49 protein-coding genes and 1 pseudogene (1 of these 50 cut by a window edge) are annotated in these 55307 nt (G+C 71.4%); 19 read left to right on the top strand and 31 right to left on the bottom strand.

All coding sequences use genetic code 11. The annotated features are described in order from the left end of the window. Nucleotides 1–240, top strand: partial view of an endolytic transglycosylase MltG gene (mltG, locus tag ACIRP7_RS39860; protein WP_403670124.1) — the final stretch only. 612 nt of this gene lie to the left of the window's left edge; only the last 240 of its 852 coding nucleotides appear in the window; its start codon lies beyond the left edge, outside the window; its stop codon occupies nucleotides 238–240. Nucleotides 241–253: 13 nt separating this feature from the next. Here mltG and ACIRP7_RS39865 read toward each other — a convergent pair whose 3' ends face one another. The 5 genes from ACIRP7_RS39865 to ACIRP7_RS39885 form a co-directional block, all read right to left on the bottom strand. Then, nucleotides 254–1330, bottom strand: coding sequence for an NAD(P)-binding domain-containing protein (locus ACIRP7_RS39865; protein ID WP_403670126.1), 1077 nt, complete (start codon nucleotides 1328–1330; stop codon nucleotides 254–256). Between the two features lie 38 nt (nucleotides 1331–1368). After that, a complete protein-coding gene (locus tag ACIRP7_RS39870; RefSeq protein WP_403670129.1) occupies nucleotides 1369–2385 on the bottom strand; it encodes an ABC transporter substrate-binding protein in 1017 nt (338 codons plus the stop codon). Between the two features lie 42 nt (nucleotides 2386–2427). After that, a complete protein-coding gene (locus ACIRP7_RS39875) occupies nucleotides 2428–3282 on the bottom strand; it encodes an ABC transporter ATP-binding protein (protein ID WP_403670131.1) in 855 nt (284 codons plus the stop codon). Beyond that, nucleotides 3255–4154 (bottom strand): ABC transporter permease, encoded by a 900-nt coding sequence (locus ACIRP7_RS39880; RefSeq protein WP_403670133.1) that lies wholly within the window; start codon nucleotides 4152–4154, stop codon nucleotides 3255–3257. The genes ACIRP7_RS39875 and ACIRP7_RS39880 overlap by 28 nt, the downstream gene beginning before the upstream one ends. 124 nt (nucleotides 4155–4278) lie before the next feature. Continuing rightward, on the bottom strand, nucleotides 4279–4362 hold the full coding sequence (locus ACIRP7_RS39885; RefSeq protein ID WP_350495123.1) for a putative leader peptide: 84 nt from the start codon (nucleotides 4360–4362) through the stop codon (nucleotides 4279–4281). A 122-nt stretch (nucleotides 4363–4484) separates the two neighbouring features. Between ACIRP7_RS39885 and ACIRP7_RS39890 the strand changes: the two genes are divergently transcribed. Next, complete coding sequence (locus ACIRP7_RS39890) at nucleotides 4485–4910, top strand: secondary thiamine-phosphate synthase enzyme YjbQ (protein WP_403670136.1); 426 nt, start codon at nucleotides 4485–4487, stop codon at nucleotides 4908–4910. Between the two features lie 646 nt (nucleotides 4911–5556). Here ACIRP7_RS39890 and ACIRP7_RS39895 read toward each other — a convergent pair. The 3 genes from ACIRP7_RS39895 to ACIRP7_RS39905 are packed head-to-tail and all read right to left on the bottom strand — an operon-like array spanning nucleotide 5557 to nucleotide 7132. Then, the gene (locus ACIRP7_RS39895) at nucleotides 5557–5976 is read right to left on the bottom strand and encodes an arsenate reductase ArsC (protein ID WP_403670139.1); all 420 of its coding nucleotides are present in this window, start codon (nucleotides 5974–5976) and stop codon (nucleotides 5557–5559) included. Further along, nucleotides 5973–6743, bottom strand: coding sequence for an aquaporin (locus tag ACIRP7_RS39900; RefSeq protein WP_403670142.1), 771 nt, complete (start codon nucleotides 6741–6743; stop codon nucleotides 5973–5975). Before ACIRP7_RS39900 ends, ACIRP7_RS39895 begins: the two co-directional genes overlap by 4 nt. Continuing rightward, entirely contained in the window at nucleotides 6740–7132 is a 393-nt protein-coding gene (locus ACIRP7_RS39905) for a metalloregulator ArsR/SmtB family transcription factor (RefSeq protein ID WP_352386709.1), read from the bottom strand. Before ACIRP7_RS39905 ends, ACIRP7_RS39900 begins: the two co-directional genes overlap by 4 nt. 89 nt (nucleotides 7133–7221) lie before the next feature. On the opposite strand from ACIRP7_RS39905, the gene ACIRP7_RS39910 reads away from it, so the two are divergent. Next, nucleotides 7222–7671, top strand: a complete 450-nt coding sequence (locus ACIRP7_RS39910; RefSeq protein ID WP_403670145.1) for an ArsI/CadI family heavy metal resistance metalloenzyme — start codon at nucleotides 7222–7224, stop codon at nucleotides 7669–7671. 88 nt (nucleotides 7672–7759) lie between these two features. Here the strand turns inward: ACIRP7_RS39910 and ACIRP7_RS39915 are convergent, their stop codons facing one another. After that, the gene (locus tag ACIRP7_RS39915; RefSeq protein WP_403670148.1) at nucleotides 7760–11080 is read right to left on the bottom strand and encodes a S8 family serine peptidase; all 3321 of its coding nucleotides are present in this window, start codon (nucleotides 11078–11080) and stop codon (nucleotides 7760–7762) included. Between the two features lie 63 nt (nucleotides 11081–11143). Then, nucleotides 11144–11932, bottom strand: a complete 789-nt coding sequence (locus ACIRP7_RS39920) for a DUF3152 domain-containing protein (protein WP_403670252.1) — start codon at nucleotides 11930–11932, stop codon at nucleotides 11144–11146. Between the two features lie 173 nt (nucleotides 11933–12105). On the opposite strand from ACIRP7_RS39920, the gene ACIRP7_RS39925 reads away from it, so the two are divergent. From ACIRP7_RS39925 to ACIRP7_RS39935, 3 genes are read left to right on the top strand one after another with little or no spacing between them, the layout of a single operon-like run. Further along, entirely contained in the window at nucleotides 12106–12801 is a 696-nt protein-coding gene (locus ACIRP7_RS39925; protein WP_403670151.1) for a response regulator, read from the top strand. Continuing rightward, nucleotides 12798–14258, top strand: coding sequence for an ATP-binding protein (locus tag ACIRP7_RS39930; protein WP_403670154.1), 1461 nt, complete (start codon nucleotides 12798–12800; stop codon nucleotides 14256–14258). Before ACIRP7_RS39925 ends, ACIRP7_RS39930 begins: the two co-directional genes overlap by 4 nt. Continuing rightward, nucleotides 14255–14797, top strand: a complete 543-nt coding sequence (locus ACIRP7_RS39935; protein WP_403670157.1) for a hypothetical protein — start codon at nucleotides 14255–14257, stop codon at nucleotides 14795–14797. The genes ACIRP7_RS39930 and ACIRP7_RS39935 overlap by 4 nt, the downstream gene beginning before the upstream one ends. A gap of 12 nt (nucleotides 14798–14809) precedes the next feature. On the opposite strand, the gene ACIRP7_RS39940 is transcribed toward ACIRP7_RS39935, so the two are convergent. From ACIRP7_RS39940 to ACIRP7_RS39950, 3 genes are all read right to left on the bottom strand, one after another. Further along, nucleotides 14810–16588: a SpoIIE family protein phosphatase gene (locus ACIRP7_RS39940; protein ID WP_403670160.1), complete on the bottom strand. Its 1779-nt coding sequence runs from the start codon at nucleotides 16586–16588 to the stop codon at nucleotides 14810–14812. A 91-nt stretch (nucleotides 16589–16679) separates the two neighbouring features. Next, nucleotides 16680–16961: a hypothetical protein gene (locus ACIRP7_RS39945; protein WP_403670254.1), complete on the bottom strand. Its 282-nt coding sequence runs from the start codon at nucleotides 16959–16961 to the stop codon at nucleotides 16680–16682. Nucleotides 16962–16963: 2 nt separating this feature from the next. Continuing rightward, nucleotides 16964–17785 (bottom strand): phytanoyl-CoA dioxygenase family protein, encoded by an 822-nt coding sequence (locus ACIRP7_RS39950; RefSeq protein ID WP_403670163.1) that lies wholly within the window; start codon nucleotides 17783–17785, stop codon nucleotides 16964–16966. A gap of 70 nt (nucleotides 17786–17855) precedes the next feature. On the opposite strand from ACIRP7_RS39950, the gene ACIRP7_RS39955 reads away from it, so the two are divergent. Then, nucleotides 17856–18632: a helix-turn-helix domain-containing protein gene (locus ACIRP7_RS39955; RefSeq protein ID WP_403670165.1), complete on the top strand. Its 777-nt coding sequence runs from the start codon at nucleotides 17856–17858 to the stop codon at nucleotides 18630–18632. Here the strand turns inward: ACIRP7_RS39955 and ACIRP7_RS39960 are convergent. Continuing rightward, on the bottom strand, nucleotides 18568–18939 hold the full coding sequence (locus ACIRP7_RS39960; RefSeq protein ID WP_403670168.1) for a metal ABC transporter permease: 372 nt from the start codon (nucleotides 18937–18939) through the stop codon (nucleotides 18568–18570). The genes ACIRP7_RS39955 and ACIRP7_RS39960 overlap by 65 nt on opposite strands. An 87-nt stretch (nucleotides 18940–19026) precedes the next feature. Between ACIRP7_RS39960 and ACIRP7_RS39965 the strand changes: the two genes are divergently transcribed. After that, the gene (locus ACIRP7_RS39965) at nucleotides 19027–19461 is read left to right on the top strand and encodes a GNAT family N-acetyltransferase (protein ID WP_403670171.1); all 435 of its coding nucleotides are present in this window, start codon (nucleotides 19027–19029) and stop codon (nucleotides 19459–19461) included. Here ACIRP7_RS39965 and ACIRP7_RS39970 read toward each other — a convergent pair. The 4 genes from ACIRP7_RS39970 to ACIRP7_RS39985 all read right to left on the bottom strand — a co-directional run bounded on the left by ACIRP7_RS39970 (nucleotide 19445) and on the right by ACIRP7_RS39985 (nucleotide 24420). Then, the gene (locus tag ACIRP7_RS39970; RefSeq protein WP_403670174.1) at nucleotides 19445–20344 is read right to left on the bottom strand and encodes an amidohydrolase; all 900 of its coding nucleotides are present in this window, start codon (nucleotides 20342–20344) and stop codon (nucleotides 19445–19447) included. The two genes, ACIRP7_RS39965 and ACIRP7_RS39970, sit on opposite strands and share 17 nt — an antisense overlap. Nucleotides 20345–20472: 128 nt before the next feature. Next, on the bottom strand, nucleotides 20473–21741 hold the full coding sequence (locus tag ACIRP7_RS39975) for a VWA-like domain-containing protein (RefSeq protein ID WP_403670177.1): 1269 nt from the start codon (nucleotides 21739–21741) through the stop codon (nucleotides 20473–20475). Between the two features lie 8 nt (nucleotides 21742–21749). After that, nucleotides 21750–22976 carry an AAA family ATPase gene (locus tag ACIRP7_RS39980; protein ID WP_403670180.1) on the bottom strand — a complete coding sequence of 409 codons (1227 nt, stop codon included), beginning with the start codon at nucleotides 22974–22976 and terminating at the stop codon, nucleotides 21750–21752. 61 nt (nucleotides 22977–23037) lie between these two features. After that, on the bottom strand, nucleotides 23038–24420 hold the full coding sequence (locus ACIRP7_RS39985; protein ID WP_403670182.1) for a hypothetical protein: 1383 nt from the start codon (nucleotides 24418–24420) through the stop codon (nucleotides 23038–23040). A 121-nt stretch (nucleotides 24421–24541) separates the two neighbouring features. On the opposite strand from ACIRP7_RS39985, the gene ACIRP7_RS39990 reads away from it, so the two are divergent. After that, nucleotides 24542–25699, top strand: coding sequence for a cytochrome P450 (locus ACIRP7_RS39990; protein WP_403670185.1), 1158 nt, complete (start codon nucleotides 24542–24544; stop codon nucleotides 25697–25699). 12 nt (nucleotides 25700–25711) lie between these two features. Here the strand turns inward: ACIRP7_RS39990 and ACIRP7_RS39995 are convergent, their stop codons facing one another. The 3 genes from ACIRP7_RS39995 to ACIRP7_RS40005 all read right to left on the bottom strand — a co-directional run bounded on the left by ACIRP7_RS39995 (nucleotide 25712) and on the right by ACIRP7_RS40005 (nucleotide 28886). Then, entirely contained in the window at nucleotides 25712–26482 is a 771-nt protein-coding gene (locus ACIRP7_RS39995; protein ID WP_403670188.1) for a hypothetical protein, read from the bottom strand. Then, entirely contained in the window at nucleotides 26479–27738 is a 1260-nt protein-coding gene (locus ACIRP7_RS40000) for a glycosyltransferase family 4 protein (RefSeq protein WP_403670191.1), read from the bottom strand. Before ACIRP7_RS40000 ends, ACIRP7_RS39995 begins: the two co-directional genes overlap by 4 nt. 74 nt (nucleotides 27739–27812) lie before the next feature. Continuing rightward, nucleotides 27813–28886: an alkene reductase gene (locus ACIRP7_RS40005; protein ID WP_403670194.1), complete on the bottom strand. Its 1074-nt coding sequence runs from the start codon at nucleotides 28884–28886 to the stop codon at nucleotides 27813–27815. 100 nt (nucleotides 28887–28986) lie between these two features. On the opposite strand from ACIRP7_RS40005, the gene ACIRP7_RS40010 reads away from it, so the two are divergent. From ACIRP7_RS40010 to ACIRP7_RS40040, 7 genes are all read left to right on the top strand, one after another. Continuing rightward, the gene (locus ACIRP7_RS40010) at nucleotides 28987–29355 is read left to right on the top strand and encodes a MerR family transcriptional regulator (RefSeq protein ID WP_403670196.1); all 369 of its coding nucleotides are present in this window, start codon (nucleotides 28987–28989) and stop codon (nucleotides 29353–29355) included. A 93-nt stretch (nucleotides 29356–29448) separates the two neighbouring features. Then, nucleotides 29449–29658 (top strand): hypothetical protein, encoded by a 210-nt coding sequence (locus ACIRP7_RS40015; RefSeq protein ID WP_403670199.1) that lies wholly within the window; start codon nucleotides 29449–29451, stop codon nucleotides 29656–29658. 636 nt (nucleotides 29659–30294) lie between these two features. Next, nucleotides 30295–31503 carry a cysteine desulfurase-like protein gene (locus tag ACIRP7_RS40020; protein WP_403670202.1) on the top strand — a complete coding sequence of 403 codons (1209 nt, stop codon included), beginning with the start codon at nucleotides 30295–30297 and terminating at the stop codon, nucleotides 31501–31503. A gap of 14 nt (nucleotides 31504–31517) precedes the next feature. Further along, entirely contained in the window at nucleotides 31518–32306 is a 789-nt protein-coding gene (locus tag ACIRP7_RS40025) for a DUF427 domain-containing protein (protein WP_403670205.1), read from the top strand. A 135-nt stretch (nucleotides 32307–32441) separates the two neighbouring features. Continuing rightward, nucleotides 32442–35819 carry a pyruvate carboxylase gene (locus tag ACIRP7_RS40030; protein WP_403670207.1) on the top strand — a complete coding sequence of 1126 codons (3378 nt, stop codon included), beginning with the start codon at nucleotides 32442–32444 and terminating at the stop codon, nucleotides 35817–35819. Between the two features lie 62 nt (nucleotides 35820–35881). Further along, complete coding sequence (locus tag ACIRP7_RS40035; protein ID WP_403670209.1) at nucleotides 35882–37327, top strand: alpha-amylase; 1446 nt, start codon at nucleotides 35882–35884, stop codon at nucleotides 37325–37327. Nucleotides 37328–37434: 107 nt separating this feature from the next. After that, nucleotides 37435–38910 carry an MFS transporter gene (locus tag ACIRP7_RS40040; protein WP_403670257.1) on the top strand — a complete coding sequence of 492 codons (1476 nt, stop codon included), beginning with the start codon at nucleotides 37435–37437 and terminating at the stop codon, nucleotides 38908–38910. Here the strand turns inward: ACIRP7_RS40040 and ACIRP7_RS40045 are convergent. The 7 genes from ACIRP7_RS40045 to ACIRP7_RS40075 all read right to left on the bottom strand — a co-directional run bounded on the left by ACIRP7_RS40045 (nucleotide 38885) and on the right by ACIRP7_RS40075 (nucleotide 48294). Then, nucleotides 38885–39655: a response regulator transcription factor gene (locus ACIRP7_RS40045; RefSeq protein ID WP_403670211.1), complete on the bottom strand. Its 771-nt coding sequence runs from the start codon at nucleotides 39653–39655 to the stop codon at nucleotides 38885–38887. The two genes, ACIRP7_RS40040 and ACIRP7_RS40045, sit on opposite strands and share 26 nt — an antisense overlap. A gap of 208 nt (nucleotides 39656–39863) precedes the next feature. Continuing rightward, complete coding sequence (locus tag ACIRP7_RS40050; RefSeq protein ID WP_403670259.1) at nucleotides 39864–42767, bottom strand: glycosyl hydrolase 115 family protein; 2904 nt, start codon at nucleotides 42765–42767, stop codon at nucleotides 39864–39866. A 204-nt stretch (nucleotides 42768–42971) separates the two neighbouring features. Then, the gene (locus tag ACIRP7_RS40055; protein ID WP_403670214.1) at nucleotides 42972–44747 is read right to left on the bottom strand and encodes an NlpC/P60 family protein; all 1776 of its coding nucleotides are present in this window, start codon (nucleotides 44745–44747) and stop codon (nucleotides 42972–42974) included. Between the two features lie 137 nt (nucleotides 44748–44884). After that, a complete protein-coding gene (locus ACIRP7_RS40060) occupies nucleotides 44885–45928 on the bottom strand; it encodes an NAD-dependent epimerase/dehydratase family protein (protein WP_403670217.1) in 1044 nt (347 codons plus the stop codon). A gap of 89 nt (nucleotides 45929–46017) precedes the next feature. Then, complete coding sequence (locus tag ACIRP7_RS40065; protein ID WP_403670220.1) at nucleotides 46018–46635, bottom strand: hypothetical protein; 618 nt, start codon at nucleotides 46633–46635, stop codon at nucleotides 46018–46020. Between the two features lie 49 nt (nucleotides 46636–46684). After that, complete coding sequence (locus ACIRP7_RS40070) at nucleotides 46685–47893, bottom strand: hypothetical protein (RefSeq protein WP_403670222.1); 1209 nt, start codon at nucleotides 47891–47893, stop codon at nucleotides 46685–46687. Nucleotides 47894–47907: 14 nt separating this feature from the next. Further along, on the bottom strand, nucleotides 47908–48294 hold the full coding sequence (locus ACIRP7_RS40075) for a hypothetical protein (RefSeq protein ID WP_403670225.1): 387 nt from the start codon (nucleotides 48292–48294) through the stop codon (nucleotides 47908–47910). A gap of 95 nt (nucleotides 48295–48389) precedes the next feature. Between ACIRP7_RS40075 and ACIRP7_RS40080 the strand changes: the two genes are divergently transcribed. Next, the gene (locus tag ACIRP7_RS40080) at nucleotides 48390–49316 is read left to right on the top strand and encodes a hypothetical protein (protein ID WP_403670227.1); all 927 of its coding nucleotides are present in this window, start codon (nucleotides 48390–48392) and stop codon (nucleotides 49314–49316) included. Between the two features lie 60 nt (nucleotides 49317–49376). On the opposite strand, the pseudogene ACIRP7_RS40085 reads toward ACIRP7_RS40080, so the two are convergent. Beyond that, nucleotides 49377–50147 (bottom strand): annotated as a pseudogene (locus tag ACIRP7_RS40085) (enolase C-terminal domain-like protein); the annotation flags it as partial. An 84-nt stretch (nucleotides 50148–50231) separates the two neighbouring features. On the opposite strand from ACIRP7_RS40085, the gene ACIRP7_RS40090 reads away from it, so the two are divergent. Next, a complete protein-coding gene (locus ACIRP7_RS40090) occupies nucleotides 50232–51098 on the top strand; it encodes a fructosamine kinase family protein (protein WP_403670230.1) in 867 nt (288 codons plus the stop codon). Between the two features lie 263 nt (nucleotides 51099–51361). On the opposite strand, the gene ACIRP7_RS40095 is transcribed toward ACIRP7_RS40090, so the two are convergent. Then, nucleotides 51362–53533 (bottom strand): hypothetical protein, encoded by a 2172-nt coding sequence (locus ACIRP7_RS40095; protein WP_403670233.1) that lies wholly within the window; start codon nucleotides 53531–53533, stop codon nucleotides 51362–51364. A 75-nt stretch (nucleotides 53534–53608) separates the two neighbouring features. Further along, on the bottom strand, nucleotides 53609–53992 hold the full coding sequence (locus tag ACIRP7_RS40100) for a DUF5997 family protein (RefSeq protein ID WP_403670235.1): 384 nt from the start codon (nucleotides 53990–53992) through the stop codon (nucleotides 53609–53611). A 58-nt stretch (nucleotides 53993–54050) separates the two neighbouring features. Between ACIRP7_RS40100 and ACIRP7_RS40105 the strand changes: the two genes are divergently transcribed. Beyond that, nucleotides 54051–54836: a LysR substrate-binding domain-containing protein gene (locus ACIRP7_RS40105; RefSeq protein ID WP_403670237.1), complete on the top strand. Its 786-nt coding sequence runs from the start codon at nucleotides 54051–54053 to the stop codon at nucleotides 54834–54836. The last annotated feature ends 471 nt before the right edge of the window (nucleotides 54837–55307 follow it).

Raw genomic sequence — 55307 nt, forward strand, 5'->3', positions numbered from 1 at the left:
GCCGACCTGCGCATCGACAGCCCCTACAACTCGTACCAGCGCATGGGTCTGCCACCGACCCCGATCGACAATCCGGGTGAGGCCGCGATGCGCGCGGCGATCAACCCGACGCCGGGGGACTGGCTGTACTTCGTGACGGTGAAGCCGGGGGACACCCGCTTCACCAACAGCTTCGACGAACACCGGCGCAACGTAACCGAGTTCAACAAGAACCAGAGCAAGTCAGCTGGGAAGGGGTGACCTTGGCGGTGTGTCAGGCGGCGGCGGGCGCCCCCGTCAGCAGTCGCCTGATGTCGCGTACGGCCGCGCGGCCCGCGCGGTTTGCGCCGATGGTGCTCGCCGACGGGCCGTAGCCGACGAGATGGACGCGCGGGTCGGCGACCGCACGCGTGCCCTCGGCCCTGATCCCGCCACCCGGCTCGCGCAGCTTCAGCGGGGCCAGGTGATCGACGGCGGCCCGGAAGCCGGTCGCCCACAGGATCACATCGGCGTCCACCTGCCGCCCGTCGTTCCACTCCGCGCCCTCGGGCGTGATCCGGTCGAACATGGGCTGCCGGTCGAGGACCCCGTCCGCGATCGCCTGTCGTACCGCGTCGTTCAGCGGCAGGCCGGTCACCGACACCACGCTCTTCGGCGGCAGTCCCTGCCGTACCCGCTCCTCGACGAGCGCCACGGCCTCCCGGCCGATGTCCTCGGTGAAGGGGCCCTCGCGGAACACCGGCGCACGCCTGGTCACCCAGGTGGTGGCGGCCGCGTACGGGGCGAGCTCCATGAGGTGCTGGGTGCCGGACGCGCCCCCGCCCACCACGACCACCCGCAGCCCGGTGAAGGCCTCGGGCCCGGGGTACTGCGCGGTGTGCAACTGCCGCCCCCGGAAGGTCTCCTGGCCGGGATAGCGCGGCCAGAACGGCCGGTCCCAGGTGCCGGTCGCGTTGATCAGCGCGCGCGTCGACCAGGTGCCGTCCGAGGTCTCCACGAGCAGCCGGCCACCCTCGCCCTCGCGCACGGCACGAACGTCCACCGGCCGCCGTACCCGAAGGTCGAAGGCGCGCTCGTACGCCGTGAAATACTCGGCGATCACCTCCGACGACGGCCGCTGCGGGTCGGCGCCGGTGAGCTCCATCCCCGGCAGCGCGTGCATGCCGTGGACCTTGCCGTACGTCAGCGACGGCCACCGGAACTGCCAGGCGCCGCCGGGGGCGGGGGAGTGATCCAGCACCACGAAGTCGCGCTCCGGCTCGAAACCGGTACGGCGCAGGTGGTAGGCGCTGGACAGACCTGCCTGTCCAGCGCCTACGACGACTACCTCGACCTCGCGCGTGTTGTTCACGTTCTACTAACGGTGGCGAGGCCGTGGATCTTCCCGGGTCAGACCTCGGAGGGGCGGGGCGCGGAGGCCGACGCGGGCAGATCGCCGTTGAACCGCGTGTCCACGAAATTCCCGAAGTCCACCTTCCCCGGGATCAGCTTCAGCGAGGTGAACGTGTCGGCGATCTCCTGCTCCGAGGCGATGAGCTGTTGGTCCACGGCAACCGCGACCCGGGTGGTGTACGTCCGCTTCACCGCGGCCAGCGCCACGTCCTGGGGCAACCCCGTCTCCTTCGCCCAGACCTTGGCCCACTCCGACTCGTGGGAGTAGACCCACTTGTAGGCGCGTCGCAGCCGCTTCAGGTAGTCGTCGATCGCGGCGGCCTTCTTCTTGTCCTTCAGCGCGCCCGGCGCCGCCACCTGGAAGGTCAGACCGTTGGTGATGCCGTCCCCGGTCGTCAGCACGCGGCCCTGCTTCGACTGGAGGATCTGCGAGGTGTACGGGTCCCACACCGCCCACGCGTCGACCTTGCCGGAGGTGAACGCGGCGAGGGCGTCGGCCGGTTGGAGGTACTTGACCTTCACGTCGTTCAGACCGAGCCCGGCCTTCTTGAGGGAGGCGACCAGCTGGTAGTTGGCCGAGGACCCCTGCGCCACGGCGACGGACCTGCCCTTGAGCTGCGCGGGGTCGGTCAGTTCGGAGTCGTTCGGGACCAAAATGGCGTCGCCCTTGGACGTCCCGTGCCAGGCCGCCACCACCGTGATCTTCGAGTCGGCTCCGGCCGCGAACACCGGCGGGGTGTTGCCGACGCCGCCGATGTCGACGGCCTTGGCGTTGACGGCCTCCAGAAGCGGCGGACCGGAGGTGAAGGTGGACCACTTGATCTTGTAGTCGAGGTTGTCGAGCTCCCCGGCGGCACGCAGGATCGCCTCCGAACCACCCTTCTGGTCCCCGACGTCGAGCGTGAGGGAGCCCTTGCCGTCGGTGTCGGTGCCGGCGGACGCGTTCCCACCGCAGGCGGTGAGCAGAAGGGCGAAGGGGAGGAGCAGTGCGGCGGGGGCGAGGCGACGTCGCATGGGGGATCCGTTCTGTGGAACTTGGCTTGTGGGTGGGGGAGTTCAGGCGGCTTCGGCTGCGGTGTCGACGCCCAGGCGCTCCAGGAGCTGCCCGCGGATCTCCGCGAACCGGGGATCTGTGATGTCGCGCGGCCGGTCGAGGTCGATCTCCTGCTCGTGCGCGATGACCCCCTCGTCCATCACGAGGACCCGGTCGGCGAGCAGGACGGCCTCCTCGACGTCGTGCGTCACCAGCAGCACCGCGCAGCCGCGGCGCTGCCACAACTCGCCCACCAGGCGCTGGGCCTTGATCCGGGTGAGCGCGTCGAGCGCGCCGAACGGCTCGTCCAGCAGCAGGAGATCAGGCTCGCGTACCAACGCCCGTGCCAGGGAGGCGCGTTGTGCCTCGCCGCCGGAGAGGGTCTTGGGCCAGGCGTCCGTACGGTGGCTCAGACCGACCTCCTGCAGGGCCTGGTCCGCGACGGCACGGGCCGGCTTGCCGGGCAGGCCCAGCAGGACGTTGCGCCACACCTTCTTCCACGGCATCAGCCGGGGTGCCTGGAAGGCGACCGCCTTGCGGCGCGGGACCAGGACGGTGCCCTCGATGTCCCGGTCGAGTCCGGCGAGGATGCGCAGCAGGGTGGACTTGCCGCAGCCGCTGCGGCCCAGCAGGGCGACGAACTCGCCCGGCCGGACGTCGAGTCGGAGGTTGTCGATGACGGCACGGCCGTCGAAGGAGCGGGTCAGACCTTCGACGCGCACGGCCTGCGCGGGGCGGGGCACCTCGGACGCTTCGGAAGCCCCGGGCGAGACAACTGTGCCAGAGGTGTCAGACGTGTCAGACGTGTCAGACGTGTCAGACGTGTCGGACGTGCGGGACACCTGGGGGATCACCGGCCGGTGAACGTCGGTCGCCATTGCAGCAGCAGCCTTTCGAGGGAGCGGACGATGAAGTCGGCCAGCAGGCCGAGGAAGGCGTAGACGATCAGGCAGACCACGATGACGTCGGTGCGCAGGAAGTCCCGAGCCTGCACCATCAGGAAGCCGATGCCGGAGTCCGCGTTGACCTGCTCCGCGAAGACGAGCGCGAGCCAGGCGATGCCGAGCGAGTAGCGCAGACCGGTCATGGCGCCGGGCAGCGCGCCCGGCAGGATGACATGGCGTACGAGCCCCCACCGGGAGAGACCGAGGGACTCCCCGGCCTCGATCAACTGCGAGTCCACGCCACGGATGCCCGCGTAGACGTTCAGGTAGAGCGGAAAGGTCACGCCGAGGGTGATGATGGCGATCTTCGGGGCCTCGCCGATGCCGAACCAGATGATGAACAGCGGGATCAGACCGACGAACGGCACGGTCCGCAGCATCTGCACCGGTGCGTCCACGATGTCCTCACCCACCCGGAACAGGCCCGAGACGAGGGCGAGTCCGGTGCCGATGACGGTGCCGAGGAGCAGCCCGCCCGCGACCCGTTGGAGCGAGGTCGTCATCGCCGAGGTCAGTGAACCGTCGGCGATCAGATCGCCCCCGACCTGGGCGATACGGCCGGGGGAGGCCAGGACGTCGGCGGTCAGCACACCTGTGCTGCTGAGGAGTTGCCACAACGCCAGCAGCAGGACCGGACCGGTGGTGCGGCGCAACCAGCGGGGGACGCGGGTACGGCGGGAGGAGGTGGGGACGATGGGTTCGAGGTCGGGAGCGGGGCCGGGGGTGGTGAGCTCGGCGGCATCCTGGCGGGACGTTTCCGATATGTCGGGTGCGGACGAGCCGGGCGGGGCATGGCTGATGCTCATGATGCTCCACGGAGGGGGAGAGCGGCCGGTGAGGGGCACGCCTCGACACCACCGCACAGGACGGCACGGATCAGTGCACGCGTCCGTCAGCGGAGCGAGGGTGGGGGAAGAAAGGGAAGGGGCGTCAGCAGCCGCGGCGACACGCGGCGGAGGCCACCCGCAGCAGGTCGATGTGACCGCGCGTGGTGAGCAGGACTGAACGCAACATGTGGCCGAAGCTAGCCAGTCGGCGTGTCCACGGTCAATGGCGTCTCGCGGACTGGAACCTCCGTATCGCAGGATGAGCCGTCCATGACGAGTGAATCCCGCGGGAGGGGTGAGGATAGGGGCATGTCAGACGCTCTCACCACCCGAGTCCTGAACGTCGCCTCCGGTTCCGCGGAGCGGATCGTCGACCTCACCGGCGACTGCGAGGCCTTCCTGAGGGAGGCCGCCGCGGGCCGCGACGGCCTCCTCAACGTCTTCGTCCCGCATGCGACCGCAGGCGTCGCGATCATCGAGACGGGCGCCGGCAGTGACGACGACCTCCTGGCCGCCCTCCACACCCTCCTCCCCGCCGACGACCGCTGGCAGCACCGCCACGGCAGCCCCGGCCACGGCCGCGACCACGTCCTCCCGGCGATCGTGCCTCCACACGCCACACTGCCGGTGGTGAACGGGCAGCTGGAGCTGGGGACCTGGCAGTCGGTGTGCCTGGTGGACACGAACAGGGACAACCCTCAGCGGAAGGTGCGCCTCACTTTCCTCGCGGGCTAGTGGGCGAACGTGCCCTGTGCGGGTGCGAAGGGTGAGTCACGGCCTCTGGCCTGTGAACGGGTCCCCGGCTTGGGGGAATTGTGGCTCTTGCTTTGCCCGTGCGTGCGTTGCCTGTCCCGTCACCCGGACCTAGCCTCACCTGCGGAACCGTGGGAAGGACCGGCATGCTGACGACCGTTCGAGAGCAGGCGACGGGGCTCACCAAGGACCAGCGCAACGCGTTCGTCGCCGCCTATCTGGGATGGGCGATGGACGCGTTCGACTAGCGGTGGCTGGGGCTGCGTCGTGGTGACTCGCACGCCGGTGGTGGACTGTTTCGCGTGACCCGGAGGTCGGTGCGGTGCTCGGGCCGCTTTACGTGACCCGGACGCCGGTGCGGTGGGCGGGCCGTGTCGTGGAGACCGGGACGCCGGTGCGGTGCTGGGACCGTGTCAATCGCGCCCCGGGGTCGGTGCGGTGCTCGGGTCGCCTCTTCGCCCCGGGATGTTGGTGCGGTTGCTGGGGCTGCGTCGTGGTGACTCGCACGCCGGTGCTGGACTGTTTCGCGTGACCCGGACGCCGGTGCGGTGCTCGGGTCACGTCATCGGCATCCAGGCCCCCGCGCCGTACTAGCGCCGCCTCACCGCCCCGCACCCCGTTGCCGTACTCACGGCGTCACCTCCACGTCGAGTTCGGCGAGCAAGCCTCGAACGCGCCGCTCGATCTCGTCGCGGATCGGCCGGACGGCCCCGACGCCCTGCCCGGCGGGGTCGTCCAGCTTCCAGTCCAGGTACCGCTTGCCCGGGAAGTACGGGCAGGCGTCCCCGCACCCCATCGTGATGACCACGTCGGAGGCCTGGACCGTGTCGGCGGTGAGGACCTTCGGGATCTCGGCGGAGATGTCGATACCGGTCTCCTTCATGGCCTTCACCACAGCGGGGTTCACCGCGTCGGCGGGCGCGGAACCGGCGGAGCGGACCTGGACCCTGTCCCCCGCGAAACGGGTGAGGAAGGCGGCGGCCATCTGGGACCGGCCGGCGTTGTGCACGCACACGAACAGCACGGACGGGGCGACGGGAGAGCTCATGAGGACACGGCGCTTTCTTCTGCGGGTCGGGCGGGGAACTGCTGATCGCCGTGCGGGACGCCGACCTCCTCCCCGGTCACCTGCGTGGACCGGCCGAAGGTGACGGCGATCAGGGCGAGACCGACGCCCGCGCCCACGAACTGCGCGGCGAGGAACGGCGCCACGGAGGCGGGAGCGATGCCGGCGAAGGTGTCGGTGAAGGCCCGGCCGATGGTCACGGCCGGATTGGCGAAGCTGGTGGAGGAGGTGAACCAGTAGGCGGCGCCGATGTAGGAGGCGACCCCCACCGGTGCCAGGTGCGCCCGGCCTGCCCGCGCCAAGCCGAAGATCAGCCAGACCAGTCCCGCCGTGGCGACCGCTTCGCCCAGCCACAGATGTCCCGCGGACCGGTCGTGCGTCGACCACCGCACCAGAGGCCGGCCGAACATGGCGTCCGCCAGGACCGCGCCGGCGACGGCCCCGGCGATCTGGGCGGGCACGTACGCCGCCACTTCTCGCGGGCCGGGTCCGTCGGCCGTACGGCGGCCGGTGAACCAGGCGGCGAGGGTCACGACGGGGTTGAAGTGCGCCCCGGAAACGGGCCCGAGCAGGGCGATGAGCACGCCCAGACCGAACACGGTGGCCAGGGAGTTGGCCAGCAGTTGCACACCGATGTCGCGGGTCAGCTCACTCGCCTGGATCCCCGAGCCGACCACCACCGCCACCAGCGCCGCTGTGCCGACGGCCTCGGCCGCCGCCCGCCGCGCGAGAGGGACGGAGGTGCTCACGCGGAGGCCCTCGCGGGTACGGACGGTGTGGGTACGGCCGGTGTCTCGAGGAGGGCGGACAGCCTGCCCAGGGCCTCGGGGAGCACCCAGTAGTACACCCAGGTCCCCCGTCGCTCGGAGCCGACCAGCCCGGCCTCGCGCAGCACCTTCAGATGGTGGGAGATGGTCGGCTGGGAGACGTCGAAGGGGCCGGTCAGGTCGCACACGCACGCCTCGCCGCCCTCATGGGAGGCGATCAGGGACAGCAGACGCAGCCGGACGGGGTCCGACAGGGCTTTGAACATCCGCGACAGCTCGGCCGCGTCCACTTCGCCCAGCGGCTCACGGACCATCGGGGCGCAGCAGGCCTCGTCCTGACCGAGCACCGGCAGATCAGCTTGTTTCGACATGGCTCTATGTTGACATCCGTCTATCCAGGTGGCAACCTCCGCTGTATCGATATCCGTCGATACAGCATCGTCCCGGATGGGAGACCGCCATGTCCCGAGTCCAGCTGGCCCTGCGCGTCGCCGACCTGGAAGGCTCGATCGCCTTCTACTCCAAGCTCTTCGGCACCGAGCCCGCCAAGCGGCGCGAGGGCTACGCCAACTTCGCCGTCACCGAGCCCCCGCTGAAGCTGGTCCTCATCGAGGGCGGTAGCGGCGAGGAGACCCGCCTCGACCACCTCGGCATCGAGGTCGCCGGCACGGAGGACGTGAGCGCCGCCACGACCCGGCTGAAGGAGGCCGGCCTGGCCACCTTCGAGGAGAACGACACCTCCTGCTGCTACGCCCTGCAGGACAAGGTGTGGGTGCACGGCCCGGGCAAGGAGCCGTGGGAGGTGTACGTGGTCAAGGCCGACGCCGACACCCTGGCGAAGACCGACACCTCCCCGGACGCCTGCTGCACCGGGGCGAAGGCCGCCGCAGGATGTGCCTGCGGAAGCTGACCCCCTGCCTCCCGGCGCGGAGTGTCCACCATGCCCTCTGCCCGGGACAGCGGCGAGGCCGTCCCGGGCAGGGGTGCGTACGGAGGGGTTACGGGGTGGTCAGATAGGCCCTTTCGATCGTCTGGGTCAGGGTGTTGCCCGCCCGGTCCGTCAGCTCCGCGCGCAGGGAGACGGAGCCTGCCGTCGCCGGGTGCTTCAGCGACAGGTGTGTGCCGCCGACGGACTTGGCGGGCTGCCAGGTCTTCCCCTCGTCGTAGGACACCTGGAAGGTGAGCTTCGCCGGGCGCTGTCCGGCCGCCGCGCCCTCGACGGTGAAGGGCACCTCGAACCGCATGCCCGCCTTCGCCGTACTGGCCAGGGTCAGCTCGGGGCTGAAGCGGACCGTCGACACGGGCAGTGCGGTGAACTCGTCGTCCGGGGTCTTCGCCGAGCGGAAGGTCCACTCCGCGTGGACGCGGGTGCTGACCGAATACACCGCAGGGTCACGGGAGTTGTCCACCGTCAGCCTGTACGCGGTGTCCCCTTCCGGGACCGTGTAGTCGGTGACCCCGTCGGTCGGCGGGATGCCGTAGTCGTCGGTGATCTCCTTGCCGTCCGCCTCCAGCCTGGTCGTCACCGCGGTCGTGTCGCTGGTGCCCCAGTGTCCGTCGCCGTCGCCGAACAGCGGGACGTACGCCCTGATGGCGTTCCCCATGCGGGCGACACCGGGGAAGCCCCTGGCCGGTCCCCGCTGTCCGGTGCCGCCCAGTGCCGGGCCGAAGACACCGACGTTGAAGCGCTCCTGGTAGCTGTGACGGGCCTTCCAGGTCTGCGGCATCCTCATCAGGAAGTTCTCGAAGACCGAATCTTGGCCCTCGCCCGAGACCTGCCAGGTGCGCAGGGACCACTGCACGCCGTTGTCGAGGACGTACTCGGTGCTCCGGAACGGCAGGTCGCCCCGCATGTCGGTGAAGCCGAACACCAGTTGACCGTCGGGCAGATGCGGGCTCACCTCCGCCTGGACACGCCGGCCGTCGACGGCCTCGCCCACCTGGAGGTCGATCTTCGCCAACTGTTTCCGCTCGACCTTGGCGGTGAAGCCGTCCACGCTGCCCTTCCGGTACCAGGCCGCGTGATAGTTGACCCGGCTGCCGTCCGTGCTCCGGCCGCTCCAGCCGCCGGAGTACAGGGCGTTGAGCCCGTCCACGGGCTCCCCGCCGCCAAGCCGCCCGAACCGCGAGCCCGTAAAGCGCGGCATCAGGTACTGGAGTGATCCGTCCCGCTTGCCCTCCCCGCGCCCGAAGCCGATCACGACGGTGGCGTCGGTGTTCTCGGCCGTCGGGTCCGGCACGGTGATGTCCACCGGCTTCGCCTGCCGGGCGTCCACGGTGACGGTCTTGTCGCCGTCCAGCCGGAACCTCGGCTCCACCAGCACGGCGTGCAGCGGCGACGAGGTCTCCGGGTGGACGACCCCGCTGAGGATGTAGTCGCCCTTGGGCAGCCGTACCGTCAGCTCGCCGTCCTGCGCGTCGGCGTACTCGGCGTAGAAGTCGCCGTCGAAATCGGCGACGGCGGTGGCGGCGTCCCCGGTCGGCCGGCCATCCTCGTCGAGATGCTTCAGCGTCAGGCTGTACGACTCCACCTCGCGCGCCACCCCTACGGCGGACCGCACCTGGACCTTGCCGTCGGCCGAAGTGGCCTGCACCGAACCGCCGAAGCTGCCGTCGGCGCTCCCCGCGCGGGTGTCCGCCGTGACCTCGGCGCTCGCGGTGCCGCCCGCCGGGACGGTGATCCGCTGCGGAGACACGCTGAACATGCCCTCGGCGGCGGGCTTCCCGTCCACCGCGAAGGCGTCGACGGACAGATCCAGGGTGACCGGCTCGGTGCCGAGGTTGCGGTAGGTGAGCTGCTGGGTGGACGGCTTGTCGTCGCCGTGCGGCCACCGCTGCTCGCCGAAGTCGAGCGGTCCCTGCTCGGTGACGACGTTCTGGTCCAGCGCCCGGACCAGATCGGTACGGCCGGTGCCCTGCTGGAAGGCGCTGTACGTCCCCGGCTTCGCGGAGCCGGTGAGGACCGCCTTGAGGCGCTCGCCGCTCCAGTCGGGATGCTGCTGGGCGAGGAGGGCCGCGGCACCCGCGACATGCGGGGTCGCCATGGACGTACCGTCGAGGGTGGCGTAACCGGGGATGCCGGAGGGGTACTCCTTCTCGAGGATGCTGCCGGCCGCCGCCGCTGCCGTGATCTCGACACCGGGCGCGGTCAGGTCCGGCTTGACGCCGCTGTCGCCGACCCGAGGGCCGCGGCTGGAGAAGTCGGCGAGCGCGTCGGACTTGTCGACCGCGCCCACGGTGAGCGCGGCGCCGGCGCTGCCGGGCGAGCCGACCGTGCCCTCGCCGTACTCGCCCTCGTTGCCCGCCGCCACGACGAAGAGCGTGTCGGAGTCGGCGGAGAGCCGGTTCACGGCCTCCTCCATCGGGTCGGTGCCCGGCAGGTCGGTGCCGCCGAGGCTGAGGTTGACGACGTCCGCCCCCTGGGCCACCGCCCACTCCATGCCGGCGATGATCCCGGAGTCCGAGCCGAAGCCCGTGTCGTCCAGGACCTTGCCGTTGAGGATCTTCGCGCCCGGTGCGACCCCCTTGAACCTGCCGTCGGACTTGGCGCCGGTGCCGGCCACGGTGGACGCCACGTGCGTACCGTGTCCGAACTTGTCGCCGGTGCCGTCGGAGCCCGAGAAGTCCTTCTCCTCGACCACCTGGTGCGCGAGATCGGGGTGGGAGGTGTCGACCCCGGTGTCCAGGACGGCGACCTTCACCCCGGTGCCGTCGTACCCGGCGGCCCACGCGGCAGGTGCGCCGATCTGCGGGACGCTTCTGTCGAGCGAGGCTTTGCGCCGGCCGTCCAGCCAGACCTTCTCGACGGCCCCGGACTCCTCGGTGGTGACGGTGTCCCAGAAGTCGGTGGTGCGCTTCTTGACGGAACGCATCGACCTGCCGTTGACCACGGGCAGCGTACGGCCCATCCGGGCCCCGGCCTCGGTGAACGGGCTCATCGAGGGCGCCTTCTTGCCCTTGAACGTGACGATCAGCGGTACGTCGGACCGGCCCGCGTCGTCGTAGCCGTCCTTGAGCAGCTGCGTCACGTCGAACAGCCGAGCGTCCAACTTGCCCTGGGCGAGCAGCAGTTCGGCGTCACCGGGTACGACCCGGGTGTGTCCGGCGACCTCCCGGACCGAGAACGGCACGTCCTTGCGGCCCGGTGCCCGCTCCACTCCGGAGACCTGCCCCTTGTCGCCGACCAGGACCCGGTCGCCGGTGACCAGCGTGACCGTCCGTACCGCGGCGGCCGTACGGCCGTTCCCGGTGTCGACGGCTCCCGCACCGGCCGGGAGACCGGCGAGGACCAGGGCCGCGGAAGCCACTCCCGCGGCCATGGCGGCATGTCTGTGGCGTACGCGTAACTCCATCTGAACTCCTGACAGTTGGGGATCGATGCGTCACGGGACGGAGGGGCCCGTGAGGAGCCGGCCGTCGCGGTCGTACGGCCAGACATTGGGGACGCAGCCGAGCAGGCCCTTGATCTGCTGCATCATCGCCGGGGCCGGCTGCCCCTTTCCGGGACAGGTCACATGGCCGTGGCCGAGGAAGTGGCCCACCTCATGGTTGATGATCAGCGAGCGGTACCCGACGACGTCCTTCGGATAGAACTCGGTGGCCAGGACCCAGCGTCTGAGGTTGACCATCACGTTGCGGTTGACGCTGCAGTTGACCTTGCCGCCGGTGTCGAGACCACCCTCGGCACAGAACTTGTCGACGGTCGCCGGGGTGGCGAGCCGGACCCGGAAGTCGGTGGCGCCACTGGACACCCGCTGAAACGCCGAGTGGCCGTCGGCCGTCCAGCCCCGTGGGTCGGCCAGGGTCCGCTCCACCTGCGCGGCGACGTCCTCGGGGGAGATCGTGATGCCCTTCTCCACCTCGACCCGGTAGCGCAACGGTGTGCCCCTGCCGACCCGTGCGCTGCCACCGGGCGCGGTGACGAAGGTCCCCGGACCGCTCTGGGGGAGGGGAGTCGTGGAGGGGCCGGGAGACGCGCTCGACTCTTCCGAGTCCGAGTCCGAGTCCGCCTCCGGTTCCGGCCCCGGTTCCGTTGACCCGGTGGTCCTTTGAGCCGCCGGACTCTCAACTGGTGGAAGAGCCACGGACGTTCGCCCCGCGTCGGACGGCAGCCACGCCACCACCGCGCCACCGACAGCCGCGAAGGCCGCCAACGCGGCCAGGCCGCCCATCAGTTGGCTCTTCACACTCCGCTCGGAGCGCTTCCGGCGACGGTTGCCGGTGGGGTTTCGTCTGTGCGCTGTCACGGTGGTTCACGATGTGATCGCCATGTGATCGGATCTGGCCCGGAAGATAACGAACCGATAACCCTCCTCGTGGTCATGGCCGTGTGGATACTGTGCGCATGCCACGTGTACTGCTGATCGAAGACGACCCCGCCGTGCGGGAGGGGGTCGCCCTGGCCCTGCGCCGCCAGAACCATGACGTCGCCGCCACCGCCACCGGCGAGGAGGGGATGGACCGGCTGCGGGCCTTCCGGCCGGACATCGTCGTCCTCGATCTGATGCTGCCCGGCATGACCGGCCTGGACGTGTGCCGGGGCATACGGGCCGTCGACCAGACCCTGCCGATCATCATGGCGACGGCCCGGGGCGAGGAAGTGGACATCGTCGTCGGCCTGGAGGCGGGGGCCGACGACTACGTCGTCAAACCCGTACTGGCCAGGGTGCTCGATGCGCGTATACGCGCCGTCCTGCGTCGGACGGCGGGGGCCGCGCCGGGCGCCGAGGGCCTGCCGAAGATCGACACCTACGGCGACCTCGCCGTCGACCGGGCCGGCCTGACCGTCGCGCTGAGCGGCGAGCCGATCGCTCTCGCCCCCTCCGAGTTACGGCTTCTGCTCACCCTCTCCGCCTCACCGGGCCAGGTGTTCAGCCGTCAGCAACTCCTGGAGGCGGTGTGGGAGCACGACTATCACGGTGACGCCCGACTGGTGGACGCCTGCGTCAAGCGACTGCGCACCAAGATGTCCGAGCCGCCCCGCGCACCCCGCTACATCCACACCGTGCGCGGTTTCGGCTACCGCTTCGCGGCGCCGTGAGGAAGCGCCGGCTGCGGGGCCTGCGGGCCCGTCTGGTGGTGGCCTTCGGGCTCGTCGCCGCTGTCGCGGCCATCTCGACCGGGGCCCTGACCTTCCGGGAGGCGCGCACCGGAGTCCTCCAGCAGAGCCAGGACGCCACCATCAGACAACTTCGGGCCCAGCTCAACCAGCATGCCGCCGAACTCGCCGTGCCCCCCGAGGAGTCGGCGCTGCGGGAGTTCGCGCAGGACGTGGCGGCCACCGAGTCGCAGGGCAGCTGGCGGGTGCTGGTGACCTACGGGGCCCTCAGCGGCTCCTCCGCCCCGGGAGACCCCTTCACCGAGGTGACGCCTGCTTTGCGGGAGGCCGTCGGAGCCAGCCGGGCCACCGTCTTCCAGCGGGTGCGCGGCGAGGGACGCACCTCCCTCGTCGTCGGCATGTCGATCCTCTTCGGCGGCCGGGACACCACCCCCACGGTCACTGGGGTCCACGTGTTCCTCGTCGTTCCGCAGACCACGGAACAGGCGTACGTCGACGCCCTGGTCACCGCTGTTGAACGGGCCATGGTGGTGGCCCTCGCGCTCGCCGTCGTGCTCGCGCTCCTCGCCGCCCGCGGGGTGCTGGTGCCGGTGCGCAAGCTGCGGCTCGCCACCCGCAGGATCGCCGAAGGGCGCCTGGACACCCGGCTCGCGGTCAACGGCTCGGACGAACTCGCCGACCTGTCCCACACGTTCAACGAGACGGCCGCCGCACTGGAGTCGTCGGTCGCGGAACTCCGCGAGATGGAGTCCCGCGCCCGCCGCTTCGCCGCCGACGTCTCGCACGAACTGCGCACCCCGCTCGCCGCCATGTCCGCGGTCACCGACGTCCTCGACGAGGACGCCGCCCGACTGGACCCGGACACGGCCACCGCCGTCCGGCTCATCAGCGAGGAGACCCTCAAACTCGCCCGTCTCGTCGACGACTTGATGGAGATCTCCCGCTTCGACGCGGGCGCGGCGGTGCTGCACCTCGACGAGATCGACCTCGCCGAGTCGATCCGCCGCACCCTCGCCTCCCGCGGCTGGACGGACACGGTGACCACCGATCTGCCGCCACCGGACGCGGTACGCGGACGTGTCGACCCGCGCCGCCTCGACGTGGTCGTCGCCAACCTGGTCGGCAACGCGCTCAAGCATGGTGAGCGTCCGGTGCAGGTGCGCCTGAGCGGCGGCGACGCGGCGGCCGTCATCGAGGTGCGGGACAGCGGTCCCGGCATCCCGTACGACGTCCTGCCCCATGTCTTCGAGCGTTTCTACAAGTCGGACACCGCCCGGATCCGCTCCGAGGGCAGCGGCCTCGGCCTGTCCATCACCGCCGAGAACGTCCGGATCCACGGCGGGACCGTCCGCGCGGCCAACCACCCGGCCGGCGGTGCCGTCTTCACCGTAGAACTTCCGCTGCGGCGGGACGAGTCGCCCGAGGAGAGCACGTCATGAAGCTGCTGCGCCGCGTCCCGCTGCTGGCGCTTCTCGCGGTCACCTCCTGCGGGATCCCCGCGACCGGCGTGGTGGAGGCCGGCGGCCCAGCGAGCGGGACCCTTCCGCAGACGCCGGTCTACTTCGTCGAGGGCGGCGCACTCGTCGCGATGCCCCGCACGACCGAGCGGCCCGGTGACCCGGAGGCGGCGCTGCGGCTGCTGATGGCCGGTCCGCTGGCCGGGGAGGGACGCCAGGACGGCCTTGCCACCGAGGTACCGGGAGTGCCGACCGCCATGGCACTCCCGCCCGCCACCGACGGGCCCGGCGAGCCGCCCTCGCCGGACACCCCGACGGTGACGGTGAAGGGGAACGCGATGACGATCCGGCTCCCCGCGGGCATGGACAGGCTGAGCGGCACCGGGGTGCGGCAGATCGTCTGCACGGCCGCCGCCGCGTACCTCCTCACGCGTCCGTCGGACGCCACGGTCACCGCTGAAGTGACCGGCGGCGATGGCTGGCAGGTCAGGGCGTCGGACGAAAGCTGCCCCGAGCGGTGAGGAGGCGGAAGGTCACCGGGGTCCGAGCGGCTCCGGCAGGGTGCGCGCGGCGAGCAGCGTGACGTCGTCCTCCGAGTCGGCCGGGGCCAGGCGGTCGACGACGGTGGTGAGGATGTCCGGGAGGGCGTGGCCGGAGGCGATGGGGACGTGGGCGAGGGCCGCGAGACCCGTGTCGATGTCCTCGCCGCGCCTCTCCACGAGCCCGTCGGTGTAGGCCAGCAGCAGGGAGCCCGGCGGCACCGGACGGCGCCGGCTCTCGTACCCGCCGAAGCCCGTGCCCAGGGGAGGTCCGACCGGCAGATCCGCGAGCTCGGGGGCGCTGCCGGGCCGGACCAGCAGGGGCGGGACATGGCCGGCCGTGGCCAGGACCGCTTCCTCGGCGGCGGGGTCCAGCAGGGCCAGCACACAGGTGGCGACGCGGTCCAGGTCGAGGGCGTGGGCGGTGCGGTCCACCTCGGTGAGCAGCCGGTCGGGGGCGAGCCCCTGCAGGGCCAGCGCACGGAGCAGGGAGCGGTACTCGCTCATGGCCGCGGCGGCGCGCACCCCGTGGCCCATGACGTCCCCGACCACGAGCAGGGTGCGTCCCGAGGGCAGTGCGACGGCGTCGAACCAGTCGCCGCCCACCTCGGCGCCCCGCCCGGCGGGCAGATAACGGCTGGCGATCTCCACGCCAGGGCCCGGTATGTGCGGGGTGGCCAGGAAGGCCCGCTGCATCTCCAGCGCGGTCTCGTGCTCGTGGGTGTAGCGCAGAGCGTGGCCGATGCCCGTCGCGGCCCGTGGGGTCAGCAGTTCCAGAAGCTCGACGTCGTCCGGTGTGAACTCGGGGGAGTGCGCCCTGCGGCCGAGCATGACCGCCCCGACGGGCTCCCCGCCGACCATGAGGGGCAGGTAGGCCACGGAGTGCAGCTCCAGGGCCCGGTAGTGTTCCAGCCGCTGCCGCGTGGGGGCGAGCAGCCGCACGGTGTCGTCGTCGGGCCGGTTGAGCACCACGGTCTTGTGCCCGGTCAGCACCTGCGACATCGACGAAGTGGCCTGATGGAAGATCACCTCGCCGCTTCTGGTCGCCGGGGTGTGCGGTTCGGGAACGCCCGGAGCGGCGGTCACGGCCATGCGCCGCAGTCGCACCGGGACGGGGGTGGCCGGAGCCCTGCGGGTGCCCTCGGGGTCGAGCACGTCGACGGCGGCGTAGTCGGCGAACCGCGGCACCAGCAGAGCGGTCAGTGCCCGGCAGGCCTCGGCCGCGTCGAGCGTGCCGCCGACCCGGGCGGCGGTCTCCTCCAGCAGCTCCAGACGCTCCTGGGCCCGCCTGAGCGACTCGCGCTGCCGGATGCCCTCGGTGACCTCCATGACGACGGCGGCGACACCGAGGATCCCACCGTCCTCGCCCGCCAGCCGGTGGAAGGCGCCGAGCCACCAGCGCGGCACGTCCACCGTGTCGTCGGGCACCCGGCCGTCGAAGACGACCGTCTGCGGCCGTCCGGTGCGGAGCACCTCGCGGGCCACCTCCGCCGAGGGCCCGGAGCCGGGGATCACCTCGAGCATGGGACGGCCGAGGTGGTCCTCGACGGGCAGCCCGTTGAACTTGGCCAGAGTGTCGTTGAGGTACAGATAGCGCAGGTCGGCGTCCAGGACCGCGACGGCCGCCGGTGTCCCGTCCAGGAACCGGCGGGCCGTCCACAGCTCGGCCGGCACCTCCCCGGTCCCCGCCTCCCGGGCCGCCTCCGACAGCTCCCCGAGCGTCCCCGAGGAGAGGAAGGGGGCGGATCGGGCGGACACACGGGGGTGGGTCATGGGGTGTGATTCCTCGAAGGGGGAGAGTCCGATTCGTCCTACTTATGGCGTATTGGACCACATTCGAGGCGGGGAGGCTATGAGCTGGGTCTCATCCGCCGTCGACCAGCTTCTCGAAGAAGAACTCGTGCTTGAGGAACGACGTCTCGTGCTCCGTCCCCGGATACGGCGGGATCAGCTGCGCGGCCTGGAAGAGCCGCCAGCCGTCCTCCAGGGCGGCGACGCCCGTCTCGTACGGCGGCTCGTCGCTGTCCCCGGTCGTCGGGCGGGTGGTGCCCGTGCCGTCGTAGCGGGCCCAGCCGACGACCCGGGAGTCGAGCGCGGAGGTGTCCAGGTACAGGACGAGAACCTGCTGGCGCACGGTGGTGGACATGGTCACGCCTGACTCCTTCGTGCGGCGGGCCGGTTGGCGATGCGGGTGGCCCAGTACTCGATGTCGAACGCAGGATCGCCGGTCAGAGCGCGCCACAGCCGGATCCGGTTCAGGATCTCCAGCCGGCCGGTGGCCTGCTCGTACCAGGGGAAACCGCGCCCCAGTTCCTCGCGGACGGCGGGAGCGTCCAGGTCCGCGGTGTCCCACAGCCGCACCTGCGGCACGGTCGGGTTGAAGCGGATCTTGTACATGTGGCGCACGGTGTCGCTGTCGTTGCGTCGCCCGCCGTGCCAGATCCCGTGGTGCAGCAGCACGACCGTGCCGGCCGGGCAGGTCAGCCGGGTCTGGCCGCGCAGGTTCTGGTAGCGGCCGGTGTCGGACTCGTTGGTGCGGCGCAGATGGCTGCCGGGCACGATGAGCGTGCCGCCCATCTCCGCGGTGACCTCCCGCGGGTAGTACATGAGCTGGACGTCGAACGCGTCGGGCCGCACGTCGATGACGGCGTCGCCGTGCAACGGCTGCGCACTGCCCTCACGCGGCTCCCGGATGTGCACGAAGTGGTGGTCGACGGTCGGATCCGGGCCCACCAGACTCTCCAACGCCCCCGCGACCGAGGGAAGTTCGACGAGCCGACGGGCGAAGGAACCCTCAGGGAACGCCTTCGGCACGGGAGTGCCGTACGGAACGGAGGGCAGCCCGGCGGCGAAGACCTTGAGCGCCTCCTCGTTCATCTCCGGGGGCACGATGCCGTCCAGGCGCAGGAAGCCGTGGGCCACGAACCGCGCCACCTGGGCGGAGTTCAACAGCTGTCGTGTGGTTGACATACCGCAACGGTAGGAACAACCCACCCCGCTGTCGTGGGCTGTAATCGACGACCACTGGTAATTTTCCACCATGACCCGCCACGTCGACCTGACCCTCGATCTGCCGCCCCACGTGGAGAACGCGGGCGTCGGCGTCCACGGCTCCGCGGGCCCGCACGACGTGTTCCGCCTCCCACGCCTGTGGCAGCTCCATCTCTACGGCTACTCGGGCACCCTGGAGTTGGGCGGTTCCCGGCACCCGATCCGCCCCGGACACGTGAGCCTCGTCCCGCCCGGCACCGAGGTCCACTTCCACTACGACGCCACGCGCTGCGAGCACCTGTACGCCCACTTCCGGCTGCCGGGCGACGGCGAGCGGCGCCGGGTCCCGGTGATGCAGGACGCCGGCGCGGACGCGGCGGTGCTGACCGGGCTGTTGCGGCAGACGGTCGCGGCGACCGCGCAGTCCCCGGCCCGGGCCTCCGCCGAACTGTGGACGGTGCTGTGGCGCACGACCGGCCTGGCCGGCGCCGGCGAGGACCGGGCCCGGCATCCCGCGCTGCGGACGGCGATCGCCCACATCGAGGAGCACCTGGCCGGCCCCCTGACCGTGCCCGGCATCGCCCGTGCCGCCGGGGTCTCGCCCACCCATCTGACCCGGCTGTTTCGCGAGGACACCGGACACACCGTCGTCGCCTACATCCGGCGCCGCCGCATGGAGCGCGCCCGGCACCTGCTCATCGCCTCGACGCTGGCCATCCCGGCGATCGCGGCGACCGTCGGCATCCCCGACCTCCAGGCCTTCAACAAGACCTGCCGCAAGGAGCTGGGGGCCTCGCCGCGGGCCGTACGGGAGCGGCACGGATAGGGCGGGGCGAGCGGAGCTCAGCCGGGCGCCGCAGCCGTACGCCGTACGCCGGGCGCCCCGGTGCCGGGTCCCGGTGTCGGCCGGCCGCGGCGCAGCCGGCGTAGAGGACGAACGAGATCGTCGTGACGTACGGGCTGATCGGGATGCTGCTGCCCAGGGCCAGCAGGACCGGTGACGCGGTGACTCGGGCGGCGGCCGCGGCCGGGGTGATCAGCAGGGAGAGCACGAGCAGGGCGCCCACCACCTGTACGGACAGGGCGACCGCGAGACCGAGCACGATCATGAAGGCGAAGGACAGCCCGCGCACCGGGACCTCGCGGGCTTCGCGGCCAGCTTCACGGGGTCCTTGCCTAGAGGGTGAGATGCACAAGGGCATTACATCAAGGTGATCGGCATGGGACAAGGCAGCGCACGCTCAGGGGCGGTACGGCAGGCGCGGGAGTGGGACCTCGTGGAACTCGTCCGTCTGCAGGCCCTGCTGTCCGGGGATCTCGACGGCGACGAGCTGGACGCACTGGCCGTGGCGCTGTGGGAGCAGCTCGCCGCGGACCACGTGCGCGTCCTGGTGGTGGACGCCGGGGACGAGGGACTCGCGGCCTGCGGCATCGGTGCGATCGACCGACGCCCGCCCCGACCGGGCCTGCCCGGCGGCCGGACCGGGCACGTCACCGGAGTCGTCACCGATCCGGGCCACCGGCGCCACGGCCACAGCCGTACGGTCATCGGCGGCCTGCTCGCCTGGTTCCGGGACCACGACGTCTCCCGGGTGGAACTGCGCGCTCCCGTCCAGAGCGCGCCCCTTCACCGCGCCGTCATTCCTTCCCGGTGAGCAGTCGCCGCGGGTTGGCGATACGGAAGGCATAGGCCGCCGCTCCGCCCAGCCCGTGGCCGGGGTGCTGCGGCGGCTCCGCGTACGGCCGGTCCGAGCCCTGGACCACGGCCTGAACGCCCAGGGCACGCACGACGGACTCGACCGCACGCGGCCCGTACGAGGACGTCTCGACGAAGACCGACGGGTCCGGCTGTGTCCCGTCGCCCCCGCGCGCGGCGAACCGCTCCCCGTGCAGCGGCGCCAGCCCGGCCAGCAGGGCGAAGCAGACCCGCAGCCGCGGGTGGCGGGGGCGGCCGTAGGCGCGGAAGGCGAACCAGGCGGCGTGCATCTGCTGGACGTAGGGCACCATCGCGGGCCACCAGCCGGGCCCCTCCGCGCCACCGGCCGCGGGCCCGGGGTGGACGAACAGCGGGAGGTCGCGCTCCTCGAGCAGATCGAGCAGTGGGGCGCACCGGGCGTAACCGGCCGCGTCCACCAGGGCGTTGGCGGGCAGCTGGAGGCCGACGAACCCACGGTCGAGGTGGTCGGCCGTCGCCCTGGCATCGATGTCCCGCACACAGGCGGCGGCCCACGCCCCGAACGGCTGCGGCAACGCGGCCGCGCCCTCGTGATAGGCGTCCAGCAGCGGCCGTGCCGCCGCCGCGGGCAGCCACTCCACGCCGATCGGCGCCGAGAGGGAGACGAGCGCGAGGCCGAGGCCGTCACTGGCGGCGAGTTCCGCTCGCCGGGCCACGTCGTGGTCGGCGGGCGGGAGGTCGTAGGGCGGCTCACCGTCCAGATACAGCGTCCAGCCGTCGAGGTACGGCGGCTCGCGCCGCGCCCTCAAGGCCGTCACCAGCGACGGACTCCACAGATGCTGGTGCACGTCGACATTGGTCATGGCGCTCCTCCCACCCGGGCCGCGATGTGCTCCGGACTCCGCCTGCCCCCATGATCTCGTGGCCGACCACCTCCACGTCCACCCCGCGGGCACCGTGAGGTCGACCGCCCCGCTCGGAGCGCCGTGCCTCACCGGTCCCCGGACGCCGAGCCGATCTCCACCACCCGGGCCCAGGCGGGCGGTGAGTCCGGCACGTACTCGGGATCGTTCTCGCGTCGCGCCCGGCTCCTTCCCGGCCGGGGGAACAGACCGATGACGGTACGGCATGAGGGCCGCGCGCTCGGCCACGGCGTCTGGCCGTCGGTCAGGGCCACGACGACGTCCGGCCGGGGGCGCGAGCGCAGCGCCTGCTCGAAGCCCGTGCGCAGGTCCGTGCCCCCGCCGCCGACCAGCGGGATGCCCTCGGCCCGGCACAGCGGACGTACGACCCCGGCCGCCGCGTCGCACGAGAGCACATTGACCAGATCCCGGCGGCCGCCCACGGCACGCGAGATCGCGGTGACCTCCAGCAGGGCGCTGCCCAGTTCGCTGTCGCTGACCGAGCCGGAGGTGTCGATGATCACGCAGACCCGGGGCGGCCGGCGCCGCAGACTCGGCAGCACCGCGCCGGGCACCCCCGCCGAGCGCCGCGACGGACGCCCGTAGCTGTAGTCGTCGCCCGCGCCGGAGCCGGCGACCGCCGCACGCAGCGCCGCGCCCAGCAGGTCCCGCCACGGCTGCGGCGGATGGAACGCCTCCTCCGCCCACCGCCGCCAGCCCTGCGGGGTGCTCCCGGGCCGCGCCTTGATGCCCTGCGCCACCCGGAAGCGGACCGCGTCCCGCTCCTGCTCGCTCAGCCCGTCCGCCCCGTCGGGCCCCAGGTCCCACTCGCGCTCCAGACCGTCGGCACCACTGCCGCAGTCCAGCCAGGACAGGTCGAGGGTGAGCGGCCCGAGGCTGATCCCGCTCAGGTACTCCTCCATCAGCCGCCCCTCGGGCAGCCTCAACCGCCCCGGCCGCACGGCGCCTTCGGGCTGGACCAGTCCGTCGCCGTACACGTCGTCGTTGATCTCGCAGTCCGCGGCGATATTCATTCGCAGCCGGTCCCCGACCCCGGTCAGCCCACCTTCCCGGGCGACCCGGTCACCGCGCCCGTGGTGGTCGCGCAGCAGGTGGGACACCTCGTGCACCCACACGCCAGCCAGCTCCTCCACGGGCATCCGGTCCACGAACGCCGGGGAGACATAGCACCGCCAGTGCCGGTCGACGGCCATCGTCGGCACCCGCTTCGACTCGACGGTGTGCAGTGCGAACAGCGCGGTGGCCAGGTACGGGCGGGCCCGGGCGGCGTGCAGACGGGCGGCGAAGAGCTTGTCGCGGTCCAGGTGTCCCCCCTCTCCGGGGGTGTTCGTGCTCATCGGCGTGCTCATCGGCGGGCCTTGGCGGCGACCGCCGCCCGGTCCGCCCGCTGCGACAGCGCCACCGTCCCGGCGAGCCTGTCGATGGCCGCCGGTACGTCCCAGTCCTGCTGCCGCAGCGAGGCGAGCGTGGTCGCGGGCACGACCACCAGATCCGGGGCCCCGGTCTCCAGCGCCCGCACCAGCACTGCCCACGCCGCGTCCCAGCGGGCCCGGTCCGGACGGGCGCGTACGGCCGCCACGACACCGTCGAGCACGGCCTGCCGCAGGTCTCCCCGCTCGGGCAGGGCGGCCCCCGCGGGATCGGCGAGGACGTCCTCCGGGTCCGGGAGGTCCAGCCGGTCCAGGCTCGCCAGCAGCTCCAGTCCAGGGCCGTCGCCCACCGTGCCCCGGACCAGCAGGGACAGTACGTCCCGCGCGGAGCCGGCCGCGGTCGCGAAGGCGACCAGGGACAGCGTCATGTCCCAGCTCCGGGGCGAGGGCCAGGGGCCGCCCCGACGGGTCTCGTTGGTGGGCAGCCGGTGCACGAGCGTGGGCCGCGCGGCGAGCAGCCCGCACACCGCGCGGCGGGCGAAGTCCACGGCTTGCGGCAGCTTCAGCGGATCGAGCCGCGGCAGCGTGGCCCGCGGCCAGGTCCCGCCGAGCCCGCGTACGACGACCTCGTGGTCGTGGGTCCACTGGAGATGGACGAACCGGTTGGCCAGCGGCGGGCTCAGCTCCCAGCCGTCGGCCGCTGAGGACTTGGGGTTGGCGGCGGCCACGATCCTTACGCCGGGTGGCAGTTGGAGCGCGCCGATCCGCCGCTCCAGGACGAGCCGGAGCAGCGCGGCCTGGACGGCGGGCGGCGCGGTGGACAGCTCGTCCAGGAACAGCAGCCCCCGTCCGGCCCGCACCAGTCGTACCGCCCAGTCCGGCGGGGCCATCGGCACGCCCTGGGTGGCGGGATCGTCCCCGACCACGGGCAGCCCCGAGAAGTCGGACGGCTCGTGCACGCTGGCGATCACCGTGGTCAGCGGCAGGTCGAGGGCCGCGGCGAGCTGGGTCAGGGCCGCGGTCTTGCCGATGCCCGGTTCACCCCACAGCAGGACCGGCAGATCGGCGGCCACGGCCAGGGTGAGGGCCTCCAGCTGGGAGTCGGGGCGCGGTTCCGTGGTGGAGTCGCGCAGGAGGGCCAACAGATCGGCGGCGACGTCGAGTCGGGAGACAGGGGCAGGGGCAGGAGCGGTCATGGGCATGAGGCATCACCTGTGGGCTGGGAGTGGCAGGGAAGAGGAGACCGGTTTCCCGGCGGAGAATTCAGTTCGCGTGACGCGGACGGGCACGCCGGTTCCGGGAGTCACGCTCGCTCGGACGCGGGCGGAACCGGGTGGGCCCGGGTCCCGTCAGGCCCGCCCTGAACAGGCCGTAGGTGACACGCCGTTGCGCGGCCGCCTCCAGTTCGTCCCGGAGGGGGCCGGTGCGCAGCAGCGCCTCGGACCCGAGCAGTCCTTCCACGACGGCCAGCGCGCCGGCGGTGTCGCCGTGCACGAGACGTTCGCGGACGCCGTCCAGGCAGTGCGGACGGCGGTGTGCCTCGTCGATCGCCTGGAGGCAGGGGAGCGGGGTGCCGGTCAGCGCGACCAGCAGTTCCTCGCGCCGGATCTCGTCCGGGTCGTGGTCGAGCGGGGCCAGTACCCCGTCGACCAGGCCGATCCGGTGGCGGGCTCCCCGGCACTCCACGAAACGCGATGGCCCTGGTTGGTCGGGGGTGCGGGGCGGTCCGGTGGCAGCGCTGTCCGGAGCCAGAGCGGCGGCGACCAGGGGGTGCAGCCGATCCGCTCCGAGTGCGCCCGCGCGCAGCAGTTGGAGGTCGGGCAGCACCCAGGTCGCCGCGTCGGGCAGGACGGGAAGCGCGGAGACGGCAGCGGCCGAGGGGGTCGGCACGGGCCGTAGCACCTCGTCGTCCGCGGCGAGCTCCAGCACCAGCCGGCGCCGTCCGCCGAACCGCACCGACACACAACCGCCGGGGCGCCCTTCAGCCGCGAGCAGTATCCGCGCCTCGGCCGCCCAACGGTCGACGGCACAACCGGGTGGTATCTCCAACTCCTGTTCAATGAAGAGAAGTTGCCCGGACATCGACGGAAGTGGCGGCTCGCCGGCTCCCGACCGCCCCCGCAGCTCCCCGACCCTGCCCGCATCCCACAGATGCCGGTGCAGATCCAGCCGGAACCGTCGGTTCGGACACGGGTGCGGGTGCGGGTGCGGATGCCGTACGGCGTCGCCCGTGGACCGGGACCACAGTGCGAGGCTGATCCGCTGCCCGGCGTCCGCCCAGGTGGGTGCGGTCCGGACCACGAGATGCATCGGACCCTCTACGGACGCGTACCGCGCCAGTGTCAGGGTCAGCCCGGGCCGCAGCAGCCCGTCCGGGGCGATCCTCGGCAGGTGCCAGCGCAGCAGATCGGGAGCGAGGGCGTGGAGATCGGACCGGACCCGGGACGCCAGCTCCCGGCCGTGATCGCGTGCCACCGCACGGAGGTTGAGATCGACGTCGAAGCCCGCGGCGGCACACGCCCCCGCCCAGTCCCCGGCGAGGCGACGGGCGGTCGCGGTCTCGATCATGGAGGCCGGCACGGCGAACTCGCGCACGCGCGGCCAGAAGGACGTACGGATGTCCTCGTTCGCGGTCGAAGTGAGCATCAGCACTCACCTTGCGCGGACGGGACCCCCCATCGTTCAGGAGTATGAGTCGTCATCGTGGAGCAGCGTAAGCCGCCCTCCGCGCATCCGCCACGGGTTTTCCACGGGGTTAGCCTGGGGCGTGATCGCATTCCCGCTCGGCGCCGCCACCACGCTGGCCGAACTCGCCGGCGACCCGCACCCGCGGCTGGCCGAACTCCGCGCGCGCGAGCCGGTGTCCTGGCTGCCCGAGCTGAACGGCTGGCTGGTGACCCGCCGCGATCTCGCGCTCGACGTGATGCGGGACGCCGAGACCTTCACCGTCGACGACCCCCGCTTCTCGACCGCGCAGGTCGTCGGCCCGAGCATGCTCTCCCTGGACGGCGACGCACACACCCGCCACCGCGAGCCGTTCACCGCGCCCTTCCGCCCGCGTGAAGTGCGGGACGGGTTCGCCGGGTTCATCGAGCGGGAGACCGACCGTCTCGTCACCGCACTGGAGCCGGCGGGCGCCGCCGAACTGCGCCGCGCATTCGCCGGCCCGCTCGCCGTCGCCGTCGTCACCGAGGCACTCGGACTGGCGGGCGCCGGCACGGACACCGTGCTCGCCTGGTACGACGCCATCGTGCGGTCGGTCTCGGACCTCACGGAGGGCTGCGCGGCAGGGCCCGCGGGCCCGGAGGCGTACGCACACCTGCGGCAAGCGGTCGAGGCCACGGTCACGGAAGGGGCCGGCTCCTCGCTGCTGACCTCCGCCGCGGGCCGGCTGTCGCTGCCGGAAGTGGCCTCCAACGCCGCGGTGCTGATGTTCGGCGGCATAGAGACCACCGAGGCGATGATCACCAACGCGCTGCTGCACCTCCTCCGGCACTCCGACCAACTCGCCCTCGTTCAGGCCGACTTCACGCTGCTGGACGGGGCGATCGAGGAGTCGCTGCGCCTCGAACCCGGCGCGGCCGTCGTGGACCGGTACGCCACCCGTGACCTCACCCTCGGCCCGGCCACGATCCACCGGGGCGACCTCGTCACCGTCTCCCTCACGGGCGCCAACCGGGACCCCGCCGTCTTCCCCGACCCCGACCGCTTTGACGTGCGCCGCGCGAACTCCCGCCTCCAACTGGCCTTCGCTCACGGCCCCCACTACTGCCTCGCCGCCCACCTGGCCCGTCTGGAGACCCGCATCGCCCTACGGCAGCTGCTCGACCGCCTCCCGGGCCTGCGCCTCGACCCGGACCACCCGACCGCACCGCAGGGCCTGGTCTTCCGCAAGCCGCCGACGCTGCACGTGCGGTGGGGCTGAGCCGAGCGGTGCTCAGCCGGCCTGCTTCACCTCCAGGGACAAGTCGTTGTCGACCGTGTAGTAGGGCCGCACGACGATCTTCCCGGCCGTGGCGCCGGGGTAGACGAAGACCCGCTTGCGGTCCGCCACGTCGTCCAGGAGACGGGCGAGCCGGATCATCGGGGAGCCGGGAGCGGGTCGTACGAACATGTCCCAGATGCCGAGGTCCAGGGTCTCGTCGGCGACCGTGAACGAGAAGCTCCGGCCGTCCTGCGCGGCCAGCGGCGGAAGCGAGCGCACGGTCCCTTCACCCTGCCGCCGCCGCAGCAGCACCTCGGCTCCGTCCGGCAGTGAGGCGCCGTGCAGCCGGGCCGTGATCCTCAGCGTCCCGCCGGTGACGTCGACGCGGTCGACCTCCGCGTGGGCGGGACGCAGCCAGGTGCGCACCGCGAGGTAGCCGTCCTCGGTGACATAGGGGACCCGCGCGGCCAGCGGCCCGCGCCGCTCCCGCAGGTGCCCGTCGACCAGGGCCCGCAGGTCGCGCGGGCCCGGACGCAGACGCGTGCGCTCGGGCCCGTTCAGCAGATACACGTCCCACCGCCCCTCCGCGAGCACGGGATCCGGGCCCAGTACGGCCCGGCGCTCCTCGCCGACCGATTCCAGGTCGAGGACGTGGAGGGTGTCCTCGGGCTGCCCCTTCTTCGGCCGCAGCCGCAGCAACAACCCGTGGCCCTGGGCCGCCGTCAGCGCGAAGGCGATCCGGCCCTCCGCGTCGACCGTGCAACCGGCGCGTGGCGTGGTCATGAACGTCCCTTCCGTACGAGGCGCAGCGCGCCGCTCGCCGCGATCAGCGCGGTGTCCCTGGCGGCCGAGCCCCGGGCGGTCAGAGCTGCGCCCTGGCGCTGCCGCACCACCGGCCGGCCCGCCCGCCGCGCCGCGACCGCCTCCGTGATGAGCCGCTCCGCCTGCTCGACGACGGGACCGGGGGCGAACCGCCGCGCGTTCTCCAGAGCCGCCCTGCCCATACGGCGGCGCCGTTCGTCGTCCCCGACCAGCTCCAGCAGGGCGCCGGCCAGCGCGTCCCGGTCACCGACCGCCACCAGCCGGCCGTCGACCCCGTCCGCGATGATCTCGGCGGGCCCGTGCGGACAGTCGGTGCTCACCACGGGCAGCCCACAGCGCATCGCCTCGACGATGGTCATGCCGAAGGGCTCGAAATCGGAGGTGGCCGCCCCGATCGAGCCCTTGACCCACTCCGCCTCCATCGGAGCCGCGGCACCCATCAGGAAGACGTTGTTCCACAGGCCGAGGTCGGTGATGAGCCGCCGCAGCCGGTCGTGTTCGTCACCCTTGCCGTAGATGCGCAGCTGCCAGTCCGGATGTTCGGCGGCGACCGCGGCGAACGCCTCCACGAGAAGGTCGTACCGCTTCAGAGGGACCAGCCGTCCGGCCGCGACGACCACCTTGGCGGAGCCGTCCGCGGCCGGAAGCACCGGATCCGGCACACTGTTGGGAAGTGCCTCGACCCGTACGCCGGGCAGCCGCATCCGGCGCCGGTAGGCGGCCGCGTCCGCCTCGGTGACCGTGGTGAGGACGTCGAGCCCGCGGTAGGCCCGGCGCAGCGCGGTGCGCAGCCGGGGCGAGTGGTTGTCCAGGGTGAGGTGCTCCTGACCGATCCGGGCGACATGGGGTGGCGCCTGGGCGGCGAGATGCACGTTGAGCCCGGGGCGGGTGCCGATCACCGCGTCCGCGTCGATGGTGGCGAGGGCCTCGGATATGCGCTGGTCGGTCAGTTCGCTGTACTGCCCGTACCGGTACTCCGAGCTCGGGAACACCCGCGCCGGTCTCAGATGCGCCGGGTGTTCCTTCTCCTGCCTCAGATCGACCAGCGGCCGCAGCGAAACCCGGGGATCCAGCACGAAGTTGGGCAACTCCCGGTGCCGCAGTACGGAGACGATCTCCACCTCGTGCCGTTCGGCCAGTGCCTGGGCCAGGTTGAACGTGGTGGTGATGGTGCCTCCGATCGCGTAGGCGTTGTGGAGCAGGAAAGAGATCTTCATGCCGGGCTAGACCACCCGGCACTGCCTCCGGTTGGCCCCCGTTACCCTTTCGTGGTGTCCTCGCCGTCCGGACGTCATGCCGTGTACTGGTATGCGGGATAAGTGAGGTAGCCGCTGTCGCCGCCCTGGAAGTAGGTGGCCTCGTCGGCGGGGGCGATCGGCAGACCGGTGCGCAGTCGCTCCACCAGGTCCGGGTTGGCGATGAAGGCGCGGCCGAAGCTGATGAGATCGGCGCCGAGCCCGAGCCAGTGGTCGGCCTCGGCGCGGCCGGTCTGCTTGCCGCCCAGCGGCAGCACGGGGTTCATGACGAGGCCACCGGGCCAGACTCGACGCAGGTGCAGGAGGGTCTCCTCGGGAGCGGTGGCCTCCAGATGGACGTAGGCCAGCCCGAGACGGGACAGCTCGGTCAGCAGCGCGGTGTACAGCTCCTCGATCTCGGTCTCCTCGACTCCCCAGAACGTGCCGCCCGGCGAGAGGCGGATACCGGTCCGCTCCGCGCCCACGGCGTCCACGGTCGCGGCGGCCGCCTCGACGGCGAACCGGATCCGGCCCGCCACCGAGCCGCCGTAACGGTCCGTGCGCAGGTTGGCGTTGGAGGAGAGGAACTGGGAGATCAAGTAGCCGTTGGCGCCGTGCAGTTCCACCCCGTCGAACCCGGCGTCCACGGCGCGGCGGGCGGCTTCGGCGTACGACTCGGCGTGCTCCGGCACTTCGCCGGTGGCGAGCGCCCGCGGGACCGGTGCGGGCTGGGGTCCCGTGGGGGTGAACACCTCGCCGGTGGCCGGGACTTCGGAGGGCCCGACGGGCCGCAGGCCGTTGGTGTCCGGGTGCGAGACCCGGCCGCCGTGCATGATCTGGGCGAAGATCCGGCCGCCGTTGGTGTGCACGGCCTCGGTCACCGGCCGCCAGGAGGCCACCTGCTCGTCGGTGTACAGCCCCGGCGTGCCGGGATTGGACTGACCGACCAGGCTCGGCTGCACGCCCTCGGTGACGATCAGGCCGGCCGTGGCCCGCTGGGCGTAGTAGCGCGCCATCGACGGCGTCGCCAGACCGCCCTCGGCGGCCCGCACCCGGGTCATCGGGGCCATGACCACCCGGTTGGGCGGCCGCAGTCCGCCGAGCCGGAAACCGGTGAAAAGCGTCGTCACGTCACGTCTCCTTCGTGATCCCTCGTACCCGTGTCCCGGGCACCCGGTTACGCTAAAACCTGACGTCGACGTGAGGGTCAAGTCCGTTCAGGAGGAACACGTGCGCATCGGGGAACTGTCGGCACGGGCCGGGGTCAGCGTCCGGGCCCTGCGCTACTACGAGGAGCAGGGCCTGCTCACCAGTGCGCGCAGCGCGAGCGGGCAGCGGCACTACACGGAGGCCGCGGTCGAGCGCGTGGTCTTCCTCCAGCGGATGTACGCGGCCGGCCTGTCCAGCCGCACGATCACCGAACTCCTCCCGTGCGTCGAGTCCCCCAGCGCGGAGACCTCCGACGCCGCCCTGGAAAGGATGGCCGAGGAACGCGACCGACTCTCCGAACACATCGAGGACCTGATCCGTACCCGGGACGCCCTGGACGGGTTGATGGCGGTGAACCGGGCTCACCGGGAGACTTTGCGGGCGGGGTGACGGCTGCGTTTCCGGGAGCGACCGGTCCGTCCGGGGCGCCCTCGGCGGGTGGGGGGCCATGAATCGGGTCCGGCGGGGGAGGTTGCGGGCGCGGTGAGCGGCTGGGTTCCCGGGGCCGGCTGGGTCCAGGGAGCGGCGCGTGATGTGCGGCGAGGGGTGCCCGAGGTCGCGCTGGGCCGGATGGCGGCCGGGGGACGGGACCGGTTCTCCGAACATGTCGAGGACCTGATCCGTACCCGGGACGCCCTGGACGGGTTGATGGCGGTGAACCGGGCTCACCGGGAGACTTTGCGGGCGGGGTGACGGGGCGCGTTTCCGGGAGCGACCGGTCCGTCCGGGGCGCTCTCGGCGGGTGGGGGCCATGAATCGGGTCCGGCGGGGGAGGTTGCGGGCGCGGTGAGCGGCTGGGTTCCCGGGGCCGGCCGGGTCCAGGGAGCGGCGCGTGAGGTACGGGAGGGGGTGTCTGAGGTCGCGCTGGGACGGATGGCGGCCGGGGAGTGGGACCGGTTCTGCGGGCATATCGCGGACCTGATCCGTACCCGGGACGGCCATGAATCGGGTTCACCGCGAGAGCCTGCGGGCCGGGTGCGGGCTGAGTATCCGGGAGCGGCCGGGTCCCCCGATTCCCCGGCGTGCTGATGGCCTGATCGGGGCCACCGGAAGAAACTGCGGACGGGGTGACAGGTTGAGTCCCGGGGCCGGCCAGGGCGGCCTGATCCGCCCGGGACGGCATGGGCGGGGTGATGGCCATGAACCCGGTTCACCGCGAGAGCCTGCGAGCGAGGTGACGGGCTGGGTCTCCGGGACCGCCAGGTCCACCTGATCCGCATCGGGACGCCCCACTCCCGCTGACGGCCACGAACCCCGCCGCCCACCGCGAGGGCCTTCGTGGCGTGACAGGCTGGGGGCACCGCAGTCGGTCGGATCGAGGAGCTCTACGTGACGTATGACATCGACGCCCTCCGCTCCCACTTCCCGGCTCTGGCCGCCGGCATCGCCCACTTCGACGGTCCCGGCGGTACCCAGACCCCCGAACCGGTCATCCGAGCCATCGCCGACGCCCTGGCGCAGCCCCTGTCGAACCGGGGACGCGTGACACCGGGGGAGCGCAATGCCGAGCGGATCGTCACCGAGGCCCGGCGGGCCATGGCCGATCTGCTCGGGGCGGACCCGGCGGGGATCGTCTTCGGCCGCAGCGCCACCCAGCTCACCTACGATTTTTCGCGCACCCTCGCCAAAGCCTGGTCACCCGGCGACGAGGTGGTCGTCACCCGCCTCGACCACGACGCCAACATCCGCCCCTGGGTCCAGGCCGCCGAACAGGCCGGTGCCACCGTGCGGTGGGCCGAATTCGACCCGAAGACGGGGGAGTTGACGGTCGACGCGATCCGGGCCGTGCTGTCCGGGCGCACCCGGCTCGTCGCCGTCACCGCCGCCTCCAACCTGATCGGCACCCGCCCCGACGTCCCCGCGATCGCCGAGGCGGCCCACGAGGTCGGCGCACTCGTCCACGTCGACGGCGTCCACCACACCGCCCACTGCCTCGTGGACCTGGAGCAGCTCGGCGCGGACTTCTTCGTCTGCTCGCCGTACAAGTTCCTCGGCCCGCACCACGGAGTCCTCGCCGCCCGACCGGAGTTGCTGGAGACCCTGCGCCCGGACAAGCTCCTGCCCTCCACCGACACCGTCCCGGAGCGCTTCGAACTGGGCACACTGCCCTACGAGTTCCTCGCCGGCACCACCGCGGCGGTCGACTTCCTCGCCGAGCGGCCGGACCCGGACGCCACCGGCGGCCGGAGGGAGCGGCTGGCCGCCGGGTTCGCCGCCCTCGAAGCCCACGAACACGTCCTGCGCGACCGGATCGACAAAGGGCTGGCCGCGCTCGACGGCGTGACCGTCCACTCCAGGGCCGCCGACCGCACCCCGACCGTCCTGCTGACCTTCGACCACCACAGCACGGCCGACGCGTACGCCTTCCTCGCCGAGCGCGGCGTCCAGGCCCCCGCCGGCTCCTTCTACGCCGTCGAGGCATCCCGCCACCTCGGCCTCGGCGACACCGGCGGCCTGCGCGTCGGCCTCGCCCCCTACAACGACGTACAGGACGTCGACCGGCTCCTGACAGGACTGGCAGACTTCCTGAAGAGGTGAAGGGAGAGCCGCCCATGACCACATTCCCCACCGCACGAGACGTACGGACCACCCCGGAAGGCCTGCTGTGGGAGCCCAGCGAACGCTGGGTGCGCGGCCGCAAGGCAGACGTCACCGTCGTCGACAGCCGGCACCCCGTCCTCGTCTGGGAGCCCGACGTACCCGTACCGGTCTACGCCTTCCCGCGCGCCGACGTCCGCGAGGACCTGCTCCGGCCCGCCAAGAACCCGGCGACCGGCACCCACACCGGATCGCAGGTCTTCCACGACCTCGAGGTGGACGGCGAACTCGTCGAGAACGCCGCCTGGACCTTCCCGGCCGCCGACCTCGCCGGGCACATCGCCTTCGCGTGGTTCCGGCGCTGGGGCACCGGGCTCGACCACTGGTACGAGGAGGAGGAAGAGATCTTCGTCCACCCCCGCGACCCGCACAAACGCGTCGACGCCATGCCCAGCAGCCGCCATGTCCAGGTCGAGATCGACGGGACGGTCGTCGCCGACACCCACCGTCCCGTCCTGCTCTTCGAGACAGGCCTGCCCACGCGCTACTACATCCCGCGCGAGGACGTCCGCCTCGACCTCTTCGAAGCCACCGACCACCACACCGACTGCCCCTACAAGGGCACCGCCGAGTACTGGTCGCTGGGCGATCACGCGAACATCATCTGGAGCTACCCGGACCCGCTCCCCGCCGTGCCCGCCGTCAAGGGGCTGCTCGCGTTCTTCAACGAAGCCGTCGACCTCACCGTGGACGGGGAGCGCCTGGAGCGGCCGGTGACCCCCTTCACCGGAACCGTGAAGTGATCGTCCCGTGCGGCCACCGCCGTACCTGCGCGAATCACCTCCAAACCGTCCGCGACACGTGACCTGACTCTCATGGCCACCGGCGGTCTTTGCCGAGAACATGGGTGCGTCACCGGCAGGCCGAAGGGAACGGGAATGCTCCGCAAGGTACTGGTCGCCAACCGTGGTGAGATCGCGATCCGCGCGTTTCGCGCGGGATTCGAGGTGGGCGCGAGGACGGTCGCCGTCTTCCCCCACGAGGACCGCAACTCACTGCACCGACTCAAAGCCGACGAGGCCTACGAGATCGGCGAACCGGGCCATCCCGTGCGGGCCTACCTCTCCGTCGACGAGATCATCCGCGCCGCCCGCCAGGCCGGCGCCGACGCCGTCTACCCCGGGTACGGCTTCCTCTCCGAGAACCCCGAGCTCGCGCGGGCCTGCGAGGAAGCCGGAATCACCTTCGTCGGCCCCAGCGCCGACATCCTCGAACTGACCGGCAACAAGGCCCGCGCGGTCGCCGCCGCCCGCGCCGCCGGCGTACCGGTGCTCGGCTCCTCGGCGCCCTCCACCGACGTGGACGAGCTGGTCAGGGCGGCCGAGGACGTCGGCTTCCCGGTGTTCGTCAAGGCCGTCGCCGGTGGTGGCGGGCGCGGCATGCGCCGGGTCGAGGACCGCGCCCAGCTGCGCGAGTCCATCGAGGCGGCCGCGCGCGAGGCGGCCTCGGCCTTCGGTGACTCGACCGTCTTCCTGGAGAAGGCCGTCGTCGAGCCCCGCCACATCGAGGTGCAGATCCTCGCCGACGGGCAGGGCAACGTCATCCATCTGTACGAACGCGACTGCTCGGTTCAGCGCCGCCACCAGAAGGTCATCGAGCTCGCCCCCGCGCCCAACCTCGACCCGGACCTGCGCGACCGGATCTGCGCCGACGCCGTCCGCTTCGCCCGCGAGATCGGCTACCGCAACGCGGGCACCGTCGAGTTCCTCCTCGACCGTGAGGGCAACCACGTCTTCATCGAGATGAACCCGCGCATCCAGGTCGAGCACACGGTCACCGAGGAGGTCACCGACGTCGACCTCGTCCAGGCCCAGCTCCGGATCGCGGCGGGCGCGACCCTCGCCGACCTCGGCCTCTCCCAGGAGGCGGTGCAGCTGCACGGCGCGGCCCTCCAGTGCCGTATCACCACCGAGGACCCCGCCAACGGTTTCCGCCCGGACACCGGCCGCATCAGCGCCTACCGCTCGCCCGGCGGCTCCGGCATCCGTCTCGACGGCGGAACCACCCACGCCGGTACGGAGATCAGCGCCCACTTCGACTCGATGCTGGTCAAACTCAGCTGCCGGGGACGGGACTTCACCACCGCGGTCAACCGGGCCCGGCGTGCCGTGGCCGAGTTCCGCATCCGCGGCGTGGCCACCAACATCCCGTTCCTCCAAGCGGTGTTGGACGACCCGGACTTCCAGTCGGGCAACGTCACCACGTCGTTCATCGAGCAGCGTCCGCACCTGCTGACGGCCCGTCACTCCGCCGACCGCGGCACGAAGTTGCTGACCTACCTGGCCGACGTGACGGTCAACAAGCCGCACGGCGAGCGGCCCGACCTGATCGACCCGGTCAGCAAGCTGCCCCGGGTGGACACCGCGGTGGAGCCGCCCGCGGGCTCCAAGCAGAAGCTCACCGAGCTCGGCCCCGAGGGCTTCGCCCGCTGGCTGCGCGAGTCGCCGACCATCGGCGTCACCGACACCACCTTCCGCGACGCCCACCAGTCGCTGCTGGCCACACGCGTGCGGACCAAGGACATGCTCGCGGTCGCCCCGACGGTCGCCCGCACCCTGCCCGAGCTGCTCTCCCTGGAGTGCTGGGGCGGCGCCACCTATGACGTCGCCCTGCGCTTCCTCGCCGAGGATCCCTGGGAGCGGCTCGCCGCCCTGCGCGAGGCCGTGCCCAACATCTGCCTCCAGATGCTGCTGCGCGGCCGCAACACCGTCGGTTACACCCCGTACCCGACCGAGGTGACGGACGCCTTCGTGCAGGAGGCCGCCGAGACCGGCATCGACATCTTCCGCATCTTCGACGCCCTCAACGACGTCAGCCAGATGCGTCCCGCCATCGAGGCCGTACGCGCCACCGGCACCTCGATCGCCGAGGTCGCCCTCTGCTACACCTCGGACCTCTCCGACCCGAACGAGCGCCTCTACACCCTCGACTACTACCTGCGCCTCGCCGAGCAGATCGTCGACGCGGGCGCCCACGTCCTGGCCGTCAAGGACATGGCGGGCCTGCTGCGCGCCCCCGCCGCGGCCAAGCTCGTCTCGGCGCTGCGCCGCGAGTTCGAGCTGCCGGTGCACATCCACACCCACGACACCTCCGGCGGCCAGCTCGCCACCTACCTGGCCGCGATCCAGGCGGGCGCGGACGCCGTGGACGGCGCCGTGGCCTCCATGGCCGGCACGACCTCGCAGCCCTCCCTCTCCGCGATCGTCGCCGCGACCGACCACTCCGACCGGCCGACGGGGCTGGATCTGCGGGCCGTCGGCGACCTGGAGCCGTACTGGGAGAGCGTCCGCAAGATCTACGCCCCCTTCGAGGCGGGCCTCGCCTCCCCGACCGGGCGCGTCTACGACCACGAGATCCCCGGCGGCCAGCTCTCCAACCTGCGCACCCAGGCCGTCGCGCTCGGCCTCGGCGACCGCTTCGAGGACATCGAGGCGATGTACGCCGCCGCCGACAGGATCCTCGGCCACCTGGTCAAGGTCACCCCCTCCTCCAAGGTGGTCGGCGACCTCGCCCTGCACCTGGTCGGCGCCGGGGTCACCCCCAAGGAGTTCGAGGAGACCCCGGACCGCTTCGACATCCCCGACTCGGTCATCGGCTTCCTGCGCGGCGAACTCGGCACCCCGCCCGGCGGCTGGCCCGAGCCGTTCCGCACCAAGGCCCTGCAGGGCCGCGCCGACGCCAAGCCCGTCAAGGAACTGAACGCCGAGGACCGCAGCGGCCTGGAGAAGGACCGCCGCTCGACCCTCAACCGGCTCCTGTTCCCGGCCCCGACCCGCGAGTACGAGACACACCGTCAGTCCTATGGCGACACCAGCCTCCTGGACAGCAAGGACTTCTTCTACGGCCTGCGTCCGGGCAAGGAGTACGCCGTCGACCTGGAGCCCGGCGTGCGGCTCCTCATCGCGCTGGAGGCGATCGGCGAGGCCGACGAGCGGGGCATGCGCACGGTGATGTCCACGCTCAACGGCCAGCTGCGGCCCATCCAGATCCGCGATGCCGCCGTCTCCTCGGACATCCCGGCCACCGAGAAGGCCGACCGCTCCAACACCGGCCATGTCGCCGCCCCGTTCGCCGGCGTGGTCACACTTGCCGTGAACGAGGGCGACGAGGTCGCCGCCGGAGCGACCGTGGCCACCATCGAGGCCATGAAGATGGAAGCCTCGATCACCGCCGCGAAGGCCGGACGGGTCTCCCGCCTCGCCATCAACAAGATCCAGCAGGTGGAGGGCGGTGACCTGCTGGTCGAGATCGCCTGAGCCGGTGCGATCGCCCGCGGGGAGTCCTCGCGGGCGGCCGGTGACAGGGAGGAGCCCTCGGCATGACAGTGATCCACGAGATCAACACCCTTGTCTGGCTGGGCGAGTTGAGTCACCGCTACGGCCGTCCCGTCACCCTCGGCGACGTGCCCGGCAAGGTCTGGGACGGTGTCGCGCCGCCCGGCGTCGACACCGTGTGGCTGATGGGCGTGTGGGAACGCAGCCCGGCCGGAGTGGAGATCGCCCTGCGCGACCAGGGGCTCATGGCCTCCTTCCGTGAGGCTCTGCCCGACCTCACCGAGGCGGACATCGCCGGATCGCCGTACTGCGTACGCGACTACGTCGTGGACTCCTCTCTCGGCGGACCGGACGGACTGGCCACCGCCCGCGCTCAACTCGCTGCGCGGGGAGTGCGGTTGATCCTCGACCACGTCCCCAACCACGTGGCCCCCGACCACCCGTGGCTCACCTCGGACCCCGACCGTCTCATCCGGGGCACCGCCGACGACCTGGCCCGCGCCCCGGCCGGCTTCATCGAGGCCGGGGCGGGTATCTACGCCCGCGGCCGGGATCCGTACTTCCCGCCCTGGCCCGACGTCGTGCAGGTGAACGCCTTCAGCGAGGCACTCCGAGAGGCGACCGTCGCGACCCTCGTGGCCATCGGCGACCAGGCCGACGGCGTGCGCTGCGACATGGCCATGCTGCTGATGAACGACATCTTCGGCAAGATCTGGGGAGAGCGCGCGGGAACCGCCCCCGCCGAGGACTTCTGGCCCTACGTCATCGCGCGCACAAGGGCCCGCCACCCCGGCCTCCTTTTCGTCGCCGAGGCCTACTGGGACCTCGAACAGCCCCTCCAGCAGCAGGGCTTCGACCTCTGCTACGACAAGCGCCTCTACGACCGTCTGCTGCACGAGGACGCCGACTCCGTCCGCGCCCACCTCGCCGCCGACCTCACCCACCAGCGCGGTCTCGTCCGCTTCCTGGAGAACCACGACGAGCCGCGGGCCGCCGCCACCCTGCCCGGCGACCGGGGACGCGCGGCGGCCGTCGCCGTGGCGACCCTGCCCGGCGCCACGCTCTGGCACGAGGGCCAGTTCGAGGGCCGCCGCGTGCGGCTCCCCGTGTTCCTGCGCCGCAGACCGCAGGAGCCCGTCGACGAGTCCCTGCGGGACTTCTACGGCCGACTGCTGCCCGCCGCTGCCGCCGTACGCCGGGGAGACTGGCGGCCGGTGACACCGACGGGCATGCCGGACAACCACACTCACCGCAACCTGCTGGCCTGGACGTGGACCCACGCCGACGCCCGCCACCTGGTCGTCGTGAACCACTCCGACCGCCCGGCCCAGGCAAGGCTGCCCCTGCCGTGGGACGACCTCAGGGGCCGCGTGTGCCGGGCGACCGACCTGCTCACCGGCGCGGTGTACGAACGTGACGGAGACGAACTGACCGGCTCCGGTCTGTTCGTGTCCCTGGAGGCCTGGGGCTACCACGTCCTCAAGTGGTGACGGCCACGGCGGGGGCGTACCGTCGAACGGAGACCATGAGCAGCGACCCGCAGGCGAGTTCTGCACCACGGACGGCCCCACCGGACTCCGGCGGCGGCGGAAACGTCATGGCCCTGCTGGTCATCGCGTCCTGCCAGCTCATGGTGGTGCTCGACATCACCATCGTGAACATCGCGCTCCCGGACATCCAGCGCTCCCTGGACTTCTCCACCACCAGCCTGGCCTGGGTGGTCAACGCGTACACCCTCACCTTCGGCGGGCTGCTGCTGCTCGGCGGCAGAACCGGCGACATCCTGGGCAGACGCCGCATGTTCGTCTTCGGAGTACTGCTGTTCGTGCTGGCCTCGCTGCTCGGCGGGCTCGCCCAGAACGAGGGCCAACTCCTCGCCGCACGCGCCCTCCAGGGCGTCGGCGGCGCCATCGCGTCCCCCACGGCCCTCTCCCTGGTCAGTACCACCTTCCGCGAAGGACCCGAGCGCAACCGGGCCTTCGGCGTCTTCGCCGCGGTCTCGGCGGGCGGCGGCGCGATCGGGCTGCTGGCCGGCGGAGTCCTCGTGGAGTGGCTGAACTGGCGGTGGGTGCTGTTCGTCAACGTCCCCATCGGACTGCTCATCGCGCTCGCCACGCCCCGCTGGATCCGCGAGTCCGAGCGACATCCCGGCAACTTCGACATCACCGGCGCGCTGACCGCCACCGCGGGCATGGTGCTGCTGGTGTACGGCTTCATCCGGGCCGCCCAGGAAGGCTGGCGGGACGCGCTCACCCTGGGTTCGTTCGCCGCCGCGGTCGTCCTACTCGTGGTGTTCGTGCTGATCGAGAAGCGTTCCCGGCAGCCGATCACCCCGCTGCACATGTTCGCCGACCGCAACCGGGCGGGCACCTACGGCATCATGCTGTGCCTCGCGGCCGCGATCTTCGGCATGTTCTTCTTCCTGACCCTCTTCACCCAGAACGTGCTCGACTTCAGTCCGCTGGCCACCGGGTTCGCGTTCCTGCCGGTCAGCGTGGTCATCGCGGTGGGTGCCGGTCTCGCCTCGCGGTTCCTGCCCGTGTACGGGCCGAAGCCCTTCATGGTGGGCGGTGCGATCCTCGCGGCGGCCGGGCTGGCCTGGCTGACCCTGACCGACATCCACTCCACCTACGCGGGCAGTGTCCTCGGGCCGATGCTCGTCTTCGGCCTCGGCATGGGCATGGAGTTCGTGTCGCTGACCCTGATGGCGCTCTCCAACGTGCCCACCGAGGAGACCGGCGCGGCCTCCGGGCTGCTCAACGCCACCCAGCAGGTGGGCGGTTCCCTCGGCCTGTCCATCCTGGTCACGATGTTCGGCACGGCCAGCACCAACGAGGCGGAGAAGCAGATCCCGAGCTTCCTCGCCCAGGCCGACCCGGCCGAACGCCGTCTCTTCGCCCGCACCGGTCAACTACCGGGCATCTGGGGCGACGAGGTCCTGACCGCCGGTGTCTCGGCCGCCTTCGTCGTGGCCGCGATCTTCGCGGTGCTCGCCGCGCTCATCGCCGTCGTGGTCATCCAGGTCCGCCCCTCCGACCTGGAACGCCTCAAGGGCGGGCCGCCGCTGCCGTAGGGACGAGCCCGAGCCGCTGGGCCTGCAGCACCGTGCTGACGCGGTCGTGCGTGCCGAGCTTGCGGTAAATGTTCGCGATGTGCTTGTGGACCGTACGCTCGGATATCCCGAGTCTGCGGCCTATCGACACGGCGGTCAGGGCGTCGCCGAGCAGGAGCAGCACGGTCGTCTCCCGGGGGGTGAGCGACAGGTCGGCCGCCTCCTCGGAGGGGGCGTCGAGCCGCCGCAGGAGCTGCCGCTGCTGCTCGACGGCGGCCATCAGGGGCTGCAACTGCTCGGCCAGACGCAGCTCGTCGTCGCTGAAGTCCCGCCCGGAGCGGTACACCATGCACCCGGTGACCGGGGTGGACGACTGCGGAAGCGGAATCCCCAGCACGTGATCGACGTCCAGGAGGTCGTCGAGCAACCGCGCGGTCGGGCTCCCCGACCAGGCACGGCCGACCAGCCGACGGGCCGTGACCGGGCTCCGGTCCGCTCCGCCCGCGTAGTGCCCCGCCAACGGGTAGCCCGCGCGCAGCAGTCCCGTCTCCTCGTCGCCGAGCGAGCCGAACTCCGCGTCGGCACCGGGGGACAGCCCGAGCGTGCCCTCGCTCTCGTTCCAGTTGTCCAGCTTGTAGATCAGGGCGTCGCCGCCGCACAGGTCCGGCAGTTCGGCCGCCAGCAGGGGCCACAGCCGATCGGGGTCGCGTTCGTGGAGCGCGGCCACGGCGACCGACAGCATCCGCTCATACGCAGTTGTACCCATACCGGCCCAGTACCTCGCTGACCCACACTTCATCCGAGCAACATCGACGTTCTCGGATGTACTCCAGCACATTGAAGCTCCGGCGGGCCGCAGTGGGGGGAGGGCGGCCCGTCGGATACGCCTGTCTCCCCGCGGGGACAGCAGCGCCGGCCGCGACGCGTGCGGGCCGCCGGCACGGGGGACCGGCGGCCCGCACGAAGCCCTGGCCCTACAGGTCCGGCGCCTGAAGACCGGGGCCCGGCGCGGGCTCCGGGTTGAACACCGGGTGGTAGCTCTCCGGCGGCGCGAGATACGTGGCGGGCAGCCCGCCGGTGTCGATCACGATCTGGTCCACGGCGATCGCCGGATCGACCATGAAGATCCTCAGCACATGCTCCCCGGCCTCGGCGACCGTCACGGTGGCGGTCAGTCTCTCGACGCCGTCCTCCACCTGGCGGGCCCAGGCGTCCCCCCGGTTGCCGGTCGCGACGGCCTGCCCGGACAGGACGGTCACCGGCTGGTCGTCGAGCCCGACGGCCAGCCGCCGTTGCCCGCGCTCGTCCAGCGACGGCAGCCGGAAGACGGTGACGGGAAAGGTGCCGGTGCCCCTGAACCGCACCCGGTATCGCAACTCCGGTGCCCGCGAGGCGAAGTCACCGGTGATCGGAGCCGCCGTGGACGGAACGGCCTCGACGGCTCCCGTACGCCGCCCGAGCCCGCGCACGGTCCGCCAGCGGCAGCCACCGCGCGACACCCGCTGGTCGGCGTGCGCGGCATCGATCGACACGTAGCCGTGAGCCTCGACGAAACCACGAGCCCTTCTGCGGCCGTTGACCACCCGCAGCGGCACCTCGAAGCGCTGCCCGGCGCCCGTAACGACCACCGCGGCCTCCTGCGCCCCCTCGGGAGCGCGTTCCCAGTCGATCTCGACCCACACCCGCCGCTGCTCGGTCAGCGAGCCTCCGGTGGCGCTGAGCACCACCCAGGGGTGACTGGCCTCGGCCGCCCACTCCAGGGGCAGGAACCCGGTGTTGAAGACATCGACGAAGCGCCGTTCGCGGGTGTACGAGGAGAACGACAGCGGCCGGGCCGCCCCGGTCTCGTTCCCCTCGGCGGCCACTCCGAGCCCCGTGGTCTCCTGCCGGGTGACCCGGGTGACGGCCGGACGCCCCGGCGCCTTCGGGATCTGCGACGGATACGGATTGATGAACCCGTCCCATTTCCCGCCCGCCACCTCCGTGTTGTACCGGCTGGTGAGCGCGGCCTCCGCCGTGTGCGCGGCCAGCGCGAGGTCCGCGAAACGGTTCGCACCGGCACCCCGGCCCTGCCGGACCGCGAGGGCGTTGCGGTCCGCCCAGTAGTACTTCAGGTTCATCAAGTAGGCGCCGTGCACCGGGTATTCGACCAGCTCGTAGAAGGCGTCCCGGTACGCCTCGGGGAGTTCGGCGCCCACCGCCCGGACCCGCGCGAGGAGGTGGTCGTACGCCGCCATCCGGCGCCCCGCCTCGTCACCGTGGTGGACGACGGAGACCAGGCCCGCGGCGATGAACTCCGGCCGCAGCTCCCCGGCGAGCCGGTAGTACTCCGTACGGATCGCGGCGATCTCGTGGGCGTGGCGCCGCCCGAACTGTCTCCCGGCCCACTCGGCGAGGAAGCCCTCGACCTCGTCGGCCTCCCAGCGGTCCACGTCCCAGGCCATGTCCATCGCGAAGGAGAGGCCGGTCTCGATCGACTTGACGTCACCCACGTTGAAGATCCACATGCGGTCGGTGCCATGCTCGTAGACCCGCCGCAACTCCTGCCACACCTTGGCCACCTGGGTCGTGTCCAGCCACAGGTAGCTCTTCGGACGTCCCCAGTAGGAGAGGTGGTAGTAGATCCCGTTGCCGCCCGGCCGCGCCCGCTCCGTCTCGTTCGGCAGCTGGCGCATGTTGCCGTGATTGTCGTCCGGCCAGATCAGCGTGACGTCGTCGGGAACCCGGACGCCCGCGTTGTACAGGTCCAGGACCTCCTTGTACGGGATGAAGATCTGCGGCTCGACCGCGGCGCCGACCTCTTCGGCGAGGATCCTTCGCTGGTCGGCGATGATGTCGTTCATCACCGCGACCTTCTCCGGGATCGTGGTGGCGTACCTCGTCTCCAGCGCGGAGTCGTGCAGACCCCGCATGCCGAGCGTCCAGCTGCTCTCGTACGCGGCGTTCTGTCTCGCCCGGGCTCTCCAGTAGTCGGAGATGACAGCGGGATTGACCGTGTAGTCGTACACCGGAGCGCTTCCGTCCGCGTTCGGATGCTCCGCGATCCACGGCTCCCACTCGTGGACGCCGTTGCGCAGCAGGGCCTCGGGGTGGCTGGAGCCGACGACGATGCCGTAGCGGTCGGCGAGTTCGGGGTTCTCCCGGTACTTGTTGAAGAAGTCGGAGTACGGGTGCATCGCGGGCCACAGGTAGTTGGCCTTGAGGCGCAGCAGCAGCTCGAAGACGCGCTTGTACGTCTCGGGGCCGATGTTCTTGTCGGTCTCCTGGGTGCGGTGCGACCAAGTGGTCAGGTTCTGCTCGTCGTTGATGAAGATGCCGCGGTAACGGACCGAGGGTTCGCGGCGGGTGAAGGGCCCCGCGGGCACGGTCACCGTGTCACGGCGCTCGACGGGGACGTCGGCCCACCAGTACCAGGGCGAGACGCCGATGCGCTCCGAGGTGTCGTAGATCGCGTAGACGGTTCCGCGCCGGTCGCTGCCCGCGATCACCAGGGCACGGTCGACGCCGGGCAGGGGGCGCTCGATCACCTGGGTCACGGACGCCTCCCAGCGGCCCCTGACCCGGGAGACGTCCAGGCGGCCCTGTGCGGCGAGCCGGTCGATGGCGGGGCTCGCGCCGAGGGTACCCACCAGGACGAGCAGGGGGGTGCTTCGCGGGAGCGTGCGCAGCAGGTCGGGTCTCGTCCCCGAGACCCGTTCGACGTCCGACTGGAGGTCGCCCGCGGCGCGGACGACGGCGGGGTCGTCCGCCGCGTCCACGAAGATGCCGACGGCCGTGCCTCCGGCCGCCAGCGGGAAGTCGGGGCGGCCCGACGAGGCCGCGTCGGCACTCGCCGGGATCAGGGCGGGGAGGAAGGGGGCCGCGCCGACGGCGGCCATTCCCCGGAGGAAGGACTTGCGGGTCCATTGGTGGTGCGGCACGAGACGCTCCCCCTGGTTGGCATGGTCAGGCCAGAAAGCGCTTTCTCCGGAACCCTAGGGGAGGGCTCGGGGGGCGTCCAGAGGTGTGCGTGAAGGGAGTGCGCGAGGGGACGTGTGAGGGGGAGTGCCGTGTCGCGTTCTTGTTCCGCGGCTTACGGGGTGTCAGGCGGGCCGTATCGCGCCGCGGATGATCGACTCGCCGGTCGGGTAGATCGACTCCTCGCGGATGGATGCCCCCGGGCCCGGTGCGTGGATCATCATGCCGTTGCCGGTGCACAGGCCCACGTGGCTGAAGTCGTCGTGGAAGAAGACGAGGTCACCGGGTTGCATGGCGTACAGAGGCACCGCCGTGCCGGTGCTCGCCTGCCCGAGGGAGGTGCGGGGGAGGGAGACGCCGGCGACCTTCCAGGCGGCCTGGGTGAGACCGGAGTTGTCGTACGACCCCGGGCCCGCCGCACCCCAGACACACGGCTTGCCGATCTGGGAGCGGGCGAAGGCGAGCACCTGGATGACCTTCGAGTCGTAACCGGGGTCCGCGGTGGGGAGGTCCGCGTTCGGTTCCGGGGCCAGGGTCAGGGGGGTGGCGACGGAGGCCTGGGTCGGCTGGGCTGTCTGCCCGTCCGGCTCCGGGGTGCGGGGGGCCGGGATGGCCGGGATGCTCCGGGTCACGGCGGGGGCGGCCGAGACGGGCGGGACCGTCCGGGTGGTGTCGACCGGCGGGGGTGCGATCGTCGCGAGGGGGGCGGTGAGGGCGGAGTACTCGGGGTGTCCCGTGGTGGTCTGCGCCGCGTACTGGGGATATCCGGTGGTCGTCCGTGCCACGTACTCGGGGAACCCAGTGGTTGTCTGTGCGGAGTACTGGGGGAAATGTGTGGCGGCCGAGGTGGCGTACTCCGGCAGCCCGGTGCCGAGTTGAGCGCTGTGGTCCGAGTAGCCGGTGGTGGGTGCGGTGTACTCGGGGAGGGCGGCGCCCGGCTGCCCGGTGTGGTCGGGCAGGGCGGTGCTGAGCTGCCCGGTGTGGTCGGGGTACCCCGTGCCGGCCTGCGGGCTGTACTGGGGGACGCCAGTGCCTGCCTGCGCGATGTACTCCGGGAAACCGGTCTCGGGTTGTGCGGTGTACGTCGGGAACGCGGTGTCGGTCTGCGGGGTGTACTCGGGAACACCGGCGACGTGCTGCGGGGTGTACTCCGTGACTCCGGTGACGAGTTGAGGTGCGTACTCGGGAACACCGGCGGCCGGTCGCGGCGTGTACTCCGGGACCTCGGTGACAAGGTGCTGGGTGTACTCCGGCACCCCGGTGACGGATTGCGCAGTACCGCCCACGGTGGGGAATTCGCCGGTGCCGGTGAGGTTCTGCGGTGTCGGTTCCGGTGCCCACGCGGGTGACTGGGCCGGGGCGGCGGTGAGGGCGGCCGCTGCGGGCTCGGGTCCGCTCGGCAGGGCGCGCACGGGTGTGGCGGTCAGTTCCGGCAGGGACCGTTCGGCCGGCTTCGGTTCGCGTGCCGCGGGCGCGTCCGACGGGCGCTGGCGCCGCGGCTCGGCACGGCGGGCGGCGACCCGGTCGGAGGGCAGGGTCGCCGCGATGATCGGACCCGTCTTCGCGCGGGCCATGCCGTACCACTGCTTGGCGATGTCGTCGAGGGCGGGATCACGGTCGGCCTTGCGCCCGGCGTCAGTCGTCGAACCGGTGCGGCCACGGGTGCTGGAAGCCGTGCCGGCCGCGCGTGTGGCGTTGTAGGTACCGGAGTCGTCCTCGGCGCGGTCGTAGAGGTTGGTGACCCGCCGGCTCACCTCGTCACGGCTCGGTCCCTCGTCGGCGGCGGCGTTCCCGGTCTGCGAGAGAAGAGCCGCGGAGGCCATCGCCGCCGTGGCGAGGGCGGAGTTGCGCTTGGCCGGGAGGCTGGACCCTCCATTGCGCGAAGTTCGATCCGGCGCCATGAAAGTCATGCCCCTTCCGTCGTGCTGGTCGCCGTCAACTTAGCCAACTTGTGAGGCTCACGTGAAGATTGAAGTGTGAAAAGTGTGAGATGTAACTGTGACCTTCGTCGCGTAGGAGCCGCTGCTCCCGGTGAGGATCAGCGCTTGCCTCGTTGTGTGCGCCATGCTTCGTAGTGGTCCAGGACCGTCTCCTCGACCGGGCGGTAGACGATGCCCAGTTCGTGCACGCTGCGGCTGTTGTCCACGCGGAAGCGGATGCCGAGGTGCTTTCGGATGTAGTCCTGGGTGAGCCCGAAGGCGGGGCCCAGGACGCGCACCGGCCAGTGGGGGAGCGCGGTGCGCGGGATGCGCAGGCCGCGGGGGCAGCGGGTACGGATGATGCAGGACATCTCGTGGAAGGACGTCATCGTCTCCGCGGCCAGGATGTAACGGCCCTTCGCGTCGGGCTTCTCCGCCGCCGCGATGTGCGCGTCGGCCACGTCACGGACGTCGACCGTGGTGAAGCTGAAGTCGGGGGCGCCGTAGAAGAAGTAGCCCTTGAAGAGCTCCTCCAGGAGAAAGAGGCTGCCGGACTCGGAGGCGGGTGTGAGGGAAGGGCCCAGGATCAGGCCGGGGTTGACGGACACCATGCGCCAACGGTCCTGCGCGGCCTCCGCGTCCCAGGCCGCGCGCTCGGCGACCGTCTTGGCGTAGTGGTACGGGTTGTTCTCCACCGTGCTGCTGGTGTTGAAGTACTTCTCGGACAGGATCTGCCCGTCCATGTCCCGTACGTCGGAGTAGTCGCCGAAGATCGCACCGACCGTGGAGGTGAAGACCAGTCGCTCGACCGACGGCGTCCGTTCGATGCCGGCCAGGACGTTGCGGGTGCCGGTCAGGGCCGGGTCGACCATGTCCTTCTGGCCGTCCTTGATCTTCTCCGGCATGAAGAACGGCGAGGCCACATGGAAGACCACGCGGCAGCCCGCCATGGCCGCGTCGAAGGAGCCCTCGGTGAGGAGGTCGGCCTCGAACAGGCTGAGCCTGCCGGGGAATTCGCCCTGCATGTCCCGCAGCGGGCGCACCTTCGCCGAGTTCGCGAGACTGCGCACGGTGGCGTGCACCTCGTAACCCCGCTCCAGCAGCCGCCGTACCAGATGGCTACCGACGAAACCGCTGCCACCGGTCACCAGGACTCCGCTCATGCCCTCGCTCCTCCACCCAGGGGGTGACATTGAAGCACCGGCGGATCTTCAGCGGGAGGTGGTGAGGTTCGGCCCTGCCAGGAGGCCGGCTATGGCTCCTCTCGCAATCGAGCCCACGTATGGGTGTCAAGGCCGTTATGGGGGGCGATGCGGGACAGTTCGGCGCCGTCGCGTCCCAGGGCCACGACGACGGGACGCGGTCCGTGGCTGGTGCGGGGGGACGTCCGGACGGCGATGAGGCTACGGTGCTCGGGAGCCTGGAACCGGCGGGCACCGATGAGCACGTGACCCACGTCCGGCCCGAGTCGCACTTTGACGCAGCTGATCCATGGGGCCGCGGAGAGGGAGTGCGGAAGGTCGCGGCCACGGGCGAGGCCGAGGGCGCCCGCGCCGTTGCGCACGTCGAGCACATCGACCTGGACAGGACCGTCTCCGGAACCGCTGCCGCCCCCCACGTACCGCCACCGCTCGCCGTACCACTCCATGAGCGCGATGTGCTCACGCGTCCTCGGTGACCTCGGACGCCACACGAGCCAGACCGCTCCAACGCCCGCTGTGTCGTCGACATCGGCCGACACCACGGTCAGCACACGCCGAGGCATCCACCACGGCTGCGCCCCGTCTCCCGCGAGCACCCGCCCCACCACGCCCCGCAGAAAGGTCTCCCACCGGGGGCCCGTCCACAGGGTCTCTCGCCGTGCCCACATACGCCTGCCATACCCGGCACGATCGAACGCCAGGCATGTCGAGGGCGGATCACTCCATCCAGCGGCGGTACACCGCGGCATAGGCCTGGTCCATCGCATGGTTGTAGGAGACCTTCTCGCCGAGGAGCGCCTGAGTGCCGAAGCGAAGTCCGAGCATGAGGTCGACGCGGCTGAGATCCAGGCAGGGCACTGTCCCGAAGGTCGGGAAGAACCCACAGGCGAGCGTCGTCCTCCGCTGCCGGTCCTTGGCGCCGGACAGGGAGAAGGCGTCGCCGTAGGCCGCTCTGATGTCCGCCTTGCGGACGAAGGGAAGGCGTCGCTCGGTGACCATGTCGGCGTCGGCGAAGAATCCGGTGGCGGGTACGGGGAAGTCACGGATGGCCCGGTGGTACGCGTCGACCCGGAATCGCGATGCCCGCATCCCAGTTCTGCACAGGTCGTGCAGTTCGGTGATGTCGACGGCATTGGTGAAAACCGGCCTGGGGTGCTGGTCGGGCTCCAGGATCGTGAACAGGGCGTAGTTGTGGCGCTTCTCGGTCTCCGTGAGCTGTTCTTCGATGACCCGGGCATCGCACAGGGCGTCGATCTCGCTGTCTGTGAGTCCGACTGCTTCGTTGAGGGCGGCGGCCGACGGCTCAGGTCGGTAGAGGCACCGCATCAGTACGGCGGAGACCCGTTGGAGATCCTCTCCGTAGGTATCCCGAGTGCGGATGAAACGGATGATGATTTTGGTGTACTTGGCGGGCAGGGAACCGCGCAGAGACAGCCAGTGGTCGTATGCGCCCTCGTCGAAGGCTTCGTGGAGGAAGGACAGTTCGGTGACCAGCGCATTGGCCTCCAGCAGGTCGACCAAGGTGATCGCGGGACCAATTCCGGAAACCGATGCGGGCTCGTACGCGGCGGCGTTACGGCGCGCCAAGCGGGCGGCGTTCACGCGGTGCCTTTCGATGAGTTCCGTGTGTTCCTCGCCGAGCACCTTTCCAGGGTTCCGCTCGCCGTTTTCCGACAGGGCCGCGATGACGGTGAGGGCCACCGCATTACGTTCGGCCTCGATCATGAACCGGTCGTAGAGCGGAGGGCAGAGCAACGCGTCGTGGAAATGGCGTATTTCGTGCAGGATCGTGGCCTCGGCCAGCAGGCGTTCCCTTTCCGGATCCGCCGACGGGCCGTCCTGCGCCTTCCAGGTCTCGGGACGGTGCCGGGCGAGTACGTCCGAGCGGATGAGGATCACCGGGACGCCGATGACGTGGGAACCCATCCTGCCTGTATGGGTCATGGTTGGAGGAGGCGCCTGATCTGTTCGGGAGTCAGTTCGGCGATGTTGTAACGCGCGCCCTCGACGGTGATGTTGATTTCGACGGGCGGGTTCGCGTGTACGGGCGGCGCATTTGTGCTCGGTTCGTCAGCGGAGTCGTTATGCCTCCGGCGTTGCTTGACCAGTTCGGCGAGCTGGACCAGGGCCAGAGCCGCTTGGCCCGCACTGACCACGAGGGTTCCGATACTCACCAACGTGTCGAACTCGAAGCCCAGGTCGCTTTCGGCGACCGGTGTTTCCGCGCTGCGCGAAAGTCCCGAATCGGAGCGGAACAACAGGTCGAAAACAGCTTCGGTGGACAGAGAGGCGGGAACGCGGAAAGAGATGTCGGCCTTGACTGTCACTTTTCCCCCAGTTAGTTAGGTCGGTGGCCGTGACTCAGTATGGCATGACGTCGATCAGCCCACTCGGAGTTCACGGAAGAAGTACTCTGACATTCGTGCGATCCGAGAAGAGCCCAGGTTATGCAGCTGCACGTCTCTACTACCCCGTCTCGCCCGCCCGGGCCGGCGATCCGGAGGCGCTCACGCGGAGCAAGGCCGATGCGCTCCGGGCGTGCGTGGGTGCCGACCTCGAACTGCGGGTGGAGACCACGCCGTTCAGTCCCGAACTCTTCGGTGTCTCCTCAAGGGGCCCCTGCGCCGAGGCCGTGCTGCGGCTCGTGGAGGCCGAGTGGTCCGACCACGTCCTTCCGCAGGTGCGCGGCATGGACGGGTCCCTGTTCCTCCGATTCCGCCTGGACGACAGCGAGTTCCTCCAGCAGTTGATTGACCACCGCGATCCCGACTGGGACCCCGAACTCGCCTTCCGGCGCCGGATCCTGCACTGGGGCACGCAGAACTGGGGCGGCCTCACCTGGACCCTGTCCGCAGGCGGCACACACCTGTACTGCTGCGACGTCGACGTCTTCCTCCCGGAGGAGCCGCAAGAGGTCATCAAGGACCTGTACCTTTACGTCCTCTCCTTCGACCCGGTGGCCTACGCGTGCGCCAGGTCGGATGAGGCGGGGGAAGCCCAGCGGGGCCGCGGTGGCCTCGACCAATCCGTGGTGCCCGACCGTGCGGACCGGCCTGCGGACCCACCGGGCGATCCCGGTACCGCCGCTCCGGCCGAGGACCCGCGTATCGGCCGATGTGTCGACTGCGGAACGTGGCTGACGCTGCCCTCAAGCATGCTGGCGGTCCTCGACGGCCCGGGTGGAACGGCCGTCGTGCCCTGCACAGGGTGCGGCAAGGGCCGTCTGGTCCGAATCAGCAGCGCGTCCGACCGCCGACTGGGCGGTGTCCGTTACGAGATGCTGCCCCCTCCGGACCCCTCGCTCATCCCGAAGGAAGTGCTGCGCGCCATCCAGCAGGTGGAGGACTAGCGGGCACGCACGGGACAGGGCGCCGGGGTTCGCCGGGCGCCCTGTGTCAAGAGGGCCCTCTCACCAACGAGGCAGCCGGAGTTCGTAGTCGGGCTGGAAGCGCCGCATGTATCCGGTGTCGTCGCGGCTGCGTACGCCCGAGTCGACGTAGAGGCGGTGGAGCCGGTCCAGGGCCTCGTGGTCGAGTTCCACACCGAGGCCGGGGCCCGTCGGTACCTCGACCTCGCCGTCGCGGAACTCCAGGACACCGGGGAGGACGACGTCGTCCGCCGAGTTCCACGGGTAGTGCGTGTCGCACGAGTGGTCGAGGTTCGGGATCGCCGCCGCCACGTGGGTCATGGCGGCCAGGCTGATGCCCAGGTGCGAGTTGGAGTGCATGGACAGGGCGAGGCCGAACGCCTCGCACACCGCGGTCAGTTCGCGGGTGCGGCGCAGGCCGCCCCAGTAGTGGTGGTCGGTGAGGAGGACCTGGATGGCGTTCTGTTCGATCGCCGGCTTCAGGTGCTCCCAGGCGATCACGCACATGTTGGTGCCCAGCGGCATCGGCGCGTCCTTCGCCACCGCGGCCATGTCCTCGATGCCCTTGGTCGGGTCCTCCAAGTACTCCAGGACACCGTCGAGTTCACGAGCGACGTACTTCGACGTCTCCACCATCCAGGCCGTGTTGGGGTCCAGGCGCAGCGGCTGCCCGGGGAAGGCCTCCGCGAGCGCCCTGATCGCGGCGATCTCCTCGTCGGGCGGGAAGACACCGCCCTTGAGCTTGAACGAACCGAATCCATACCGCTGCTGCATCAGCCGGACCTGCTCCACGGTTCCGGCAGGGGCCAGGGCTGAGAGTCTTCGCAGAGGCTCTGCACGAGCCCGTCGGGGAACGCTGGTGCGTAGGCAGTGGTGCGAGTGGTCGAGGAGGCGCGGATGTACGACCGAGGCGAGAGCCCGGGTGCGGTGGCGGCGCGGCTTACCGGCCGTACGGCGACGGATGAATGCCCGCTGTCCGGCGCGCTGACCGAAGTGGCCCTCGACGACGGCCGGTCGGTGATGGTGAAGCGCGCCGACAGCCCCGAGGAGGCGCGGGCGGAGGCGGCGGGCCTGCGCTGGCTGGCCGAGGCCGGCACGGTCAGGGTGCCGACCCTGCACGGTCAGGACGGCCACTGGCTGGTGACCGACCTGATCGAGCGGGGTCGGCCGAGCCGGGAGGCGGCGCTCGATCTGGGCCGGGCGCTGGCCGGGCTGCACCTCGCCGGGGCGCCCGCCTTCGGCTCCGCGCCACCCGGTGGTCCCCAAGAGGCGTACATCGGGCGCGCGGCGATGCGGAACGCCGAAGGCGCCGAGTGGCCGCAGTGGTACGCCGAGCACCGGGTGCTGCCCTATCTGCGGCGCGCGGTGGACGACGGCACGATCACGGTCTCGGAGGCCGAGGTGATCGAGCGGCTCTGCGCACGGCTGCCCGGGCTCGCGGGCCCCGCCGAACCCCCGGCCCGGCTGCACGGCGATCTGTGGAACGGCAACGTGCTGTGGGGCGCCGACGGCCACGCCCGGCTGATCGACCCGGCCGCGCACGGCGGCCACCGCGAGACGGACCTCGCGATGCTCCACCTCTTCGGCTGCCCGCACCTGGACGAGGTGCTGCGCGGCTACGAACAGGTGGCACCGCTCGCCGAAGGCTGGTCCGACCGCATCGGACTCCACCAGCTCTTCCCGCTTCTGGTGCACGCCGTGCTGTTCGGGCGAGGCTACGCGGAACAAGCCCTCAGTACGGCCAAGGCGGCCCTGGAACGGTAAGCGCACCGGTCCGGGCCGCCTGAGCCTGTGGCATCACCGACGAGGAAAGCGAGGGAGCTGATTTCACGCCCCGAGAGGCAGTCGCTGAGAAGGAAGCTTGCTCATGGCCTCGCCACGGGCGGCACGGCCGCGGTGACCCGCGGGTGCCTCCCGGTGCGATGTCAGCGGCGAGGAAAGCGAAAGGGCTGGAGCTTTGGAGGCCCGGTGATGAAACCGGTGAGAAGGAAGCCCCTTCATGGCCTCGCCACGACACACGCTAACAGTCACTCGGGGATCAAGTCGCGCAGGTTTTCCGGGGTGATGACCACCGAGTCCGGGTGCAGCCCCTCGGGACGCTCCAGTCCGATGTACGTCACGGGCACGTCCGGCACCGACTCGGCGTCCCAAGCCGCCACATCCGTAGCGCCGTTCGCCATCAGCCCGGTCAGATACCCGACCGTCAGCTGCTCTCGCTCCACGATGGCGCGCAGCAGCGTCGCCACCGACGCCTGGTTGCCCTCGACGCGGTTGTACGCCGGACGCCCCTTCAGGTACAGGTGCAGCCACTTGGCGTGCCAACTCCCGTCGTCCGCACGCCGGAACGCCAGCGGCAGCGCCACCCGGCCGGGCCCGCGCAGCTCCGACTTCATGCGCACGGTCCGCGCCTCGAAGGGCTGCCCCTTCTGCTCGGCCTCGCGCAGCATGAACCCGAAGAACGACTCCTCGGCCTCCTCGAACTGCTCCCCGGAGAAGATGTTGACCTGCGGCACGATGTACGTGCCCCGCACCGCCCCGAGCCGCAGATCGATGAACTCCGAAGCGCCGTCGGGGGCGTTGGTGATGTCGCCCGAGTGCTCGCCCTCCACCTCGCGGAGATTGGTGTACGACAGCCACGACACCGTGTCGTACTGCGCGTCCAGCAGCAGCGCCGACAGGTCGTAGTCGGTGACGCGCTGCTTCTGCTTCCAGTACACGAAGAACCGCAGCAGCTCCCCGTCGACCCGCGAGACGGAACCGCGGGGCAGCACACCGAGCCCCGCCGAGGTCGCCCGCCCGCTGAGCGGGAGCGCCACGTCGAGGATGTCGGGGTCGACCAACAGGCGCTGCGGGGACGGGAGTCGGCGACCGATCTCCGCGTCCAGCGCGGCGATCAACCGCTCACGGTCCGCCTCCGGTACGGCCGCACGCGTGTCGTCGGCGACGTGCGCACGGCCGAGACGGTTGATGAACACCCGCTGCCTGCCCGCCTCTTCGGCCCGGTTGTGCAGGTACTCGCGCACCGACAGCACAACCCGCCCGGAGACCTGCGGGGCGGTCTCCTCGACGGCGGCCACCACGGCGTCCCGCTCCTCCTGCGTGCGCGCGGTGCGCAGCAGCCGGTCCAGCGCACGGAACAGCCTGCCGGGCGCGGACCTGAGCAGCTCCGCGGCCCCGGTGACGTCGTCCGCCCCGAGCAGGGCCTCGACGCGGGCGTCGAAGGTGTACGCCTTCTGCTCGCCCCGGGCGACGGCGAACACCTCGGCGGCACGCGGCCACCGCGGGTACTCGTGCGGGTGCAGGCGCTCGCCGAGCCGCTTGAAGGCCTCACGGTGCGCGAGGACGTCGGCGAGCTTGGCCGGGGCCGCCGTCACGGCCGAGTCGAGCCCCGCGAGCAGCGCCCGGCGGACCGGACGCGACAGCGCACGGAAGCGGGTCGGCTCCTGGAGGGACACGTCCCCGCCCGACAACGCGCAGGCCAGCCGCAGCACATCGGTCACGGTGTCCAGCAGCAGGCTCGAACCCGCCTTCAGCCGGGCCTCGTTGACGACGGCCCGGTTCTCCCGCACCGGGATCGCCTCCGGCTGGGGACCGTCCACGCAGTGCTCGGCCAGCTCCTTGAGGTCCGCCAGGTGCTCGTCGCCGAGCGGCGTGCTGCTGCCGGCCAGCGCCAGGTACAGGGCGGTGACCTCGTCCTCCAGGGTGCCGCCCAGGTGCAGGACGGTCAGCCGGTCACCGACCGCGGCCGTCAGCTCGTCGTGCGCGGCGAGCATCTCGTCGTACGTGTGCCGGTAGGTGCCGTACGACGGCAGCGTGAGCAGGTTGACAACGCCGTTGCGCAGCTGGGCGAGGACGCCGGAGCGGGCCTTGCCGTCCTCCAGGGCCTCGCGCACGCAGCGCATCCAGAACTCGAAGGTGTCCGGGACGTTCGCCGGGAAGTCCTTGAAGTAGACGTTGTGCCGCACATGGTCGCCGGCCATCTCACGGACGGTGGCTAGCGTGGGGACGGCGACGTCGACGACCGTGCTCTCGGACAGCCCCGACAACGTCCTCAGCGCGTCGGCCGACAGCTTGAAGCCGACGGACATCAGCGCGGCGTCGAACTGCCGCGCCGCGACGTCGCCCTCACCGGCGGGGCCCGCGGGAGCGGGCAGCCGGAGGGCATGCCGAATGACCAGGGGTTCCAGACGGTGGACCATGCCGGAATGGTCGCAGAGGTGTTCGACCCGGCGCACCGGAGTTTTCGGGGCCCCGGGCGTCCGCGGGCCCCCGGGTCAGGACTCCTGGTCCTGCTTCTTCTCCTTGATGCGCGCCGCCTCCTTGCGGACCTCCGCCTGCGTGGCGCGCTCCTTCTCCAGCCACTCGGGGCTCTCGTCCCGCAGCGCCTCGATCTGCTCGGTGGTGAGCGGCTCGGTGACCCCGCCGCGCGCGAGACCGGCGATGGAGACGCCCAGCCGCGCCGCGACGACCGGACGGGGGTGCGGGCCGTTGCGTCGCAGGTCCTGCAACCACTGGGGCGGGTTCGCCTGGAGTTCGTTGAACTCGGCGCGCGAGACGACACCCTCCTGGAACTCGGCGGGGGTGGCAGGGAGGTACACACCCAGCTTCTTCGCCGCGGTGGCGGGCTTCATCGTCTGGGTGCTCTGGTGCGACGTCATACAGTCCAGAGTATCGGCCGCGCACGAGACCCCTGACCACAGTGGGTAACCTTGCCGCGTGACAGACTCGCCAGAACCCCGCTCCTTCCGGCTCGCGTACGTCCCCGGGGTGACGCCCGCCAAGTGGGTGCGGATCTGGCACGAGCGCCTGCCGGACGTCCCCCTGGAACTCCTCCAGATGACCGCCGCGGAGGTCTCCGACGCGTTGCGCGACGGGACCGCGGACGCGGGGTTCGTACGACTGCCGGTCGACCGTACGGTCTTCAGCGCGATCCCCCTCTACACCGAGACGACGGTCGTGGTGGTCCCCAAGGACCACGTGGTGACGGCGGCCGAGGAGGTCACGTCGGAGGATCTCGCCGACGAGGTCGTCCTCCACCCCCTCGACGACGTCCTCGGCTGGGACCGGCCGCCCGGCGAAGCGGCCTTCGAACGCCCGGCCACCACGGAGGACGCGATCGAGCTCGTGGCGGCGAACATCGGCGTCCTCGTCGTGCCCCAGTCCCTGGCCCGCCTCCACCACCGCCGCGACCTCACCTACCGCCCGCTCACCGACGCCCCGCAGTCCGACATCGCCCTGTCCTGGCGCGAGGACGCGACGACGGACCTGGTCGAGGACTTCATCGGCATCGTGCGGGGCCGGACGGTCAACAGCTCGCGGGGGCGGACGCAGCCGGAACCGGAACCCAAGAAGGGCAGGGGGAAGAGCGGCGGCAAGGCCCCTACCGCGGGGAAGGCCACGGCGAGGGGGACTTCGGGCGCGTCCAGGGGTTCCCGCGGCGGGGCTGGTGGGGGGTCGAAGGGCACGGGGGCGCGACGGGGGAAGCCGAGGCGCAAGGGGTAGGGCTTTTCTGGGCCGGCGGTCGGGACCCGGGACCCTGGACCCTGGATGGTCCTGCTGCGGGAGCGGGAGCGGGAGCGGGAGTCCGGGGGCCGGGTGCCGATGTCGGTGGCCAGGGGCTGGAACCGGGGTGCCGGGGGTTTGTGCCGGGCTTGGAAGCCGAGGTTGCGAGCCTCGGCGGGACCCGAGGCCGGAGTCTGGGGCCCGGGGCCCGCAGCCGGGAGCCGCGTGACGGGAGCCCACGGCAAGGAAGCCGTGTGCCGCGAGCCCCAGGCCGGGATCCGAGGGCTGGACCCGGGTGCCGGACTCCCGTACCGAAAGCGGGTGTCGGACCCGGGTGGGGGTACCGCGTGTCTTAACCGTGTGCCGGGCCGGGGCGCCGTGTGCCGCGAGCCCCAGGCCGGGATCCGAGGGCTGGACCCGGGTGCCGGACTCCCGTACCGAAAGCGGGTGTCGGACCCGGGTGGGGGTACC

Origin of the sequence: Streptomyces sp. NPDC102270, assembly GCF_044766405.1 — a bacterium.
Lineage (GTDB): Bacteria > Actinomycetota > Actinomycetes > Streptomycetales > Streptomycetaceae > Streptomyces.

What these genes read in the sequence shown, in the direction of transcription:
- ACIRP7_RS39895 (WP_403670139.1), bottom strand. Translation starts at nt 5,976, where the DNA reads ATGAGCTCTCCCGTCGCCCCGTCCGTGCTGTTCGTGTGCGTGCACAAC.
- ACIRP7_RS39965 (WP_403670171.1), top strand. Translation starts at nt 19,027, where the DNA reads ATGGGACAAGGCAGCGCACGCTCAGGGGCGGTACGGCAGGCGCGGGAG.
- ACIRP7_RS39945 (WP_403670254.1), bottom strand. Translation starts at nt 16,961, where the DNA reads ATGTCCACCACCGTGCGCCAGCAGGTTCTCGTCCTGTACCTGGACACC.
- ACIRP7_RS40050 (WP_403670259.1), bottom strand. Translation starts at nt 42,767, where the DNA reads ATGGCCGCCGTCGGCGCGGCCCCCTTCCTCCCCGCCCTGATCCCGGCG.
- ACIRP7_RS39925 (WP_403670151.1), top strand. Translation starts at nt 12,106, where the DNA reads ATGCCACGTGTACTGCTGATCGAAGACGACCCCGCCGTGCGGGAGGGG.
- ACIRP7_RS40060 (WP_403670217.1), bottom strand. Translation starts at nt 45,928, where the DNA reads ATGAGCGGAGTCCTGGTGACCGGTGGCAGCGGTTTCGTCGGTAGCCAT.
- ACIRP7_RS40065 (WP_403670220.1), bottom strand. Translation starts at nt 46,635, where the DNA reads ATGTGGGCACGGCGAGAGACCCTGTGGACGGGCCCCCGGTGGGAGACC.
- ACIRP7_RS40055 (WP_403670214.1), bottom strand. Translation starts at nt 44,747, where the DNA reads ATGGCGCCGGATCGAACTTCGCGCAATGGAGGGTCCAGCCTCCCGGCC.
- ACIRP7_RS40095 (WP_403670233.1), bottom strand. Translation starts at nt 53,533, where the DNA reads ATGGTCCACCGTCTGGAACCCCTGGTCATTCGGCATGCCCTCCGGCTG.
- ACIRP7_RS39950 (WP_403670163.1), bottom strand. Translation starts at nt 17,785, where the DNA reads ATGTCAACCACACGACAGCTGTTGAACTCCGCCCAGGTGGCGCGGTTC.
- ACIRP7_RS40070 (WP_403670222.1), bottom strand. Translation starts at nt 47,893, where the DNA reads ATGGGTTCCCACGTCATCGGCGTCCCGGTGATCCTCATCCGCTCGGAC.
- ACIRP7_RS39980 (WP_403670180.1), bottom strand. Translation starts at nt 22,976, where the DNA reads ATGCCCATGACCGCTCCTGCCCCTGCCCCTGTCTCCCGACTCGACGTC.
- ACIRP7_RS39955 (WP_403670165.1), top strand. Translation starts at nt 17,856, where the DNA reads ATGACCCGCCACGTCGACCTGACCCTCGATCTGCCGCCCCACGTGGAG.
- ACIRP7_RS39885 (WP_350495123.1), bottom strand. Translation starts at nt 4,362, where the DNA reads ATGTTGCGTTCAGTCCTGCTCACCACGCGCGGTCACATCGACCTGCTG.
- ACIRP7_RS39915 (WP_403670148.1), bottom strand. Translation starts at nt 11,080, where the DNA reads ATGGCCGCGGGAGTGGCTTCCGCGGCCCTGGTCCTCGCCGGTCTCCCG.
- ACIRP7_RS39935 (WP_403670157.1), top strand. Translation starts at nt 14,255, where the DNA reads ATGAAGCTGCTGCGCCGCGTCCCGCTGCTGGCGCTTCTCGCGGTCACC.
- ACIRP7_RS40040 (WP_403670257.1), top strand. Translation starts at nt 37,435, where the DNA reads ATGGCCCTGCTGGTCATCGCGTCCTGCCAGCTCATGGTGGTGCTCGAC.
- ACIRP7_RS39890 (WP_403670136.1), top strand. Translation starts at nt 4,485, where the DNA reads ATGTCAGACGCTCTCACCACCCGAGTCCTGAACGTCGCCTCCGGTTCC.
- ACIRP7_RS40045 (WP_403670211.1), bottom strand. Translation starts at nt 39,655, where the DNA reads ATGGGTACAACTGCGTATGAGCGGATGCTGTCGGTCGCCGTGGCCGCG.
- ACIRP7_RS39905 (WP_352386709.1), bottom strand. Translation starts at nt 7,132, where the DNA reads ATGTCGAAACAAGCTGATCTGCCGGTGCTCGGTCAGGACGAGGCCTGC.
- ACIRP7_RS39985 (WP_403670182.1), bottom strand. Translation starts at nt 24,420, where the DNA reads ATGCTCACTTCGACCGCGAACGAGGACATCCGTACGTCCTTCTGGCCG.
- ACIRP7_RS40025 (WP_403670205.1), top strand. Translation starts at nt 31,518, where the DNA reads ATGACCACATTCCCCACCGCACGAGACGTACGGACCACCCCGGAAGGC.
- ACIRP7_RS40030 (WP_403670207.1), top strand. Translation starts at nt 32,442, where the DNA reads ATGCTCCGCAAGGTACTGGTCGCCAACCGTGGTGAGATCGCGATCCGC.
- ACIRP7_RS39995 (WP_403670188.1), bottom strand. Translation starts at nt 26,482, where the DNA reads ATGACCACGCCACGCGCCGGTTGCACGGTCGACGCGGAGGGCCGGATC.
- ACIRP7_RS39940 (WP_403670160.1), bottom strand. Translation starts at nt 16,588, where the DNA reads ATGACCCACCCCCGTGTGTCCGCCCGATCCGCCCCCTTCCTCTCCTCG.
- ACIRP7_RS40090 (WP_403670230.1), top strand. Translation starts at nt 50,232, where the DNA reads ATGTACGACCGAGGCGAGAGCCCGGGTGCGGTGGCGGCGCGGCTTACC.
- ACIRP7_RS39870 (WP_403670129.1), bottom strand. Translation starts at nt 2,385, where the DNA reads ATGCGACGTCGCCTCGCCCCCGCCGCACTGCTCCTCCCCTTCGCCCTT.
- ACIRP7_RS39875 (WP_403670131.1), bottom strand. Translation starts at nt 3,282, where the DNA reads ATGGCGACCGACGTTCACCGGCCGGTGATCCCCCAGGTGTCCCGCACG.
- ACIRP7_RS39920 (WP_403670252.1), bottom strand. Translation starts at nt 11,932, where the DNA reads ATGGGCGGCCTGGCCGCGTTGGCGGCCTTCGCGGCTGTCGGTGGCGCG.
- ACIRP7_RS39975 (WP_403670177.1), bottom strand. Translation starts at nt 21,741, where the DNA reads ATGAGCACGAACACCCCCGGAGAGGGGGGACACCTGGACCGCGACAAG.
- ACIRP7_RS39910 (WP_403670145.1), top strand. Translation starts at nt 7,222, where the DNA reads ATGTCCCGAGTCCAGCTGGCCCTGCGCGTCGCCGACCTGGAAGGCTCG.
- ACIRP7_RS39970 (WP_403670174.1), bottom strand. Translation starts at nt 20,344, where the DNA reads ATGACCAATGTCGACGTGCACCAGCATCTGTGGAGTCCGTCGCTGGTG.
- ACIRP7_RS40000 (WP_403670191.1), bottom strand. Translation starts at nt 27,738, where the DNA reads ATGAAGATCTCTTTCCTGCTCCACAACGCCTACGCGATCGGAGGCACC.
- ACIRP7_RS40035 (WP_403670209.1), top strand. Translation starts at nt 35,882, where the DNA reads ATGACAGTGATCCACGAGATCAACACCCTTGTCTGGCTGGGCGAGTTG.
- ACIRP7_RS39880 (WP_403670133.1), bottom strand. Translation starts at nt 4,154, where the DNA reads ATGAGCATCAGCCATGCCCCGCCCGGCTCGTCCGCACCCGACATATCG.
- ACIRP7_RS40100 (WP_403670235.1), bottom strand. Translation starts at nt 53,992, where the DNA reads ATGACGTCGCACCAGAGCACCCAGACGATGAAGCCCGCCACCGCGGCG.